We start from the raw sequence: 57,671 nt of genomic DNA, 5'->3' as shown, positions 1-57,671 counted from the left end.
ACCTAACTTCTTTGCTTCCGCTGAATTTTGAGGTGGGGTCTTACTGCCCAGCAAATAGCGGGATAAAGACTAGATTAGGCATAAAAAATACGCCATCCCTTCTTATCAGTCTCCAGAAAGAATAACGCAAATTTTCATTTTTACTCATCATTTTTCGGACTATATGAAAACCCTGGATATTTCACAACAGGCCACTTCTCCTTACGCAGAGAATCCATTACTTGCGGGCCAACATGTATATTACTCTCCACTATTTCTTTAGGAGTCAGTGCCATCCATTGATTTAACGATACATCTTCAAAACGATTGCTTCTGAACATCTCTAAAAACCATAATGTTTCGGTACCTGTATTTTGAATATAATGCCCCGTCGCAAACGGTACATATCCGACATCGCCAGCTCTATAATCAAATGTACGAGCGGTACCATTTCCAAGAAACACAGTCATTCTCGCTTCCCCTGTCAAATAATATTGCCATTCATCATTATTCGGGTGCCAATGAAGTTCTCTCATTCCACCAGGCTCAACCTCAACGAGCGCTGCTGCGATCGTTTTTGAAATAGAGAAATTTGTAGAATCTACAATTCGAACGCTACCACCAGGAGTCTTAATTGGCTTTTGTTTTAACAGTTCATGTTTAAATGTTAAAGGAACTTCCCCTTTCGGTGATTGAACTTCCTGACTTTCAAGCGAACCTGGCACCTCTCCTTGATAAATATAAACTTGACCTGAAGGGATAGAATGAAAAGCACTCTCAGGTACTCCAAAATTAGCCGACAACACTTCTTTTGGCGTATGCGCAAACCAATCAGAAATAGCTAAAGTAGATAAATCAGAAAAATGTCCATCATCGAAAACAAGTAGAAATTCACAATGTTCCAATCCTTGAATGGAATGCGGAATACCAGGCGGAAAATACCAAAGATCACCTGGTCCAACATCAGCAATAAAATTCCGTCCATTTTGATCAACAGCCGTTATGCGTGCCCGTCCTAAAAGCATATACGCCCATTCTGCTTCTTTATGCCAATGTAGTTCTCGTACTCCACCGGCCGTTAAACTCATATTTACTCCCGCAATCGACGTCGAAACCGGTAGTTCCCGAGCAGTAATCTCCCGAGACCACCCGCCTTGTTTCAAAATCATAGAAGTGTCCGAGAATGAAAACTTCAAGTTAGGAACTAACCCTGCATCCGTTATAGGCGGAACGAGCATATTCGGATTTTGAATATCCCGCATAACATTACGAGGTCCAGAATCAATCGCACCTGCTCCGTCGCTACGGATTGGTTGTGGCACATTCCCTCCCGCTTCATTAACAGTACGTTTCTTCATGATTACACTCCTTTTTCATCCAATTAGTAAGTAAAAAGCCTCCATCATAGTGTATGAATTGGGCTTTGGATGGTTACAGTTACTATGGTTTAAACCGTGAAAAAAACGCGTCTACTATTGTTATTTTTTATCGGAAATTCAATATTCCCCATCAAATCTTCTTGTTCATTTCTCAACTTATACTAGTATGCTTAGCGCTTAGGAAGACAAAAAAAATAAACTAGAACTAACAAAAAAACCCTGTAAATTTTATTACAGAGTTTTTCACCAATTATTTATTGTTTTACATATCGAATACGAACATTATCGTCCATTTGATAAATTTGTAATGTGTTTCCATAACTAATTCCTAACTCTTCACTTGCACCAACTGCACCCACAAGTACCCCTTAAAATAATTTATTCTTAGTTGGTTTTACTACCGATACTCTTCGCTGCCTCTTCAAACAGTTTCGAACCTTCTTGTGCTTTACTTAATGATTGATGCATTTTACTTTCGTCTTCTTGGTCCAATGCATCAAATAGAAGTTGAAAACAATCCGCATATAGTTCCATCGACTGCTTTATCTTCGCCTGTTCTCCCTGTAACTCAGGAGGCGCTTGTAGATTCTTCAGTTTCGTTGCAGTTGCCTTTGCTCCACCTAAACTCAGTTGCACTTCACTTTTCTTTTGTTTGTATGATTTTACGTCTGAATCTGCTATTCCTTCAATTAATTTCATTGTATCTTCAATTTGAGTAGCACTGTTTATAATATCTGCCTTGTACCTTTCAACATCTGAACCCGTTACCTTACCAGTTGAAGAAGTTGAATTATTTGAAGAAGAACTTGGTTGACTACTTGATGAGCTACTATTTGTACCTTCACCTTTCGCTACTGATAAGCTATCCTCTTTCTTGCTATCAGTTGACTTACTCTCTTTTTCAGAAGTCTTATTCTCTTTCTCTACCTTTTGCGTTTCTTCTTTCTTTGGTTCAGCTTTCTTACCATCAGTTTCAATTGTAATACAACCACTCAATAACATAACTGGTAACGCTAAACTTACTAATTTCTTTGCTTTCATGATTACTAATACCCCTTTATATGTAAAATTCAGTGCAAACAAGTTAATATACTTAACTAATAAATCCCCCGAATAATTTATTAGAATCTACTATCCATAGATTTCCTGTATATTCATAATCTTTCCATATATATTATTTTACAGAGAATTACATATTTGGTCAAAGGGATTTATGTAGTCTTCACAGGGAAATTTACTAAACGAAAAGAAATTTTAATCACAAAGAAAAGAAGCTAACAATAAATTGTTAACTTCTCAGCTTAAAGCAAAATAGTATCTTTCCTTATCTTCTAATATCTAGGTTGTGATTGAATATTTGTAAGATGAACATCAAACATATCAATGATTTCAAGAAATCTATCAGCTTCACGGAAAACATGGTCTGCTAATAATGGATGAATGATACTCTTTATTTTACATTGCTCAATTAAATCACGTGCTGTTTTCTTAAAATCCCGAAGAGATGCAACCGACACACGATTTCGATCTAAAAATTGATCTAAAAGAGGGGCTGTTTGGGATTGTGGTTTCATAGATTCTAAGTCAATTGCTTGATACATCAATTCATCAAAATCATTGCTAAAATTCCGTGCTGTATCTACAAGCTTTCTTTCCGATGGATCAAGAAGATGGCCAATAAATTTAGCATGGTCTGCCATAATCCTTAAAAAGAAAACATTTTCTTTAATAATAGCATCAGGAAGAGCATCTAATTTACCTTCATTTAATTGTATTAAACGTTTTCTAAAATAATCAGCTTCCCTACTTGTATGGTCAACTAAAAGTGGAAAGTTATTTTATCCTGGCAATTTACATGTGAGAATTAATCCTAAAATTTTTCGTTTAAATCCCCAAATATTAGTTGCGGCTTGTTGTACTTCTGCATTAAATCTTTTTATTTGCTCAGGATCTGTTTCATTTGTATAGGAATGCGCTATTTGTTCAAACAATCGATAAAATTGATTCGCCTCTTCGATTAGTTGAGTATCCTCGCATCTAAATCCTAAACGAAGAAAAAAAGAATGCTCCTTCATGATTCTAGACCAAAAACGAATTTCATTTAATGAACGTTCAACAAACATTACAGATGTAACACCTGTATCCGGATGTAATGAAGTTTCATGCCTATGCATTGTTAATCCCCCCCAGTAAGATCCCCACTAGTTCCATTCTTATGAGTAAAAAAATATATAAATACCATCAATAAAAGTTTATGATGACTCTCTTATACATGTAAAATTAAACTAATATAACCTTAGCTTGATGAACATATACTGCTCCCGCAGAAGAAAAAAAGCTACCACCTAGATGTAAAATCCTACTAGGTGGTAACCTTTCAAAAGTTCTATTAAAGCAATACCGAATCTTTATCACTATCCTGATTACGTTTCTCACGCTCTTCTTCTAAACGCTTCATATATACTTCGCCTTCTTTTTCGATAAACTCATTATCCATATCTTGCTCTTTTTTCGAAGTATATAAAACCATGTAGCCACTTAGTACAATCCCGACAATTACAAGATACACCCACCATGGTAAAGTTTCCAAATCACTTCATTCCTTTCCTTAGACAAGCCTTATTAGTTTCACTTTATGAGGAAAGAAGTGGATTTATGCTTAAAATTTTTATTGTGGATGCTTCGCGAAAAATGCTTGTACATATTCCATAAACTCAATTGGTTCCTGACGAAACGGTGCGTGGTATCCTTTTTCAATAATATGAAACGTACTATTTGCAAATAGCCCATGATACAGTTCACCATTTTTCCACGAAACACTCTTATCATGTCGTCCCCATATAATTAAAGTCGGTACCTTAATTTTATCAGCTTCCATCGCAATGCGGCGCTCTCGCATTTTCGTAAGCTGATCATAATGCTCTTTATCATCACGACTATTTTTCACTTCATTTTTATTATACTTCGCAATCTCAGTGACAGTTTGTAAGTCCGTCGATAGCGGTGGTACTTCATAACTTTCTTTTTGCTGGAAAGACTCTATCCCTGTAGCATCCGCCAAGATGAGATGCGTTACTGTATCCGGATATAAATACGCTAAATTAAGGGACATCTCTCCGCCCATCGAATGACCGAGCACCGCAAACTGATCGTATCCGAGCTTCTTCATTAACTTATAATATAAATTCACTTGCGCAGGAAACGAATACTGAAAATCAACTGGCTTAGAAGAGCGCCCAAATCCTAAAATATCAACTGCAATAATCGTATGATCTCGCGCTAGTTCCGGATAAATATCACTAAATCCATCAGAAGAACCACCAAACCCATGCAACATAAGTAAAGGAGGTTTTCCCTCACCAATTTGTTTAAAATAAATCGTCTGCCCATCAATTTGCGCTATACTCTCTTTCGTATTCAGCTTCATCATAACAGTATCTTTCACTTCTCCAACCTTCGCAATCGGCTTCTCAACGAAATTACAAACAATTAACAAAACGAGCACAATACCGCTAATTAAATAAAACTTAAACCGTTTCAAAGTTCCCGTCTCCTTTCTTGAGTTGCTATTTAAAGTTTTTACATTTTTTGGTTATTTTATGTTCTCTTTTTAATTGTAACTGTAACAGTTACAATTATACTAAAAAAATATAACTCATTTCTATTACTAATGGTTATTATGTAACTATTATAGTTACATATTTAAAGTAAGTCAATTCTTTTCTCTACATGACCTGAAAATAGAAAAAGGGACTTCATGTTGAAGTCCCTTTCTTTGTTATTATAGTTGGCTTACTCCGCCATCTCCTCTATTATCTGCTGGTGCTCCACCTGTGTCGCCTCTAGTATAGTCTGGTTTTGCTGGTGCACCTCCGTCGCCTTTATTGAAGCTAACATAGTCTGGTCTTGCTGGTGCTCCACCCGTATCTCCTCTATTGAAACCAGCATAATCTGGTTTTTCTGGCGCTCCGCCTGTATCTCCCTTATTAAAACTAACATAGTCTGGTCTTGCTGGCGCTCCACCTGTGTCTCCTCTATTTGAATATTGATTTTGGGATCCAGCAAAGAAATTCAATCCAATTGACAATGTCAATACTAAACCCGTAATGAACAAACTAGTCTTTTTCATTTATTTTAACGCTCCCCTTTTTAAAATTCTCTTTTGAGCTTGACTACTAATAAAAAAGTACTTACTAGCTTTTTCATGATTTTCTTCCTGATAAAACTTATTAGCTAATATTTCCATATATTCTTTAACACATTCTAAAAGAGAATGTTCTTCAAAATACAAAATCCCTTCTAAAGTTACTTTCTCTAATTGACTTGCACTGGATTTAATATTCAACTCTTTTAAAATTATAAATCGATATTGGAATTCTTTATTTTGTAATTCGTTGCAAATTCTTAAGCCTAATTCTATTAATTCATTAGCAGTTTCTACCCTACCTAATTTATAATTTTCTTCCGCTTCAGTAAAAATTGCTTTAAAATTTTTAGGCATTTTTTGAGTAACTTCACTTAAATGTCTAATCGCTAAATCAGATAAATCTTGACTGCCATATAGCCATCCTAAATTATTTCTAACCATTAAAATATACTTCTCATGCTTAGCTTGTTGGAAAACATTTAATGCATCATTAAAATTTTCCTCCGCTAATTCAAATTGTCTTAAGTCTATACAACATAAACCCAATATATTCTCACATAAAGCCAAATTAATCTCATATCCTGGTTGCTTCGTAAAATCTTCTTTTGCCTTTTTCAAATAATCAATCGCATTGATTTGTTGATAAGAATGATAATAGAAATTCCCCATCCGATAATTAAACTCCGCATGTTCTATCGGATCTGCAATATATTTCAATAACTTCTCAGCTTGCTCATACTGTTCTTTCGCTTCGTTATAATTTGAAATTAATGTGCAATGAAACCCTTTAAAAAAGTGATAATAATAAGCTAAAAAGCCCTCTGTTGGAATTTCGAAAGATTCCACTTTATCAAAACTATCTTCTCTAACTGAAATCCAATCAACTAATGCATCATATCTAAAATTCAACAACGCATGATAAAGCAATACATCCTGATCTACGTCCAACCCACTAATCTTACTTTCAATCTCCTCTTTCATTTCCGTAGCTTTCTCTATATTTTGCTGTAACATTACACGATACCAATCATCTAAAGAATGTTTCATTTGCTCCCGCGTTACTACATCTGCTCCCATACACTCGCATCCCCTTTTCTCCAAAATCACAAAATTAGGATTTTTATACAATTATCAAAATTGTATATTACCACTCCTTTTCTATGTATTGAAAAATAATTATTAGAAAATTCTATATTTTAATTAATTATACCAAAGTTTTCCTTTTTAATAACTTGAGAAACAATTGTCAGAAAACTTACTAGAATAAATAAAAAAGCAAGCAGTTCCAGCACTCCGCTAAAACTACTTGCTCTATTTTTACTCTTTAATAAATTCCTTCGTACTTCTCACTGTATCAATTGGACGAACTAATTTTTCAATTTCTTCACGTTTTGGCTCTAGGAATGGAGGTAAAGATAATTTTTCGCCAAGCGTTTCGTATGGCTCATCTCCCATAAATCCTGGTCCATCTGTTGCGAATTCAAATAAAATTTGTGGTGCAACTCTTGCATATAATGATTCGAAGAAGTGACGGTTTACATATCCAGATGAAGGAAGTCCTACGCTACTGATTCTCTCAATCCATTCTTCTAATACAGCGCGATCTTCTACGCGGAATGCCGCATGGTGCACTGTACCAAAACCTTGTTGTGCTTCAGGAAGAACTGTATTATGTTCTACAATAACAGATGCACCGTTTCCGCCTTTGTTCACTTCAAATAAATAGAATTCCCCTTCTTGCGCAACCTCTTTAAATAATAGAACTTTTTCTAACACTTCTTTGAAGAAGCTAAAGTTTGCAATACGGATAAATACAGGTCCTAAACCAGTGATTGCATATTCTAATGGTACTGGCCCGTTTTGCCACGGTGTACCTGATTCGATTCCTTTATCAAGTTCATCTGAGATTAATTGATATTGTTGGTCATCAAAGTCAACGAAAGAAAGAGTTTTCTTACCAAATTGCTCTTTAATTCCTGTATGTTCTACTTCAAGACGGTCAAAGCGTTTCACCCAATACTCTAATGCTGCATCAGTCGGAACACGGAATGAAGTTTTTGAAATTTCATTTGTACCGTGTACGCCTTTCGGAACACCTGGGAAATCAAAGAATGTCATATCTGTTCCTGCACTCCCTTTATCATCTGCAAAGAATAAATGATACGTTTGAATATCATCTTGGTTTACTGTTTTCTTAACTAAACGCATTCCTAAAACGTGAGTGAAAAACTCATAGTTCTTTTCTGCACTACTTGTAATCGCTGTAACGTGGTGAATTCCTTTTAATTGGTTCATTTTATATTCCTCCAATGTTTTTTAATTTATATTTTCTCTCCTATTACTTCTCTTCAATAGGTGCTAAATTCGCTTCAATCTCTGCACGCTGATCTTCTAAGAACGGTGGTAAATCAAGTTTTTCTCCTAAATGTTCCACATCTCCATCAACTGTAAATCCTGGTCCATCTGTCGCAATTTCAAAAAGGATTCCGTTTGATTCACGGAAATATAAGCTTTTAAAGTAGAAACGGTCGATGATTCCTGAAGACTGGAAGCCTCTTTGTTTCACCTGTTCTTCCCAATAGGCAAGCTCTGCATCGTTTTTCACGCGAATTGCTAAATGGTGAATGCTCCCTCGGCCCGGCTTTTCAGTAGGTCCATCTAAATATTTCACAACGATTTCTCCAAAAGCCTCTCCTTTAATGGATTGAAAAATTGCTTCCTCTTCGCTACGGCTAACCGCTGTATAACCGAACATCTCTGTAAGTGTACTCGACATTTTATCAAGTCTACGAACTGTCATTTCCACAGAAGCCATTCCTTGAATTTGATGCTTTGCAGGAACTTCTGATTTCTCCCAAGTTTCCCAGTGCTCTACTTTTTCTCCGTTTGAAACGAGTAGTACTAAGCGAAGACCTTCAGCATCCTCAAATTGTAAAGCAGGACGATTTGCATATGTTGTCATTTCACTATGTTTCACATCAAAATTCTCAAATCGTTCTTTCCAGTAATGTAAGCTTTCCTCTGAAGGAACGAGTAATCCAATTCGAGTAATCGCATTCGTACCGCGATATGTTCTTCCTACTAATGGAATTTCAAAAAATGATAATTCCGTACCTGGACTTCCTGTTTTATCTCCATAAAATAAGTGGTACATTGACGGATCATCTTGATTTACTGTCATTTTCACACGACGTAAGCCAAGCACGTTTTTATAAAAGTGATTATTTTCATTTGCATTTTTCGTAACCATTGAAATGTGATGATGCCCTTTAATTTTATACATTGGTTATTCCTCCGTTTCGTTTTACTAGTCAAGTGATAACTAAAAAAATAATATTTCCCACAACTAATATGGTTTTTAGCTTTTCAATTTATTCTTAATTATGTTTTTGTAAATTCATCTTAGTTTTTACTGTATAAGTTACTTTGTTTTTTAATCGAAAACAACTGAGTGTATGTTTTTCATATGACTCAATCGCTTTCGCTACTATCACTTTACACCTCAAGTGATAGAAAAGCAAGTGAAAAATCTCGAATTCAAGATTTTTCCGTTAAATAACATTTAGGGTGTAAAATCTGATTATTTATGTAATTGACATTCTATTAAAACGCTCATTTACAGAAGAACATTATTCAAGTGAAGCCCTCTATAATTCAATTACAACTCCTTGAAAGTTTATGATACTATCCTGATCACACTTTTTATATTTAATGTTTTAAGGAAAAAAGCTATACTATAAGCGAAACTAAAAATCAGAAAGGAAATACCAGAACATGGAAAATTATATGCTATTTATCCTTACAGCACTCCTTATTATAATGATGCCTGGTCCCGGTTTTGCTTTAGTTACAAAAAACACTATCTCTCATGGTAGAAATGGTGGGATAAAGACCGTCTTAGGAACGGTATCTGGAATGATGATTCATACAATAATGGCTACACTAGGACTCTCTGCTATCTTAATGAAATTTGCTATGCTATTTACATTAATAAAATATGCTGGGGCATTTTATTTAATTTATTTAGCTGTAAAGTCAATTAAAAGTGCCTTTTCTAAAAAAGAAGATATGTCAGGTTCAGTGGAAATAAACTCTAAGGATATTGGAACGGTTAAAAGTTTTAGACAAGGATTTACCACGGCAATCTTAAACCCAAAAACGGCTGTATTTTTCCTTAGTTTTCTACCCCAATTTATTGTGAGTAATCAAAGTCATTTCTTCCAATTTCTTTTGTTGGGATTCACATTTACGACTTTGACAGCAATATGGTATTTACTTTATATCTCTCTAATACGTCAATTAAGAACTTTTTTAAGAAAAGAAAAGGTGAACCGTACAATAGAGGGTATTACTGGCACAGTATTATTAGTATTTGGAGTTAGGCTATTTTTCCAAAAATAAATATGTAATAGAGAGAGTTTAAAACTTTCGGTTTTTCCAATAAATGAATCAATATAAAAAGTATGGCTTTCAAACAGTAAAAAAGTGAACAAACGGGTGTGTTTGTGGAATAAGCTTCAATAAAATAACCAAACTTTTTATAAAGAAGTGAATCGATTATATTAAAATTGATATAAAGGCGTTATCCTTTCCTATGATTTCTCAGAAAGAATAACGCCTTTTTCTTTTTAGAGGGTATTTTGTCTAGTTAGCTTGATAGCGATGTGGTTCTATCCCTTATAAAGTGAAACTTTAATCAGTGGGGGTTTTGTTCATCCCCCACTGATTATTAGTTGAACCAATCGGGCTTTTACGGACAGTTGATCCCCCACCTAACTTCTTTGCTTCCGCTGAATTTTGAGGTGGGGGTCTTACTGCCCGTTAATGCGGGATAAATGTTACAAAAACATTTATAATAGCTCTAACTTGCACAATGCTTCCCGTTAATATAATACGCTGATTCTGTGAAAACCGTAAATACAACCTCTACTTCTGGAAGTCCAAAATCCATTACATATGTAGTAATGGCCTTGGCAAATCGATCACGAATTTCCTGTCCACGCTCGAACCATTTCACTTCAATAAGAGGAAACGCTTCTATTTCTTCTCCATTGAATACAAACGTAGAACTTGGTAGTTCCAACGTAAAATTATCCGTACCACACTCACAAATCTCTGCGAGCTCTTCTACTAATGGCTTGCTTATGTGTTTTAATTGTTCAGTAGTAATTCCACGAAACACAACATGCGGCATGTGAATCCCTCCTTTAGATAGTTTTATATTTGCCCACATCATAGCACAATTCTCCCACCTTTTAACAAAAATAGATGCTAAACAAGTTTCAACTCTTATTTTTAGGCCTGTTATACAGGCTGAAGCGATTCTAAGTATCTGCCATATTAAAGTTGATATGCTCCCATTCTAGTGGTGAGATATGTTTTAATCGTTCTTCGTTAACCCCATGCGTACTTCTTAACTATTTCATTTAATTTTTAATAAAGAAAACAGCCTCACTAAGCTTTTAAAACTTAATGAGGCCACTTTATTCACACTTTTAATTATGGAACGTCGGTTTATAGAACGAACGATTATCAAGAGCAAAGACACGCTCAGTGTATTCACCTGGTTTTGTGCGTCCTAATGCACGGTCCATCATGTTCATTTTTGCATCTAAGTTATCGATGTAGTGCAGAATTTCTGCTTCTTTTACTAACGGTGGTTTTGGGCTACCCCATTCTGCTTTTCCGTGGTGAGAAAGGACGATGTGTTGAAGAATTAATACTTCTTCTGCATCGATGTTCAGCTCATCTGCTGCTTTACCAATTTCGTTCACCATGATAGAAATGTGGCCTAGTAAATTTCCTTCTAACGTATACGTTGTAGAAATTGGACCAGATAGTTCAATTACTTTACCAAGGTCATGTAAAATAACGCCTGCATATAGTAAGTCTTTATCTAATGATGGGTATAGATTTGAAATAGCTTTAGCTAAATCTAGCATCGATACGACGTGATAAGCTAGTCCAGATACGAACTCATGATGATTCTTTGTCGCTGCTGGATATTCTAAAAATTCGTTTTGATGCTTATTTAACAAATGTCTTGTTAGACGCTGAATGTTCGGATTTCTCATTTCAAATATGTATTGTGTAATTTTCTCAACCATATCTTCTTTTTTCACTGGTGCTTTTTCTACGAAATCCGAGATGTCTGTTACTTCATTTTCATTCGCAACACGGATTTGTTTCACACGTAATTGAATACGTCCTTTGTAGTTTAAAATATCACCAGCTACTTTAACGATTGTTTCTGCTACATATTGTTTCTCAACTTCTGGTGATACGTCCCATAGCTTCGCTTCAATATCTCCACTTGGATCTTGTAAGATTACTGTTAAAAATGGCTTTCCATTACTTGCTAGACCTTTTGTCGCTGTTTTAATTAACAAGAAAACATCGACTTGTTCACCAACTTCATATTCTGCAATTTTCTTTTTCATTCGAATTCCTCCACCAAATCAGTTACTTTTAGTATAGCATATTACAACTCATTTTCTTTACGCTTATGTGTTAATTTTATAATCTGTTTTTCTGTAAAATACGCGAGTAAATGCGCATGACATGTAAAGAAGATTACTTGTCTATCTTTCGCGACTTCCTTTATTAGTTCAATCGTTCGATCCGTCCTTACCGCATCAAAGTGCACGAAACTATCATCAATAATAAATGGATAATCGTGTTCAAATGTTTTCGCAAGTGCAAATCTCAGCGATAAATATAACTGCTCCGCTGTCGCTTGGCTTAGTTCATGACTGTAAAAACGCATACCGTCGTTACGCTCAACAATGAACGGTTCCGCCTCTGACGGTGAAAAGATTTTACTATATCGTCCGCCTGTTAAATAGACGAAATACTCTTCTGATTTTTGTAAAATACGAGGAAGATGTACTTCATGATAATATTGCTTCGTTTTCGTTAATACTGTCTTTGCGGCCGCATAAGCAGCCCACTTCTTCACTTGTTCACGCACTTGCGCTTTTTTCATTTCCCATTCATGCATTAAATCACCGTACGTACTACCTTCTTCTAAATTCGCAATTTCCATACGATGTTTCGCAATACGCTCTGTCAGTTCTTTCTCTTTCGTAAGACAATTTTGCGCAGCTGTCATTTCTTGCTTTAATTTTTCCTCATAACCGTCAGCCTCATAATGTTCAGCTAATGATAAGCTCGTTAAACGCTGTTCCAACAAATCAATTTGCGGTAATAAACGCCCTACTTGTTTCTCAGCATCTTCACGTTTTTCCGCCAGTTTACCTTCTTCTAAAAACATCTCTTCATCTGTAGCCTCTGCAATACTCCATAATGCATTTCGTTCTACTAACAGTTGTTTCAATTGCTCTTGCATGAACTCATATTCTTCTTGCCATTCCGCCAGTTTCTCTTTCAGCTGCTTACAAGTTTGTCTCTTCTCTTTCTCATTTTGCATAAGCCTTTGCGCCTCATACAACTTACTATACTCCGCACTACCGATAACAGTTTCTAGTTTCTGTTCAAAATGCGAAATTATTTCATATAATGAAGATTTTCGCGTGCCTTGCTTATCTAATTCACGATATAATTGCTGCATTTTTTCAATACGCTCAAACGCTGGCAATATGTGTGCATACGTATAAAATTCTGGGAACATATAGCGCGTTTTATATGCATCTACTTGTTCTCCCGCTTGGAACGTTTCTCTCTCCCATTCCTCATACGATGAAACGACTTTATCATAAGCTCGCTCCATTTGCTGTAATTTATAAGACTCACGCTCAAATAGCTTCCGAATCTCTTCATCTTTTTCTAACTGATAGCGCACAGACAGCGCTTCTTCACTTTGTCTCCCGCCAGCACTTTGCTGAAGAGTAAGAAGCTCTTCTTGTAATCCACTTGACGGATCTTTATATAAAACAAGGGCAAGAACAATCCCTACAAAAACAATAACACTAATAAATAAGAGCGGGCGGTTATCTATAAATAAGCTTGTGAATAAAACAAGCGTGTTAATAAGAAGTAACAGAAGACAAACTCTTTGCCACTTCTTTTTCTTTTGCATAGCCGCTCCTGCTTTTTCCTCATACTTACGCTTCATTCTCTCTGCACCCATACCGATAAACGCCGCGTCTTGGAACGATTTCTCTTTCTCAACTAACGTATCTCGCTCTTCAGCAACTAACATTTGTTTCTGAATCTGTCTTATATTTTCTTCTTGTTCTTCTAATTGCTCTTGCGCTACTTTAAAACGATCATCAAGCTGTGCTTTTTGCGTTTCTAATTCACGCGCTTTTTGTACGGTTTGCGTAATTAATTCCTTCGTCGCCAAACTCATGTCAAACGCAAGAACCGCTTCCTTTTCAAAAGTAGCACCAATTTGCTGTTCTAGTTCTGCAATTTCTTCTTTTATATTCGTAATACTCCCTGTCATATCACGCATTTCTTGGCACGCATTTTCATAAGACAAATGCTGCATACGAAGTTCTTCTACATAACTTTCTTTTTGTAAAAACTCTTCATCTATTTGAATCGAGGCAATTTCCGATTGCACCGTCTCTATTTTTTTGTGAAGCGAGTCAACTTGTAATTGGAGCGGCTCCATCTTCGCCTTAATTGCTTCATAGCGCGCCGTTCCGTTTACAGGAAACTGTCCGCTCTCATTTTCTAACACTTTCTCATGCGCACGCTTTTCAATAACGAGTGGCTCTAGCGCTGCTAATATTTCATAATCTTGCTTTCGTTTTTCTGCACTCTCTTTTTCCGCACGAACAGAAGCAAGTTTCTCTTCACTTTCTTTTAATTGCTCGACTTGTTTTTCATACGTGCCAATTTTCCCTTGCCACTCTTTCATCTTCTCTTCAAGTTTCTTCATCTCTTGCAGTGACACATTAATTTCCGGTTTACGCCCGCTCGGCTTAAAACGCTGATCCATTTCTTTTTCTAGCTTTTTATCTAGCTGCAATAACGCATCACTTCCGACTGCGCTTGCCGAAAACAAATAATTGCCAATATCCGCTTCGCCGAGCTGATGAATATTTTGAAGGCCATGCATATCAAATGAAAAGATGGATTCAAATAAACTTTCATTCATCCCGCTTAATATATCGTTTAAAATTTCTTCTCCGCCCATTTTCCCGTCTTCAAAATAAACGGTCACCTCGCCAGCTGCCGTCTTTGGCAATCGCTCAATTTTCAAACGACCGTACTGCTCTGTTTGCACAGTCATCGCACCGCCATACTTCCCGCCTTCTTTCGGCTCATAACGGCGCTGTCCTCTCGTCGGAAAACCGAATAAAATACTTTTCATAAACGAGCGAATTGTCGATTTTCCCGCTTCATTTTCACCGTATAACACCGTCAGCAAGGAAAGATCCATTTCCACATTTTCTAATTTTCCGTACCCATAAATATGGAGTTTTTCAATTCTCATTTTTTATCCCTCTCTTGCTGGAATAATTGTTCTAAAATAATATTTTCTGCTTCCTTCTGAATCTCTTTCTTCTCTTCTTCTGTAAAAAATTCAATACTATTACGCGCTACAGGAGATGTCCAAATAGTTCGCAATACTCCGTCCATATTGCTGAAAGCTTCTAACTCCTTTAGCACACTACCGACGAAATGATTTTCCGCTTTCAAACGTTCGATTTCCGCAAAAGAAACCGTCTCATTTTTCCACTTCATCGCATATACGAAATCTTTTCGCTCTTCTCCAGATGCTAAAATGTGAAAAATCTCTTCCACACGCTTTTCGTCACGTAAATAAGGAGAAAGTGAGCCCTGCCCTGTGAATACGACAGTTAAAAGCGTCCCTTCCTCTTCTTTTCGGCAATCATTCATCGTAGTTGACATGCTCGTCATAAGTTCATCAACAGTTTCAAGTCCATCAATACAAACTTCTATCTCATCCCATACAACATCTGCCGTATGGAAAAATGAACACTGCGTTCCTTGTTTCGTAAGTTCAATAAGGTACGCACCCTTCTCGCCTGTTTCCTTACGATGACGACCTTGTATATTACCTGGATAAATAATATACGGCTCTTCTAATAAAATTTCACGTTTATGTATATGACCAAGAGCCCAATAATCAAATTGCTTTTCTTTCAGCTCACGAATTTGAAACGGTGCATAGCGATTATGCTCTGCATCTCCTTCCACACTTCCGTGAAGCATGCCAATATGAAAAGGCGCATCACTCATTTTCGTATACTGCGCTGTCATATTATCCGTTACCGCTTGCTGCAAATAACTAAACCCGTAAATAGAAGCTAATAGCTCACCATTTTTATAAAATGATTTCTCTTCTACATAAGGCTCAGTAAATACATGAACATTTTCCGGAAACTCAATTGCTGCCCAGCTTCCCCCTAAATGATCATGGTTACCGTGAATAATAAAAACAGGGATATCGTACTGCGAAAGTCTCTTCATTTGCTCACGCACAAACACTTGCGCCCTCAAACTTCTCGTCTCCGCATCATACAAATCCCCAGCTAGTAATACGAAATCAACGCGCTCTTGAATCGCTTTATCAACAATACGCTCAAATGATTCAAACGTACTTTGCTTCATTCTCTCCCAAACAGACTGCGCAACATTCATCTCCATCCCTTTAAACGGACTATCCAAATGCAAATCAGCCGCATGTATAAACTTTACTTGTTTCACAAATAACGATCCTTTCTATCTTTCAAAAGTTTCATTTTATTAAAATTAACATCGCTGAAAACTAATAATCATCGAGAATAAAAATATTCTCGATGATTAAAGTTTCATTCTATTTTACCACGCAATGTCATATATTTCTTTGCATATTGTAGCATTTTATGTCAAAATAATTATAAGATTCTGATTTTAATTATTGGAGGGAATTTTCATGGGAGTATACGTTCTAACAGTCTTTGAAAAAGATGGTTCAAAAGCATTAGACGAATCATTCGAGGCGGCAACTGAAAAAGAAGCAAAAGCAAAAGGTGAATCTATCTTACAAGAAAAAGGATTGTATGAAAAAACACATCGCTGTACATCTACTGCAGGTAAGCTCGTTTTATTCCAGCGCTAAAAAAAAGAAGCGTCATCCGCTTCTTTTTCACTCTACTATATCTTCGTCACACCATGTAAACACCACATCTAGAATGCGATTACCGATACGTACGCGTTTATTCCATTTACCTGTTTGGATCTGATGTTGCAATTCAGCTTTCATCTTTTCCGTCCAGTCGTGAATCGTTTCACTACCGTCGTACGGATATACGCCTGGAAACTCTTCCTGCAGTAGATGCAAGCTCTCTGCATCAAAATGAAAATGGAAGAAGTAGTTTGCTGTAAGCGATGGTTCTTGCAATCGTAAAAAATGATCATCAATTTGCTTTCTATTTCTATAGAAAGTAAAGATATTCACTTTACCGCTCGTAATTTGGTCAATTTGAATTTCGTGCTTCTCTATAATCACGTCTTGCCCACCTCGTTGTATACTATCTTTAGTATATATGTCTTTTGCAACAAAGTTAACCATTTTCGCGCGAAATTCATTTCCTTCATTATAATTCCTGTGCCTCCAAGTATAATCAGGACAAATAAAAACAAAGTTGAAGGGGAGCGATCACATGTATTTCGGAAGCAAAGGTTGGTATGTAAAAGAACTTAAAAAATTAGGTATTCGTACTTACGAAGGTAAAAAACTAGAATCATATCGTACGCATGTGTTATCTAGTTTACTTGAGAGAATGAAGAAAGCTTCTGCTTAATAGAAAAACACCTCCCGAATTCGCATACTAAGTATGCAAATTCAATGGAGGTGTTTTTATCAGTTTTCATAAAAGATTTTTTGCTTCCGCTGGAACGGATACGTTTTAATCTCAGCTGTATCTAAATTTTCATGGAATAAATGAATGGCTATAATTTGTCTACAATCGTAAGTATGGTAATAATATGTTCCAGACTCCATACACATTGCACTTGTATAGATAGTATTATCTAATATACCGTCTTCTGTTATTACTGCCCCCTTAGGAACCTCACAATTTGATAAGATATGAAAAATAGCCGATATCCCCTCTTCTTCGTTCTCTATACCTTTAATGTTTTGTTTGCCATATGCTGCCCGCACGAATCTTGATGGCGGGGTGAAATCTCCAGGAAGTCCCATCGATCCGGAACCTTGGCCAAAAGCACTTAATGGTACGTCTCCCCACTCGGTTGGTGCAAATGGCTGCGATTTAAGTCCAATATATTGTCTTAAATTTTGTAAATGCCAATTAAACTCCGGGCTATTAGTCATCACTCCTAGTGGATTGTCATACATTTTTATTCCATCAGTTGTCGGCTCAAGTACAATACACTCTCCCCATTTATCTGCTAAAATCCAATGTAGTGGCGGAGTAATCCCTAAAACTGGTAATGGTACATCTATAAGGGAAATGTTATCAACAGATTTTTTTAACTCTTCAACAGAATTAAACTGCGTCAAGCTCCAAGCCACAAAATCAAATGGTGCTAAATTCGTTTTATGGTCATCTATGCTGTTACTATAAGTAGCGAATCCCGGGAAATAGAGAGTGGCACATGTCATACCAGCTTCATTTACTCCGTCCGCCATAATGACCCTTCCTTCATGATTAATTCCCATTCCGACAACAGCCTTTTTCGCTCGGATCGTTTCACCAGTTATATTGTTCCACTGATAACGCCGAGGAATGATTATTACTTCCTGATTCATATCTAATGTGAAATCCATTGTTCTCGCAAAAAGATGCTGGAAATTTTTTGTTTGTAACGTCAAACTAGTACACATGAAGAAATCCCCCCATTTTATAGTTATATACACATTTTATAAAATTCTGATAAATACGTAAATTAAAAACCCTATTTATCACGAACAAAATAACCACCCAAACCAAAAATGCTATAATAAACCCAATCAAACTAAGGGGGCAATTTACTTTGCTTGGAACATGCATTCAATTTCATAAGTTTGGCAATCCAAAAGACGTATTACAAGTTGAATATAAAAATATAGAACCATTAAAAGATAATGAAGTTTTGGTCCGTATGTTAGTTAGACCGATTAATCCATCTGACTTAATTCCCATAACCGGAGCGTACGCTCATAGAATTCCTTTACCTAACATAGTGTTGGTATTGTAGAAGATGTTGGCGCAGGCGTTACTCGAGACCTTATCGGTAAACGTGTTTTACCGTTACGCGGAGAAGGTACTTGGCAAGAGTATGTGAAGACGTCAGCTGATTTTGTAGTCCCTATCCCTGATTCCATCGATGATTTTACAGCGGCGCAAATGTATATTAACCCTCTTACGGCGTGGGTTACTTGTACAGAAACGTTAAACTTACAACGTAATGACGTTTTATTAGTGAATGCTTGTGGATCTGCTATTGGACATCTATTTGCGCAGTTATCACAAATTTTAAACTTCCGATTAATTGCCGTTACAAGAAATAACAAACATACAGAGGAATTACTGCGCCTTGGTGCTGCATATGTAATTGATACTTCCACTGCCCCGCTTTATGAAACTGTTACGGAATTAACAAACGGGCTCGGTGCGGATGCTGCAATTGATTCTATCGGGGGACCGGCTGGAAATGAATTAGCTTTCTCCTTACGTCCAAACGGGCACTTTTTAACGATCGGTCTTCTATCAGGAATACAAGTAAACTGGGCAGAAATTGTCACGAAAGCCAAAGTACACGCGAACATATTTCATTTACGACATTGGAATAAAGAAGTGTCACCATATAAATGGCAAGAAACGTTTCGTCAATTAATTCGCTTAGTAGAAAATAAGCAATTGTGTTTTATGACGGTACATTCCACGTATGACTTAGCAGATGTGAAAGCGGCAGTTGATGTTGTGCAGTCTGCTGAGAAAACGAAAGGGTAACTAACTGTTACGATTTATTTAACCAATTATAACGAAAGTTAATTAAATATATCAGTAAGCCCTGCTAGTCAAGTGATTGGCTAGTAGTGAGGGTTAACTGCGGGCAATCCCTAAAGCTGATTGAACTACAACGTGGCTAGAAATAGTGAGCGTGAATGTCGCGAAAGCAGAAAAAATCAATCAGATGGTGCAAGGTTAAATCCTAAACACTAGAACAATGGGTCTTCCGCCTCGAATCATCTAAGTCAAAAGTGATAAGATGAACGTTCAACGACTATCTCGTATAACTGACGAGAGTACATCACAAGCCTATGGTGGTGGAAAAATCCTCTATCTTTAATTAGATAAACATATAGTCTGCGCTCATGTGAAAACATGAGAAGTTCATAAGAGAACTGGCTAAGGAATTGCGCCCTTAGTTGAACGAGATACATTTAATTAAATCTATCAAACCTCATTGAATATATCGAACGTATGTGCTATGGCGGATTCAATGAGGTAAGAATAATAATGAAATTTTTACGAGTTAGTCAAGTATCAGAATTAACAGGTTTGCATCCGAGTAGTCTCAGGAGAATGCTGGTGGAACACGCTACGATTCAGAAGAACAAATCTTTCATTAAAGGAGTTACATTCTGATGATATTGGCGAAGAAAGTTAGACTGATTCCAACGCCTGAACAAGAACAAGTGCTAAAAAAACATGCCGGTGCTGCAAGATTCGCTTATAACTATTGTAAAAGAATGAGTGATAGATACTATAAGCTATTTGGAAAATCTGTTTCACAGTTAGCTTTACAGAAACGATTTACAAAGATCAAGAAGCGAAAGAGATATGAGTGGTTAAAAGACATTAATGCACAAGTTCCTAAACAGGCTTCAAAAGATTTTGATACGGCGAGAAAAAATTCGTTCAAAAAGTACAAAAATGGTTCTCACACTTCTTATAAATCCAAAAAAGATTTGATCCAAGGATTTTATGCCAATTATGAAAGACTGATTATAGGAAAAAAAGTCGTTCATATTCAGTCTATTGGAGAAGTGAAAACAAGCCAACAACTACCAAGAAATAAAAAACCATCCAATCCAAGAGTTACCTTTGATGGTCGTCACTGGTGGATTAGTGTGGGGTTCCAAGAAGACTTTGAATCACAAGAACTAACCAATGAGTCAATCGGTGTGGATGTTGGTTTAAAAGAGCTGTTTGTAGCTTCTAATGGTACGAAAGAACGAAATATAAACAAAGACGCCAAGGTTAAAAAACTTTTGAAAAAGAAAAAGTCAGCGCAAAGAGATATGTCTAGGAGATTTAAAAAAGGTGTGAAAATTCAATCTGCTGGATATGAAAAAGCGAAAGCTGAGCACCTGCGGTTATCTAGGAAAATTATGAATATCCGAAATAACCATATCCGTCAAGCAACAGCTAAATTGGTGAAAACCAAACCAATGAGGATTGTTGTGGAAGACTTATCTATCTCAAACCTGTTAAAAAACAAAAAACTATCGAAAGCATTTTCATTTCAAAAATTAAACTTCTTCTTTCAATGTTTGTCATACAAGTGCGAGAAGTACGGCATTCAGTATGTAAAAGCTGATAAATGGTTCGCTTCAAGCAAGATTTGCTCATGTTGCGGCGTTAAATACGACCATTCAGTTCAACCAGAAGGACAGTGGAGTTTAAAGATTCGTGAATGGCGTTGTGCTTCATGCAATAGCTATCACGATAGGGATGTAAATGCTGCGATAAATTTATCAAGATGGGTAAAATAAATGCTTGATAATAGGAGGTAACGATACTGCCTCGTGTGGAGTGTTATACCCCTCGTCCCTTCGGGGTTGCGAGAACACGATGAAGCACTAACTTGTGTAAATTTGATTGAATTGTATAGATTTAGTTAAGTTTATCGTATCGGAAAGTGTTTTTGACGAGTTATTAAATGCAAAAGAAGAAGTCTTTTGCATTTACCTTTTAAATAGACTAGATAGTACGTTTAGCAGTCTATAATTGTAATTTTTTGGTACAATTATATTGAAAGGTGAAAGGAGCTTCTAACATGTGGTTAATTTCGGAAATTTGGCCTGTTATACTAGTCGGGGGGATTGTAGTATTTGTAATAAAAAGATTGGAACATAAATATAAGCATGGCAAATTGGGTAAGAAAAAATCAAAAGAGGCTCAACTGTTATTAGATAGTTTAATACCTATAGGAATGCTTTTGGGCTGTATAATCGGTTTGATTTTCGGCATATTTTCCCCAGATTTCTCACTGCTTTCAATTAGTTTAGGATCCGGAATAGGCTATTTATTTGGTTTTTTTGCCTATGAATTTTATAGCAAGACAGGAAACAATTTTTGTTAATCCAAAAGGAATAAGCGGGACAGTACATAGTAATCATATAAAATATGTAACTGTCCTTTATTTTTGCATCAATGTTATCAATTTTTCTTCCACATCCTATACACCTTTTTTATTGATGTTTCTCTCCTCTTTCTTTCGCATATCCGCTTTTTTGTTCTTTTCGGCTCTATACCCAAAGTAAAGTATCGCACATGTAGTAATAGAACCTACAATGTATCCTAAAAAACCTCCTAACCAAAACATAAAAATTGCCCCCAATCCATTATAAATTTTATGTAGTAGACATCTGTAAAACGTTCTCGGTACCTCCGTTTTTTTATTACAGATTGGAAAATTCCCTTAACCATTCCATCTATGAACACTCTGTCTTCTCTATTTTGATTATTATCTATAAAGTTATTTATACCACTAATTCTTCCATTATCTCAAATAACAATTTTATTATAAAATTCGCACTTACGTTACATATATGTAGCATTACTGTTTCTTTTTCATTTAGCCCTTGAAACTGTTCTATAATTTGAACGAGTCCGCTCTTTTGTACGAAATACCATTTATGCTACTGGCACTTCTATTTTTCTAAGAAATACAATCCCATTCTTTTTACTTTTACAACTTAAAAACAAAAACCCCCCTCAAAGCATGAACTTCAAGGGGTGAGCCTGTTTTTTATTTACTTATATACGTACAGCTGTACCACTTACAGCAACCATTAACATTCCATCACGAACAACTTCGTAATCTACGTCAATACCAACGATAGCATTCGCACCTTTTTGTTTTGCAAGTTCTTTCATTTCATCCATTGCGATATCACGAGCTTCTTTAAGCTTACTTTCATAAGAACCAGCACGACCACCGACAACATCACGAACAGAAGCGAATAAATCGCGGACAATGTTTGCACCCATAATAGCTTCACCATTTACAATATCAATATACTCAATAATTTCTTTACCTTGAATTCCAGAAGTTGTTGTTACAATCATGACTGACACTCTCCTAATAAGTTGTAGTTTTGATAAGCTTTCTTATGACTTTATTATGACATGGAAAAAGTATCTAATCTATTGAATTACCTTACAGGAATGTGACAGTTTTGTAATAATAAAACGCGTATTTTGTTCCATTTTAATAAAGCGCTTTAATATTGGGATACATAAACGATTCTCTATTTTCTTTCCAATCCTTTTCTACTTCTTTAAAAGTTGGTCGCCCTAATTCTTCCTTGTTTCCCTGTTTATGAAACCATTTCTTTACATACTTCTCTCCATTTTTACTTTGAACTGTACAAAGGAAACTATTACTACTATCCTTTAATATTTTTACAATCACGAAAAGGCACCTCTTCCCTTTTAAATAACAGAATAGAACTTGATCTTTTACTATAAGCCCTTCCTCTCTTATAGTCATACGACTCCTCGGCCGCGCCAAAGTTGTAAGATCAAAAAAACGATATTCACTATGTTTAATATGTGACGTACATATTATTTAAAGAAATCAGAGTTATACGCATTGTGCTTATCAAATATTTTATAAATTTCTAACTTATCATCTAATGTTGCATCTACTAAAATTAATATATTTCCATCGTAAATATATTCTTCATACTTTTTAGCATGTTCTTCTGGAATTCCTAATCCTATAAATGCTCCTATTAAACTTCCAGCTCCTCCGCCAATACCAGCTCCACCAATAGCTGCTGCGATCGGTCCTGCTGCTACAATTGGACCCATTCCAGAAACGGCAAGTACACCAAGACCTGTTAATAAACCACCGAGCCCGCCTGCTACCCCTCCAGCTACAAGCCCTGTCGCTGAAAAGATATCTGCTTTATGTGCAGTTTCGCTATTCACTTTTTCACCCGATTTTTCTTCTAGATGTTCAATTTCCTTTTGATCTTTCGCAATAGCTGAAATGTTATCTGCTGAATATCCTTTATCATTTAATTCATTAATAACGAGTGCCGCATCATCAATTGTTCTAAAAACACCTACTATTTTTCTATCTACATTCATAACTATTAACCTCCTAAAGTTTTATATAATGTATTTTTATTTTTCTTCATTTCTGTATACACTAATTTTCTTATTAACATAACCATTTACGAAAAAAGCGAATAGTAAAAGCACTACAAGTGAACTACTTAACAAGTAAATTAAATCAAATGTAATATTAATCATCATTTCATTCATGTATACCAGGCTCCTTTTTATTTAAAGTAAAAGTATATTTTGATAGACTAATCTACTAAACATAGACATCTTACAATTCATCTTCAGTCAATCTCTTTGTAGTATATGTATACCCTTCCTAACCTTTTCTAAACGTAAAAAACTATAATTATATTTTTTCTTATTTATATGTTTAACATTTTTTAAAACGGGTATGTTTATATTGTTATGCTTACTATATGGAAAGGAATATTACGATGAACGCCATTCACTCTACTACTATTTCTTATAATGAAATACCTACAATAACGCAGATTCATCATTTTTATGCTTTAATGACAACATTTCAAACGAATGTATTTATAGGTAAACACGGAGCACTTACTTCTATTAAAAACTTAAGCACTCTAGTATCCTTTTTCCTTACTGTAAAAAAGAAAGATCTTATATTATTTATTTTTGAAGGAATAGATGCAAAAAGAGCTTTAAGAACACTCTTCCCTTCTTAGAATGTTTGTTACCCTCTATTCCCTCGTTTACTACCTTTCATATATGTTTTTATATTTCAAAATGATTTCCTCTATTAAAAAAGACCCCCTAATACAATAGGGGGATTTCTAGTTTAGCCTTATGAAAACTGATATAATATATATTACGTTTTTCATTCTTTAAAATAGAAAAGTTTTAATAACCTTGAAGGTAGGAATTTTTAATGAACTCGAAAGCAAAATTTAGTATTCGCTACAAAATTATGGCTGGTTATTTAGTTATCATTTTGTTCTTACTTGTTTCTTTCATTATGTTGAACAATGAGATTTCTAATTTACAAAAATCTCGTAATTTTATTATTGATCACGATTTTAAAGTTCTCAATTTAACAAATCAAGTGGAGAAAGATTTACTAATAATTGAAAATAAAGCGAAAGGGTTTATCATTTCTAATAATCCAAATTACGTACAATCTCTTAATTCTGCGGAAAAGGATTACGAAAAGCATTATCAAGATCTTTTCTCATTATTAGAGGATAACCCATCTCAGCAAGAAAAATTAAAACAGATTAACGAAAATATTATTAGTTGGATAAATAAAGAGATTCACCCGTTAATTGCAAATCATAATAGTAATAATGTACAAACAATCGACACGACTCAAATTCAGTCCTTACAGTCACAGGTAACTAACTTCCGTAGCACTGAGGAGCAATTAACGAAAAAAAGAGCAGCACAATTAGATACTGAAAATAATAAATTAGAGATTTGGTTATACAGTTTATTGTTCTTACTTTCTTGTATTTCTATTATCATTTCACTCTATATTTCGAATTCCATTACAAAAACGATTAAAAATGTAATTCAAGCTATTAAATCCATTTCTTCTAAAGAAAAAATCACGGAAAGAATTCATGTAAACACACGTGATGAAATAAAAGATCTTGCTCATACAACGAATCACCTACTAGACGAAATATCGAAAAGAGAGTGGTTACAAACGGAGCTTGCAGAATTAATTTTAATGTATCAAGGTGTATCTTCTATTGAGATGTTAGGTAAAAAAATTCTTAGTGGAATTATACAAAAAACGCAAACTTCTTGCGGTGCATTTTATGTACGTGAAGAATATGAAGAAACTGTCTACTATGTGAAAAAAGCTTCTTTCGCCGATCAAGGTGCTGATATTGGGAAACAATCCATTCAAATGGGTGAAGGTTTCATTGGACAGTCTGCCTTAGAAAAGAAAAGTTTTATTCTCAGGGATATACCCGAAGAGTTTCGTTATGTCACTAGCGGAGTATTAGAAATACGTCCTAAAAATCTATTAATCATCCCTATCTTATTTGAGGATGAAGTAATCGCAGTAATGGAGTTAGTAAGTGTAACTGAGATTTCAGATTTACATCAAGATTTAATTCAACAAACCGTTGATAATCTAGGTTTAACAATCCATAGTATTATGGGACGTATGCGAATTCAAACTCTTTTACATGAATCACAAGCAATGACAGAAGAGTTACAAGTTCAATCAGAAGAATTGCAAACGCAAGCGGAAGAACTACAAATGCAAGCAGAAGAATTACGAACAACGAATGAACAATTAGAGTCTAGAACTGAAGAGGCTGAGCAGAAGACAGCTGACTTACAAATTACTAAATCAGAATTAGAAGAAAAAGCAAGCGAGTTGTTACGCAGCTCAAAATACAAATCTGAGTTCCTAGCAAATATGTCACATGAATTACGCACACCGTTAAATAGTATTTTACTATTATCTGAAATGTTAAGAGAAAATCATGATAACAATTTATCCGACGATGAGATTGAATTAGCAACTGTCATTCATTCATCAGGGAAAGACTTACTTACTTTAATTAATGACATACTAGATTTATCTAAAGTAGAAGCAGGCAAACTAGACATCATTTTTGAAGCAACGAACATAAGTGACATGGCAGCCAATATGCATCAAAACTTTTTACATATAGCCGCACAAAAAAATGTCGAATTTACTATTGAAGACAGTGATACGATTCCTGATCTGTTTTATACAGATGCAAAACGGATTGAGCAAATTATTAAAAACTTATTATCCAATGCATTTAAATTCACGGAAAAAGGATCCGTTTCTTTACATTTCGATTCAATAGAAACAACCAATTTAAGTCATGATATGCAGTCTATAAGTAAAGATTGGATTACAATTTCAGTAAAAGATACTGGTATTGGTATCGCTAAAGAACAGCATCAACTTATTTTCGAAGCCTTTCAACAGGCAGATGGAGCAACGATTCGAAAGTATGGTGGTACAGGACTAGGTTTATCTATTTGTAAAGAGTTTGCTAGATTGTTAGGTGGTTGGATTACGTTAGAGAGTAATGTAGGAGAAGGTAGTACTTTCACGGTATATATTCCTAACCTTCCAAATGGATTACATGATATACAGTTATCCAATTTAGAAGTCGCAGCAACGATAGAAGATGTTATTCCTGCTGAAGTTGTGGAAGAAGCTATCGTTACTACCGAAACAAATAACGTCTTCCAAGAGAAAACCATTTTAATTGTCGATGATGATCATCGAAATATATTTGCGTTACAAAATGCATTAAAAAAACAAAATGCCAACATTATTACTGCCCAAAACGGCATAGAGTGTTTAGAAATACTAAAAAGCAATACAAATATTGACCTTATTTTAATGGATATTATGATGCCTAATATGGACGGTTATGAAACGATGGAAAATATCCGAATGAACTTAGGGTTAAATGAAATACCTATTATCGCATTAACTGCTAAAGCAATGCCAAATGATAAGGAAAAATGTTTATCTGCTGGCGCTTCAGATTATATAAGTAAACCATTAAATCTACATCAACTCTATTCGGTAATGAGTGTATGGTTAATAAAATAAGTGAGGTTTAGTTGGAGTGGAAAATAAGTATTATAATTTTGATCCATCAGTAGATACGGATGAGCGCACGAACTTAGAAATTGAATTACTATTGGAAGCGGTATTTAAACTATCAGGATTTGATTTTCGCCAATATGCTCGCACATCTATTTATAGAAGGATTTGTAATCGAATGCAGCTCTCTAATATCCCAACCATTTCAAAATTAATTGAAAAAGTAATTCACGAGGAAGGGATTTTAGAACAGTTATTAAATGATTTCTCGATTAATGTAACTGAGATGTTTCGTAACCCTGCCTTTTTTAAAGCGCTAAGAGAGCATGTTATTCCTGAATTGAAAAAGCAACCTGAAATTAGAATTTGGCATGCTGGATGCGCAACTGGTGAAGAAGTATTATCAATGTCCATCTTACTTCACGAAGAAGGATTAAGTGAAAAGTCGGTTATTTACGCAACAGATATGAATACAAATGTGTTAGAAAAAGCAAAACAAGCTATCCTCCCGTTAAATAAAATGCAAACTTATACGAAAAACTATTTACAAGCTGGCGGTACACAAGCATTTTCTAACTATTATTCAACAGATAATCGTTTCGCTTATTTTAATCCTTCACTGTTACAAAACATTATTTTTGCACAGCATAATTTAGTAACCGATCAATCTTTTAACGAGTTTCATATTATACTTTGTCGTAACGTTTTAATTTACTTTACAAGTAAACTTCAAAATCAAGTGCAGCAACTATTTTATGAAAGCTTAGGTCACAATGGTTTTCTATGTTTAGGAAATAAAGAAACTCTTCGTTTTTCAAATATAATGCCGCATTATACCCAATTTAATCCTAGCGAACAAATTTATCAAAAAATACAATAAAAAGCGTATGAAATCCTCTGTTTGGATTTCATACGCTTTTTATTTCGCATTCGTTTGTATCATAATTAGACACATATCATCTGATTGCGCTTTCTTTTGTTCTTCCTTGTAAAACCCTTCTATCTCGCCTTCTAAATCTCCCCATTTTCTTTCTGTAAAAGTACGTAATTTCTCTTCAGCCTCAAATTCATCATTTGCAATTGCTTCAAGAACACCATCTGTAAACAATACGATTTGAGCGTTCTTCTCAAAAGGTATAACTGTCTTTTCAACTTTTATTTCATCAAAAAATCCTACCGCACAACTCCCGCGATTTAGTTCAACCATATTTGTTTCATCAACTAAAACGTATCCAGAAGGATGCCCTGCATTTACATATTCAATCGTTCTCTTTTCTGTATCTACTACTAAATATATCGCTGTAAAATAATATGGAATATCGTCATTCTCATTATGTAAAAGAGTCATATATTTATTTAAGTCTTTAATGACAAGTTCTGGATCGATTAAAGATTTAATCGTTTCACGTAATACAGACGAAATAAACATACAAACTAATGAAGCAGATATACCATGTCCCATCACGTCTAATAATATAATACCGTAGCGGTTTTCATCGATTTTATACCAATAATACATATCTCCAGCTAATTTAAATGAAGGTAAGTAACTTGCTTCAATTTTTATATAATCTTCTCTTAATGGGCTACTTAATAAGTTTCTTTGTACTTGCGTAGCTAAATCTAGTTCATTCCGAAGATTTTCTTCTTGTTCTTTATGCCAATTTAATTCCGATTTCAAGCGTAACGCTACACGCATACGTGCTAATAGTTCAACTTTATTTATAGGTTTCGTAATATAATCCATTGCCCCCATATCAAGAGCTTCGGCCAACTTATTTGCATCCTCTAAAGCTGTAACAAAAATAATAGGAATATCTTTAAACTTCTCCTCTTTTTGTAATCGCCTACAAACTTCAAGTCCATCAATTTCAGGCATCATAATATCTAACAGTATTAAATCAATTTCATTATACCTGGAAGAATCTTCTCCAAATTGAATGTATTCGAAAAGCTCTTGTGCAGAATTCAGCGATACAAGATCCTGATATCCGGCTTGTTTTAAAATTTTTTCAATTACAAAGATGTTAACCGGATTATCATCGACAATTAAAATGGACACAAGTTATTTCCCCTTTTCTTATTTAAAATGTAAATCTATTATCATTTTCTATTTTTCTAGTATTGCATACTCAGTTACAAAATGAAAATTTCCTACTCTAACATAATTTTTATACAGCAAAAGAACAAACCCCCAGAAATGAGAGTTTGTTCTTTCACTCTATAAATTTCCACTATTAATTTAATACCATTGCTTTGTCATTTAAAAGACGATCTAATTCTTCCATATGATTTGTTTCATCTGCAATCATATCTTCTAACTTTACAACTAACTCTGTCATATTTAATTTCGCTGCCTGTTCTTTTCTCGTTTCATAACGCTTAATTGTTTCATATTCTGATTGTCTAGCGGATTCTAACATTTCTCTAACATCTTCTACTTGTTTCACTGGTAAAGGGATCGTAGTAGGTGTACCACCTAGTGTCTTAATTTTCTCCGCTAAATATAGAGCATGTCCTTGTTCATCACTAATTTCAGATTCAAAGAAAGGTTTTAACACTTGTCTATATATACCAGAAACTGTAGCTGCATTATGGTTATACATAATAATTGCTGAGTATTCTCCTGCTAAATCTTCATTCAATCCTTCGATTAGTTCTTTCACATCGTGTGACATTTTTATATCTCCTCCTATACTTAATAACTACCCCTTTTCTCATGTTTTAAACATAATTCTTTTAAATTTTTATGTATCTAAAAATGCGGCTTGCTTCAATTTACTTATCGCTTGTCTTTTAATACGAGAAACGTGCATTTGCGAAATACCTAACCGTTCCCCTGTATCTTTTTGATTTAAATTTTCTCCAAATATATAATGGATAACACTCTTTTCCGTATCATTTAATACGTTAAAAATATCCTCTAAAACGAGACGCCTTTCTGTCTCTTCATATCCTTGCTCTACTTCACCTACAGATTCAATCCTCGCTACCGAACTGCCATCAGATGAATTTTCAACTACATCATCTAAGGAAGATACGCGATAATTATTTTTCGCATCCATAATTTCTAGCACTTCCTCTTCGGATAGTCCTAAATGATCTGCAATCTCTATAATCTTCGGTGAACGCTGCAAACGATCTGTTAGCTCCTCTATCGCAAGTTTAATCTTCCCGCCTAAATCTTTAATTCGCCTTGGAACGTGAATACCCCAAGTTTTATCACGTAAATATTTCTTTATTTCGCCTACTATCGTAGGTATTGCAAACGGCTCAAAAGCATTCCCTATCGAATAATCATACCTTCTTATTGCACCTAAGAGCCCTAACATTCCTACTTGTATAATATCTTCATGCATCGGCCCACCTTTTGAATAGCGATATGCAATGGAGTATACAAGATTTTTATAGTGATTAACCAATCTTTCCTGTGCTTCATCACATTGGTTTTGTTGGAAGTCTACAATTAGTTTAATAACGTCTTCTTTAGTAAGATTTGTAGGTTGAGATTGGATTTCCATCATTCTCCACCTGCTCTCTTTGTATATATTTTGTCATTAAAACTGTCATGCCCTCATCATGCATAATTTGTATATCATCCATTAACGTATTGATTAAATATAAACCTAAACCATTTTCTGGCAAATGTTCTACTGGTTTATTAATATCATACGGACCAACTTTACTTTTTAAGCTATTAAAATCAAAGCTAACTCCATTATCCGCAGCCATAATTTCTAATCGATCTTCATATAAGCCAAAGACAATTGTAATTTCTCCAACGTCTTCTTTATATGCATGTTGTACAATGTTTGTACATGCTTCACTAATAGCAATTTTCATATCTTCTATATCGTCATAAGCAAAGCCCATTCGATTCGCAACACCAGCCATTGTTAAACGAATAATAGCCACATATTCTGCTTTTGCAGGAATTTTCATTTCTATCTTTTCAAATCTCTCCATCATCCCTAGTCACCTTCTTTCTACTTTTTCAAAATCGGAATTCAAATTTAATATTTCTGTTAGCCCTGTAATATCAAATAATCTTTTTAGCCTTTTAGACACACCAGTAAACTCTAGCTTCCCATCATTTTTCTTAACTGCTTTTAATAAAGCTATAAAAACTCCTAAGCCTGTACTATCCATATAATCTACGTTATGAAAATCTACTACAATATGAACCTCTTTTTCACTTGCAATAGGCATAATCTTATTTTTCAAATCTGATGCCGTATAGGCATCAATTTCACCATTAAGTTGTACCGTATAACCTAAATCATTTTGCAAAATATTTATTGCCAAATTCATCATTTCCGCCCCCTTATCTCAAACTACTACTATTTAATTACCCTTAAAAATTAGTTTTAAACATATTTTTTCATTTTAATTATAAAGTGAAACTTTAATCAGTGGGGGTTTTCTTCATCCCCCACTGATTATTAGTTGAACCAATCGGACTTTTATGGGCAGTTGATTCCCCACCTAAATTCTTTGCTTTCGCTGAATTTTGAGGTGGGGGTCTTACTGCCCATTAAAGCGGGATAAATAAATTTTCTACACCTTTCTCAGCTTAATACTAAAAAAATACTACCAAATGTTTAAACTTTATAAATTTGTGTATGTATAATGTATAAACATTATTTTTAGGGGGATCTATCTATGGAAGAGCACAACTTTAAAAAGGGAGATTTTGTTCAATTTTCTTATCGACACGATCATGCTACAAAATTAGTTGGTTCCATTATTAACATACTAACGAATACAATTGTAGTTGATATAGGTAATAACGAGAACTTATCTCATATAGAACCAAGGCAAGTCGTAAGGATAAATAATTGTGAAAAAGTAACGACGGTTTAATACATAATAGAAAGTGTAATTTCAATGAGTGGGGGTTCTTCATCCCCACTCTTTCCTATGCAGATTACATTAAAAAAGCATCCAAATTATTTTAATTGGATGCTTTTTTATGTATATTTATCACTCTTTTAACTTTATAGCTATATATAATAAACTTAAGATTACTATTCATTATCATACTTACGCTTTCCGTAGCATTCTAGAGAAGAATGTAACGATTAAAATAAAGACGATTGCACCTAATAACGCTGGAAGAACAAAAATGCCTCCCCATTCAGGACCCCAGTGACCAAATAACGCACTACCTACCCAAGATCCGATTAATCCAGCAATTACATTACCAACTATACCTAAAGGAAAGTCTTTTCCTGTAATCATTCCAGCTAACGCACCAATAAGTCCACCTACAATACACGTAATAATAAGTCCCACAATTAAACCTCCTATATTCGTTTTATATTGGATTCATCAAGCTTTGGTATGTAACCAAAGCTTGATGAAAATGTATTATTCTTTATTATCCAACTCATCGCTTATCTTTTGTTTCACTTTTCCGACTTTTTCTTTTATAGTTCCCTTCGTCTTCTCCCACTTCCCTTCATTTTTCAACTCTCTATCTTCTGTAACTTCACCAATTCCTTCTTTTATTTGTCCTTTTTTCTTTTCAACTTTACCCGTAATTTGTTCTTTTAGCCCGCTCTCACTCATATTTCCCATCTCCTTTTCGGAATAGATTTATAGATTTAAAGGATACAAATTTAAATAGAATACATGCATCTTCTTTCTTGTAACCATTCACCGACTCTTTCTAAATCCTTAACGAATAACAAGATTTTCCCTTCATCCAGCTTTTCTTCATAAAAGTTCGCTTCTTCCTCATTAAGCCCTAACTCCTGCATCTTATTTCTTAACTGATCTCCTGTTTTTTGAAAGACGTTAATAATGCTTGTCCCAAGTCCCTCCTCTTTTATCCCAATTGTATTCACGTCTGCATTGTCTGCAATTCTATCTGTCCTATCTTTCTCGTGTGTTAATACGTAAATATCTTTTTGTTCTATTCCTTTCTTCACGAGATCATTCGCTGCATTCATGACCTCTTTCTCCGTAATAAATTCATATACAAAAGGTTTACTATACTTCGTTTCCATCTTTAACTTCCTCCTTTAAAATGAATTATTTGTTATATTATATGTAGTACACCTATTTTCGAAATGTTAAACATAAAATTCAAAAAAAGTTATGTGAATTTTGATTTTAATAGAAAATAAACAACATCATTTACCACTTTAAAACATCTTCTACTTACAATAACCTCCTAAATTAACGGAAAATTGTTATAATTGAACGTAAGGAGGGATAATATGAAAAAAATCATATCTATATGCGCTCTAACCGCTCTATCTTTCACTTTAATAGGTTGTACAAGTACCTCGGTTACAGATAAATCTTCACAAGTTAAGCAAGAACATACACAAAATACCTTTCAATTAAACTCCGCAAATATTACAGACATTGAAATACTGAAAACAACAAATCATACTACTTCCAAATCTCAAACAGATAATGAAGAAATGATAAAATCTATCGTTTCAGCAGTTCAAAATGGAACACCTAAAACTATCACTTTAGATCAAAAAAAGAAACAATCTGTGCATTCTACTATAACCGTTACATATAAAGATGACGAAAAAGAAGAGTTTCTTGTTTGGGTTGATAATAAGGAACAAATTACAATTGCCAAAGATGAGAAGAAAGATAAAGTTGAAGGCGTGATCGTGAACATCAAAGACGCTAAAATGATGAAGGATTTCTTTTAAAATTCTAGTTAACGTAAAAAAAGAGTAGGATTACATCCTACTCTTTTTTTAATCATGCCCAATAAATAGACTTTTATAAGATCTACTTAAGGTCTAATTTTGCTAAATCATGTTGTAAAACATTATTTCCTTCTTGTGGGTTAAATACGATTGCACTAAGACCAAAAACATTCGTAACAACATCTCTATCTTTCGGACGAATGATTCTTACTTCATAAGCAAACAGTGCTGGAGGAAGAGCTGCTGAACGAAAAGTAACATATCGATTAGGTGGCAATGTTTGTGTTGAAGGGTCTATTAATGGTAACAATACCGGAGAACCAGATGACCAATCAAACATTTCAACAGTTACTCTACGAGTATCATCTGGATCAACATTCATAGCCTCAACAGTAAGAAACAACGTAGCGGAATGTCTACGTAATACACCCGTTGATAAAGTCTCATTGTGATGTTCACAACATTTTTTCGGAGGGTGACCATAGCCATAACTCATACCAATGCCCCCCTTTCATTTACAATTAAGGACAAGTATTCCTTATAATATATAATGTTAGTATTCTTTTAGTGAAAGGTATAAAAGCGGATTTCCATCTATATTTTTGGATATTTTATTTTTCATTTATTCGCTTTTAAAGAATAAAGTGAAACTTTAATCAGCCCTCACCAATCGGGGTCTGACTACCCAGCAAATAGCGGGATAAATCTATTTTGAAAAGGACCTGCTCCATTTATTCGTAAAAGCATAAAGTAAATGGAATCCGTTAAAAAACATGAGTGACCCCTTGGTTTTCCCTTCCTATTTAAAAGGAGGAACTGTTATGGGCTTTGGTGGTAGTTGTGGCGGCTGTGGCTTCGCTGGAGGATTTGCTTTATTAGTTGTATTGTTTATTTTATTAATCATCGTTGGAGCTGCTTGCTTCTGCTAAAAAACTATCGGAAAAGACACTCATGTGAGTGTCTTTTCTTTATATGTAAAAAAAGCCCGCCTATTTCCGTAGGCGGGCTTTATCTTTATTACACAATACGAAAGTATACTCTCTTTTTCACTAAAATTTTATGTAATTATACATATTCATGAAAATAGAAGACTTAAAATATGCCAAAATAAAGTGAAACTTTAATCAGTGGGGGTGTGTTCATCCCCCACTGATTATTAGCCCCCACCAATCGGGCTTTTACGGGCAGCCCGCCACCTAACTTCTTTGCTTACGCTGAATTTTGAGGTGGGGGTCTTACTGCCCGTTAATGCGGGATAAAAAATATAAAAAAATATCCAGAAAAACTGTCACAAAATCCGTTTTTCTGGTTTCTCTATAATACAGGTATCAAATTGAAAGTGAGGTTTAAACGAACATGTTAACCATAGAAAATGAAGAAAGTCATGCTTCTGATATGACCTTCGAAGATTTATTTAATCAGTACTATGCTTACGCTGTGAAACAAATCATCTGGATTGTTAAAAATCAATCTATCGCTGAAGAGTTAGCACAAGAAGTATTTTTACAATTATATCGTAGCGATTGGAAAGGAATTGAAAACATACCTGGATGGTTGATTAAATCTTCTACTTATGTAGCTTATAACCATTTTCGATCTGAAAAACGACAGCAAGCGAAGATTGATAAAGAAATACAATACCATGAAGTACAAAATGTTTCATCACTAGACGATGATTGGATAAGAAAAGAAGAAATTACAAAGGTCCAAACGATACTAAATAAAATGAATGATCGAGAACGAGCCCTTTTACTAATGAAATTCTCTGGTTTTCAATATAAAGAAATTGCAGAAATACTTCAAATTGAAATATCTTCTATTGGAACATTATTGGTCCGAGCCAAAATGAAATTTCGCAAGGTTTATAAACAAATGGAGGAGGCATAACAAATGAAATGTTATGATATCGGATTTATTCAAACATATATTGATGGAGAACTTTCTCATGATATAAGAAAGGAATTCACAAAGCACCTAGATACATGTGAAGCATGCCAAGATTTATTAGTAGAAATCAATAGATTAAATCAATGGGAAAACGTAATGCTAGATGAAGAATCTGCAAATTCACCACAAGAAATCAAAATTGATATAGAACAAGCATGGAAAACATTTGAAAATCGTTCCAAGTTAGACAATGTTTCTAATATAAATCACAAAAAACAACAAAAGAAGGGACTCTTTACAAACATGAGTAAAAAATCAAAACGTTTCATTTATACAGCAGTAGCTGCTACAGCACTTTTCACAACAGCAATGATTCCACAAGTACAAGTGGCGGCTACAAATGTTGCTTCATATTTTTCTGATGCAATTACAAATGATAAAGTTGTAAATGAAGGAATAGGAGATGAAAATGGTGTCATACAAGATATGATGAAGAATGGTAAATATATTCCTATTGATGAAAAAATTACAGATCAAGGTATTACTGTACATCTCAAAGAAGTATTTATCGCAGATGCACGTATATCAGTTCATTATAGAATGGAAAAAGCTGATGGTAATTTGGTACCATTTGAATTTGATACATCAGGATTAGATCTTGAAAGTGATGGTAAAATTAATGGGCAACAAGAGGAAAACCCTGAGATTAAAAATGACGGGAGACTATCATTTATCCATGATTCAGATGATCGTCTTCCTTTTGAACTTATGGCAGCAGGTAAAAAGTTAGATAAAATAGGCATTCGTGATAATGATAGACCTGAAGGTGTTTCTACATTTGTTATAACTACTGAAGAAAAAGACGTTTTTAAACAGCCTCTTACTTTAGACGTAAATATAACTAGAATTGGAAAAGTAATTGGTTCTTGGAAAGCTCAAATTCCAATTGATACTTCACATTTGAAAAATAATACGAATTAACATGAAAAGAAGAATAGAACAATATGTATCTAATTCTCAGTTTATATGTTTTCTTGTTTTCGTTACATTTATTTCTTATATAGTTTTTACTCTATCTTTTATTTATGATTTAAGTGTATAACCTTAAATCAATCATTTAAAACCATTACAAGAAAAAGTCCTCTAAAAAAGTAGGCAAATAAATAACCGGTTTCTTAACATATAAGGAATCGGTTATTTTGTGTTTAAAATGCGTCTAGACGTACAATTTGCTTTTTTTATAAAAAAGAAAAGATACCCTAAGGTGCCTTCCTCCGACTTGAGCTATGTTTAGTTGTTTTGTTTATTGAGAAATACAATGTTTTATTTATGCTGGTCTTCTATATTAGGTCCTTTTGCAATCCATGCAGCAATTAACAAAAGAACAATAGCGGTGAAAAAGTTGATGAGCATTTTTACTAAACTACGCATAGGTAGAAAAGCATATATACTTCTCTACCTATCTTAATGTTACTTGATAAGTACTTGTTTTAATTATATATACAAGGAAATTAAACCAGATATAACAATCAATGGAAGGATTACTGCAAGTTTATTTTGTAGAGGAACACGTTTGTCTGGGACTCCTGGATGGATAACAAAAGCAAGTAAAACAATCGCTCCAATAATACCTAAAAGTATATTAATGGTAATCATCCTCCTAAGAAATATTATCAAAATTATATCACATTTAAACACAAACAAAAGGAATTAATGTTAATAATTACTAAATTACCTATTTATACATTTAAAAAAAAACCCTCAAAGCGTTAGCTTTAAGGGGATCCATCCTATCATCTTCTCTCTTCATACAACCGATTTGCTTTATACGAGCAAACGAAAAACATACATGTCGAAACGGGGATAAATGTCAAAAAAAGTCCTCTCATTAATGCAAATGGCGTTTCAAATAAGAATGACCATAGAAATGATACACCTTGCTTATCCCATAACCCTGGCGTCAAGTATAGTTCTTTCGGATTTACAAATGCTCCTAAATTCATTGTATTACTATACATAAATAAAAATAATATCGGCAAATAACAGATTGCTAATTCTAAAAATGTTTTAGATAGACGTTTATACTTCCCTGCTCGTGACATTGGATCTGAAAAAATGTCATCTTCACTTTCTTCATCTACCTTTTTAAAATATTGCGTACCTGACCACCTATTACCGGCTATATGCTCCCACCCACTATCTTCAAATAGTGTGCAGTAATTAATAAAATCACTTTTTCTGCTAAATACTCTATGGTCTATTTTAATCGTCGCATCTTCGGGTTCTGTATATCTAAATGTATAACCAAATGTATTGCTTTCTAGTTGATAACCTTTCCAAGCCATCTCTTCTAACCATTTTTGCTCTTTCTCAAAGTCTAAAAAGAATTTCAATCTCCACATCATCGTTTCCCCCTAACTATACATGTAATAGGCTTTTTGTAACCTCAATAATGTGCTGCATTCTCATAAAATCTAAGTGCAATACTTCTTTCCCTCGTTCCGTAATGACATACACTTTTCTGCGTTTATCTTCACTTTTTACCGATTCTATTAATCCTTGTTTTAATAAATTTTCAATCGCACCATACAGTGTACCCGCTGCAATTTTCACTTGATGATTACTAAGTTCCTCTACCTTTTGCATAATTAAATAACCATGGGCTGGTTCTAATAAAGCTAAAAGTACGTAATACGTTGTTTCCGTTAATGGTAAATTTTTATCTCTATTCATAAAGACCTCCAATGTAACGATAAATATATAGCCAAACTATATAGTTCGACTGTATATGTCAAATGTAGGAATAACTTTATAATCCATAAAAAAAACGCTACCTTTTTAAAAGATAGCGTTTTTGTATTACCCTTGCTTATTCTTCGCCTTCATTTGCTCTTCATAAACAAACTTCGTGGTCATAAAGTCGTTAGAAAAATCTTTCAATGCATTCTTCATTACATTTAATTCTTCTTGTGATTTAATTTCAATACTGTTTAAGAAATCAAATGCTTTTGATTGTTCCTCCGCAACAAAGTTTTGTGTCATATAGTCATCTTGGAAGTCTTGCTTCGCCTTTTCCTTTACTTTATTCATTGCCTCTGTTTTGTTTATGCTTTTCATAGGGTTTTCGAATGATCCAGTAGGTTGTTCCGGTTTTGGCTCTTCTTTCTTTTCCGGCTGTTGCGCTGGTGCTGGTTGTTGTGGCTCTTGCTTTGGTTGTTCTTGTTGAACCGGCTACTGCGCTACTTGTTGCTCTTTTTTCGCTAACTCATCTTTTAACTTCTTCACTTGCGCATCAAGAGATTTTTTTTCAGTTTCTAATACACTCATATCAATTTTCAACTTTTGTGTTTCTTCAAAATGTTCATCCACTAATTTATTATATTCTTTCTCAGAGTACATTTTTTCACTGGTTGATGTCTTTTTCTCTTTCGTAACAACTACATTAATAATTACAAATAAGGCTACAATTCCTATTAACGCAGCAATAATCTTCTTTTTATTCATGATTAATCCTCCAAAATGTAAAATTTCAAAAATTATCATAACAGACCAATTCGCTTTCATTTGTCATATTTTGTCGAATTAATATAATAAAAAAAAGCATCTGAAACAGATGCTTTTTCTTCATTCTTAATACGTAAACGTAATTGTCACTAAAGAATACCCTTCTTTCGCATTATAAGGCTCCGCTTTATAAGAAACACGATTTGCCCCTTGCGGATAATCAATTTCGCCAATTACCTTTTTCACATCTTGCAGTGCACCATTCATTGATTGCTTGTACAGCACTTCAATTTTCTCTGGTTTTGCACTATAACGCTGCTGCATTTTATTTTTTAATTCGGTATAGTTATTTGCAATATATTCATTTCCTAAATAGTTTAGCTTTGTATCTTTTAATATTTGCTGATATGCAGGCGTTTTCTTACTACCTGCCGCAATTTTGTTTGTCAGTGTACTATAATAATTTGTTGTAGCTTGCGGATAGTCTCCGCGGTTCCACTCATGATTTCTTGAGATTTGTTCATCTGATAAATTGAAATACGAATACGTTACGCGGCCCTGCTCATCTGGAACCGGATCATCGAATGTTGTATCAAGGTGATACCATTTGTTTTCGATTTTCACTAAATTCCAAGCATGAGGTTGTCCGTCCCCAGTTCCTGTCACGAAATGATTTTCAATTCCTGCTTCTTTTAATAATTGATAGGTTAATAGTGCGTAACCTTGGCAAACCGCAGAACGATTTACAAGTGCTTCATATGCTGTGTAAGCTTTATAAGACGTATCATAAGAAACATGCTTTACTACGTAATCATGAATCGCCTTCACTTTTTCGTGATCATCCATTCCAACTTGAGTGATAGAAGAAACGATTGCTTTCGCTTGTTTCATGACATATTCCGTCTGTTCTTTCGTTTCACGATATGTAATCTTAAGCGTAAATGTATAATTTCCAGGTGATCCAGAAAGCCCATATGAAACATTCGATCTATTATTATTTGTATACTCATTTTTACTTGCCACTTCTTTATATGCGTTAAAAAGTGTATTCATCACTTCGTCTGTATTATTATTTTTCGTTTTATATGGCAGTGTAATATTTGTCTCGTATGTATTAATACGCTTTTGTACTTCCTCTTTAAACGCTGTTAATAATGCCGCATCTCCTGTATCTTTCACATCAGCATTTTTATACTTCAAAGTTTTATATAAAAACTGCGCATACTGTTCACGTGTTACTGTGCCATACGGTTCAAAATTCCCGTTCCCTGTGCCATCTGCGATTCCATTTGACTGCACCGCACTAATTGCATTTTCTGCCCAAAATGGATTTGGAACATCCTTAAAGGTATGTTTTTGTTTTGCCGCAAGATGGAAAGCATTCGTAAGAATTTGTGCCATTTCCGCACGATTCACAGAAGCTTTCGGTCTAAATTGGCCATTTTCATCACCTTTAAAAACTCCTAAATTCGTTAAAGTTAATACCTCTTCTGGGAACATTGTAGAACTTTGATTAATATCACCGTAAGGATTTTTAAACGTAGATCCATCCTTTAATACGTAACGAGTTCCATCATTACTAAACGAACCGCCTTGTTTATTCGGTACTAACACTCGATAAATTAAAGCTGCAACTTGCTCCCTTGTCGCAACATCTCCAAAACCAAATATCCCATTTCCATAACCGGAAATAATATTTTTACTCGCTAAATCTTTAATCGCAGGATATGACCAATGTGATGTCGGCACATCAGAAAAAACACCCACTTCAGCAGCTTTTACATCGCTGCCATTTGTATATAACAACGCACCACCAATAAGTGATAATGATGTAATTGATTTTAATAGTTTTGTATACATAATGTCTTCTCCCAATACGCTCTCTATTTTTGTTGGTTTATGTCGAAAAATCTAAAAATATGACAAAATATATTATACAATTAAAAGTTTTTAAGGGATATATTAAATTTTAAAATATGCAAAAATTCATATTGTTATAAGGATTCATAGTGATATTATGTTGTTTTACTTGCAAATATACAAATAAAAAAACGCTCATCTGAGCGTTTCATCTATATACCTAATAATTACTGTTTCTACACTTCGAACTCTTCTTCGGTAATAATCCTTTGATCTAACAACTCTTTATACTTCAATACTTCGTCAGCCCCACGGCTCTCCATGCGTATATTGTATAACACTTGTTGTATTAACCTTTGATTGGTCTGTTGAAACATTTCATCCATTTAGAAATAGTTCTATTGAATTTTTCACCACTAGCCATAAAAATATCTTATAATCTTTATATAATAAATTATTGTATTAGGAGTAGATAAAATGCCAGTTACACTCGAACTTATTCTTTTCATTCTTATAGCAATTAGTGCTGTTGGCTATTTAATAAAAGAATTTCAAAAAACTAGGAAACGAACACTGGGAATTTCACTAGAATTTTTAGTTCTTTTCTGGTCAATATGGAGAATATCAACTATCATAATCTAATTTATAAAACATGAATTCCTTCGAATGAAGTGAAACTTTAATCAGTGGGGTTTTATTCATCCTCTACTGATTATTAGTTAAACCAATCGGGCTTTTACGGGATAAATTTACCAGTATTTTTACCACAACATCCATGTTAAAATCCCTTGTGAGTACGACATAACTCGACCTTATGAAGCTCCGCAGCTCTTATCGCGGAGCTTTTTTTATTTAAATTAACGCTTTTGTTCACTTTTTTGATACATTTACGAAACATTCATATGTTACGTTATATAAGTCCTTTTTTAAATCATATTCATTCTAGAAAAAAGTCCTAGTCCCCCTAGGGCTTTTTGTATTCAAATAAAGAGTTTTATTGTTTCTCAATAACCGCAACTATTTAATGTAGTAAAATAATAATTGGATTGGCATCCAATACCATATTACGATGGATCAAATCGCAAGAAGGCACCTTAGGGTGTCTTTTTTAAAGAGAATCAGTTTAAAAACTAAAAATAAAAGAACCTCAATAAATGAGGTTCAAAAAATCTACTATTTTAAATTACCTTCGTAAAAAGCAACTCCATTTTGAACATGTTTTAAATACCACGTAATCGTCCCGCCACAAACATTTTCATTAAAACTATTAGCATATACTCCATTTGAGTAATAAAGAGTTCTTTTGAACTTACCGTTAGAATACTCATAAGGAATTGAGCATGTTGCTTGTTTCGGAGAGCTCACAGCTTTTTGCGTATCGAGCTGAAGCTGCCCCAATTCCTCCTGTTAATGCAATACCTGTTGCCAATGCTCCTACTACTAATTTCTTGAACATAATAAATCCCCCTTTAATAGTTTTTATAACTTACAACTTAAATGTATCACTTTTGTAATTTATGTAAATATCTTGAATATGTAGAAATATTTATTTAATTATTGGTAATATTAGGATTTCATTTTATCAAATGGAAAATAGAGGAATTGGAAAAGCATGTGAAAATACAGATAGGTTTATATTAAATGAACGTGGTTCAAGTCGACGAAAGGCACCTTTTGGTGTCTTTTTTGTACATAAAAAAATCTCACCATCTTATAGAAACAATAAGTCCTTTAAAACAATAATTGCAACTATATTAATTTTACATTACATTAAGGTTAGAGAATGTTCTTATATTAATAAAGTGCTAAATAGTAGGTGGAAAAATGGAATTTAACGATTTGGGTATTACCATTAAAGAACTTAGAATTAAAAAAATATATCACAATCCGAATTATGTCATGGAATATGTTCACAAAGTCAAATTAGCAAGATTGAAAAAGGTATGATTTATCCATCTAGTATATTGTTATATCAATTATCAGAAAGACTTGGTATTGATCCGAATAACATATTTGCACTAACTCAAAACAAAAGATTAAAATATGTAGAAAATGTAAAATACGTAATAAAAGATTGCTTAAAGCAAAAACAATATAAAGAACTTTATGAAATAGTAAAAAAAGAGAAAAACTTGAATAATTTTCAAACAAAAGATGAGAAACAATTTCTAATATGGCATGAAGCAATTGCTATATTTGTGGTGGATAAATCAATAAAAACTGCTTTAGATTTTTTAAATAATGCATTAAAACTGACTTTAACTAATTCTGATTTTTTATCAGAAAGAGAAATAGATATTATGCAAACAATGGCTATATTTTATGCGGAAAATAAAGAATATGAAAAAAGTATTAATATATTCAAAAGATGTTTAACTAATTTTAATAAGTTAGATTTTCCTAAAGATAAAGAAATTAAATTAAAACTCATGTTAAATTTAGCAAAATGTTTCGACTTCACATATCAATATGAAGAGGCAATAAAGTACATTGATAAGGGTATCAAATTAGCAATTAATCTAAATACTTTATACCTACTAGGTGAACTATTCTATTTAAAAGGTCAGTGTTTATTAAAAATGAAACAACATAATGTAGAAGATGTTATTTATAACTGGAAAAAAGCATTATTTATATTTGAACTAACAGAAAAAGAATATTATACAAAAATGCTACCAGATGAACTTATTGAAATACAAAATAAAAAACACTCATAATTTCGTAAAAACTACTTACAAAACCCACAGAAAAAATCCCTACAGCTTTTAAACTTAGATCGATAATATTAAAATTAATTTAAGTCGGCGGAAGGCACCTTTAGGTGTCTTTTCTTTATTTTTACAAGGAGCTGCTCAATTAATTTTTAAAAACATAATAGGGAATATTGTTTTATTTATCTCATTTTCATTCATGCTATATATAAAATTCGTTAATAAACCCACCTCAAATACTAGTTCCTTTTATAAGCCGTTTTTTTGATGTAGATGACATTATTCTCAATACAATAGAATGAATTATTGGAACATATTTAGCAATATATATCAAAAAACAATATTAAGAAAACCCCCTCCACCTTAAGGTAGAAGGGATCTTTTAATTTCTATTTCAAACTACCTAAAATTTCCGTAAAGATAACCCCAAGCGTATGTGCACCTGCATCTGGATATCCTAAACTTCTTTCACCAACTACCGCTCCTCTGCCGAATGATCTTTCAACGATAGATTATATGCCTTGAAGTGCTGTTTGCAACATTTCAATTCAGATATACGACAGTAAAGAATATATCATCACTGTGTCAGCAAGCAAAAGTGTATTCTGCATTTCTGAAAACAGTAGATGGCAGATTGTGACCTACTGAATCTGCTAAGAAAGAATATACAAGAACATCCTTAACATCCTCTTTATTTCCACTAATGATGACATCAAGAAAATCTTCTATTTGGAATTCTGGAGTAAATAACACAATCTTAGTTGTTCTGTTTGGTTCTAAAGAAACAAAAGTACGAGAGATTTCAACTAATTCATTTTGAGTTGGGAAAAAAGTGTTTCGACTTCTCTTAACAGTTACCGTTACATTACTAGTATGGCAACGTGAATCATTGTTTAGCATAATGTTGAGAGCAGTTGGAATAATCCCATTTTCAGAGACTGGAACTCGAAACACTCCAGTAGATTTATGGGCCATATAATCACATCCTTTCAAAATAAAATCTATTTACAATATATTAGATGCAAAAAACGTTCATTTTGATATGGACAAATTACATGATTAATATATCTATAATAACCCTCGGTATTACTAAGCCAATGTTTTAAAAGATTAACAAATATCGCGAGAACCAATCGAATGTATATTAAAAGTAAAAAGAATAAGTTGTTTAAAAGACCACCTATTTTGAGCCAATAATGAGACATTATGTTAATCTTATATGTATAGTTGCACAAAATTGAGAAACTTAAGGAGACAGATAAATTTTATGAGAAAATTATCTATATTACTTACTTTCATTCTAGTATTAGTCAGTGTTACGGCTGCTTGCACACAAGATAAAACAGATAGTGCCGTTGAAAATGTTCCAATAGAAGAACCAAGCGCAAAAAATGTAAATGAAGAATTAATAAACTTTGAAGAAAAGGAAGATATGAGCCGCTTGGAACAAGGTATTTTATTAGTTGGTGAGAGTGTTAAGGGAGGCTATTACTTGACCGCCGTTCAAAGTGCATATTTAAATGATAGCAACGATTCCATCATTGTTAATGTCTCTGTAAAAAATGTACGAGGTCAAACGATTGGACTATCAGAATTAAAATATAACTTAAAAGATGAAAAAGACGGAAAGGCCTATAAAGGAAAGGTACTTGATCAAAACCCTTCTGATATACAAGTTAAACCAAATGAAACGGTAGAATTGAAAATAGCTTTTGAAGTACCACGTACCGTAGATGAATATATGTTTTATATTGAAAGCTCTTTAGACCCTCTACAAATATACTGGAAAATTGATAAGCTGCAATCACAAAAAAACTAAGTCTAAAATACAATTTGATTGAAGAAATCTCTCAAATAAGCAAAAAGTACCGGAAAATTTGATATAGATACAAATGAATAATATATAAAGTGAAACTTTAATCAGTGGGGGTTTTGTTCATCCCCCACTGATTATTAGTTGAACCAATCGGGCGTTTACGGGCAGTTGATCCTCCACCTAACTTCTTTGCTTCCGCTGAATTTTGAGGTGTGGGTCTTACTGCCCGTTAATGCGGGATAAACATAAGACCATCGATTTAATGAATCGTTGGTCTTTTTCAAAAAATGCCCCATTAAAAACTAAGAGATAAAAAAAGAACTAATCTCTAGAAGAGATTAGCTCAATATATCCAAAGCTATTATGGTACATAGTTTTATGAGCAAACGTTATATAATGTTGTATGGGATACATAACCTGTCATCCCTTTATATGTAACTTTTAACCACTGTTTAGAATTACTGTAATGACCTTGAACATATTCACCAGTTACCCATGTTCCAGTAATTTTCGTACCATCATTAAATGTATGTAAGACAGGTGAATCGACAGTATAACCACTGCGCATCTTTGCACCATATACACCTACCGTACCTCCCTTTGCACAAGCTGCTACTACATTTTCATTTTCAGTAGCATTCGTAGCCGCGAAAGCAGAGCCGTTAAATGTAAATAAAGTAAATATAAAAGCTGTTAGTACTGTACAAATAGATAAGCGACGTAACAAAATAAATTCCCCCTTTTTTTATAATATATTTCTTCATAAATGATTATCTTAAATTTTCTAACTATTTTCAATATATGCATGTTGAGAAATATTAAGTGTCGCTTTGAAATAATGTTTTATCAAAAATAGTAACAAACTCATATTTTACAGAAAAAGAACCGAAAGAAGTCTTCTACATATCAACTATATAAAAATCCCTCCGCCTTAAAGCAGAGGGACTTTCCAATTTCTATCTCAAACTACCCGCAATCTCCGTAAAGATAACCCCAAGCGCATGTGCACCTGCATCTGGATATCCTAAACTTCTTTCGCCAACTGTACCAGCGCGGCCCATGCGAGCTACGATTTCTTTCGTATACTCTGCTCCTTTAACTGCTGCTTCTGCACCTTTTTCAAAGGCAGTTTTTACGTCTTCTTCGTTTGAAGCGCTAGCTAACCAAGAGTCTACACATGGAGCAAGTGCGTCAACAAGTGTTTTGTCACCAACTACTGCTCCTCTACCGAATGATCTTTCACCGATAGATTGTATACCGTGAAGTGCTGCCTGCAACACTTCAGCGAACTCTTTCACTGTTAACTCACGTTTTTCGCCCGCTGCTTTACTAGCTGCGCGGAATGCACCACCCCAAATTGGACCAGATGCGCCGCCGCAATGTTCCATAATAATCATCGAACAACCGTCAAGGAATGATCCGATCGTTACGTTTTCTTGTTCTACAATAGAATGCCACTCACGTTTTAATTGCTTAAATCCTTTTGCAACACTCATTCCGAAGTCGCCGTCGCCAGCATGCGTATCTAGCTCACAGAACGGTACTTCATTTTTAATAATAACGTCGCTCATTTTATCAACGAGATAAATCATGTTGTTTAATGTAATGACATTATCTTTTATAACAGCGTGCTCTTCCGCTGTTTCTATTTCAAAGGAAACTTCCTTCTCTTCTGTCTCTTCAAGCACATTTACGTACTCAACACTTTCAACTGGTCCATCTACTTTAAACGCTGGTGTATTACATTCTTTCGATAGTAATGTTTTTAGCTCATCATCTAATTTCATTACTGTTAAAGACATACCAGCCATATCGATACTCGTCATATAGTTACCGACAAATACTCTATTAATTTTAATGTTTCTAGCAGCTAGTTCTCGCGTCACTGCGTTGTTAAATAAGTAAAGTTCTTGCAGTGGTGTTCCGCCAAAACCGTTAACTAGAAGCGCAATTTCTTCGCCATCTTTTACTCCTAAATCTTTTACAAGATCATTTGTCATACGGTTCGCTAGTTCATCTGCTGACAACATTTTTTCACGTTTAATTCCTGGTTCGCCGTGAATACCTACGCCGTATTCCATTTCATCTTCCGCAAGTGTGAAAGTAGGTGATCCGCTCGCTGGAACTGTACAAGACGTTAATGCTAAACCAATTGTACGCACGTTAGCCGCTGCTTTTTCCGCTACAGCTTTCACCGCTCCTAAATCCATACCTGCTTCCGCTGCTGCGCCGGCAATTTTATGAACGAGAATAACGCCCGCAACGCCGCGGCGTCCTACTGTGTACAGGCTATCTTCTACCGCAATATCATCGTCCACTTTTACGTAATCTACTTCAATTCCATCTTCCGTCGCTAAATGAGCTCCGTTTTTGAAATTCATAATATCGCCGCTGTAATTTTTAATAATTAATAACGTACCTTTTTTACTCGCTGTTTCTTTAATTGCTTGATACACCTGAATTTGTGAAGGAGAAGCAAACACATCTCCGCACACTGCCGCATCTAACATTCCTTTTCCGACTACACCTGCATGCGCTGGCTCATGACCACTACCGCCGCCACTAATTAACGTTACTTTATTTTCGTTCATTTCTTTCTTCTTAATGACTTTATATTTTTTCAAAAGCTCAAGCTCTGGATGAGCCATAACCATTCCGTTACACATTTCCATTACTAATGTTTCTGGTTTGTTTATAATCTTTTTCATTGTGATTCTCCCTCAATTCCTTTAATATATTGTGATATATTTGAAATCTTCTTCTTACTACTCATGTTAAAATGAAAGCGTTTTATAGTAAACGGACAAAATGGACAATCTGTCTAAAGACACCGCTCTCATTTCTCGGTAGGATTTTCATATTAATAACATTCTAGGGATGATCCACATGACCTCTTCTATAATTTCTAAAAAGATAATCGCGAACTCATTGAAATATTTAATGGAAACAGAATCGTTTCATAAAATATCAGTGAGCGATATTATGTTACACTGTCAAATGCGTAGGCAAACTTTTTATTATCATTTTAAAGATAAATTTGAACTATTAAGCTGGATTTATAGAGAAGAAACGAAGGAAAACATTATCGACTTTCTCGACTATGAAACATGGGAAAATATTTTCGATTTATTATTTGATTACTTTTATGAAAATCAAAAATTTTACCGAAATGCTTTTAAAGTCATTGAGCAAAACTCGTTTAATCACTATTTATTTGAGCATACGAAAAACTTATATATGAAGATTATTGATGAACTATCCGTGAACTGTGGCTTAACTCTTTCTATTGAAACGAAAAATACGATTGCCTCCTTTTATAGTCACGGCTTCGTTGGAACGATAAAAGATTGGATTGAAAGCAAGTGCGAAGTAAATCCATCCATTATGTCTTCTCTCATGAAAAATATGATAAACAATCAATTACTACTATTACTTGAGCAATCAGCAAAGTAATTAAAGGGTGGCAAAAGCAATGAAAAAGATTATGAATGATGTACAAAATATCGTTCAAGATATGCTGCATGGCTTTTATTTTGAACATAACGACAAAGTAAATTACGACGAAACAAATAACATCATTTATGTAAAAGATATTGAAAAACTGAAGCAAAACGTTGTCCTTATAAGCGGCGGTGGTAGCGGACATGAACCAGCTGATATTGGCTATGTAGGAAAAGGAATGCTTACGGCGGCAGTAAATGGCTGTATTTTCACTCCGCCTACAGTGGAACAAATTGTAGCAGCAACTCGCCTCATACCAAAAGATAAAAGTATTTTATTCATCATCAAAAACTTTAAAGATGACGTAGCAAACTTTTTAGCAGCAGAACAAATCGCGAAAGCAGACGGAAGAAAAATTGACCACATCATCGTAAATGATGACGTTTCAATTGAAGATGATGCTTCTTTTAATAAAAGAAGACGCGGCGTCGCTGGTACTGTTTTTGTTCAAAAAATACTTGGTGCGGCCGCTCTCGAAGGTCACTCTTTAGAAGAATTAACAATGCTTGGGCAATCTGTCATTAAAAACTTACACACATTAGGAGTTGCCCTTTCACCTGCCAATGATCCCATGAAGGGGAAAGCTTCATTCACATTACACGACGACGAAGTTTTTTATGGCGTCGGTATCCACGGCGAAAAAGGTTACCGTAAAGAAGCACTATCCTCTTCTGAAATATTAGCGATTGAACTAATGAACAAACTAAAAAGCATTTACCGCTGGAGAAAAGGAGACAACTTCGCTATCCTTATTAATGGACTCGGCGCAACTCCATTAATGGAACAATACATTTTCGCAAATGACATTCGCCGTTTGTGTGAACTGGAAGGATTACATGTGGAGTTCGTAAAGGTTGGTACGCTGTTGACTTCTTTAGATATGAAGGGTGTTTCTCTCAGTTTGCTTAAGGTAGAGGATTTGGATTGGGTGAAGTGGTTGAAGGCGGATGTTAGAGTGGGTAATTGGTAAGTAAAAATTATGATGATAAAAGCCTTTAACTATAACAAGTTAAAGGCTTTTTACAAATTGAAATATCGCTCGAGCGTTCAAAAGAAATTCATACTCACCTCACTGAATGATTACAGGTCTTCCAAATAAAGCTGGATAATAAATGAACATCGCACCTACAAATGAACACACTAAACAAAAAACAGCCTCGTATTTTATGACTAGAGACGAGTTTGTATCAAGCTTTTTTTCCTCTCTTTTCAATATCAATTTAAATAACGCTGTATATAATACTTTATATAAGACATACCCAATAATTGCCCCAAGGGTATTCGTAAATAAATCATCAATATCTGTAATTCTATTATTTAGTAATTGATTTAACTCAATTGCCAATGAAAAAAAGAATCCCGCGCATACGGTGTTTTTTATCTTTCTAAACTGCGGCCAAATAGTCGGTAATAAAAAACCTAACGGCATAAACAGTACAATGTTCAAAAGATACGTAGTACTACCTACCGTATCAAATAGAGTCAAGTTGATTTGACTTACACGAATCCACATTTCATATCTACTTATATCCCATACAGTCGCGATTTGCGTCACCTTATACACTAGCGAAAGGTAGAATAGAAAAACATACACCCATAAAAAATGCCGAATAGATATATTGTTTTTCGCTTTAAAATAAAATCCAATTTGAAACACAATACAAAAAATTATAGTAAAAAAATACGTATACAAATAACTAATCAAAACTCCTGTATGCATGTAGAATCCCCTAACTTTACATTTTCATCTATGACTTTGTCTTTTTTAGTCTCCTTCATGATGTAAGTCATTTATAGGATAGGAAAAACTTTTAAAATAAAGAGTGGGATAAACATAAAATTTTTCTTAAATCTTCAGTTGGGTTTTATTATTACTCTTCTTAGGAATCCGCCATTGATAGCTAGGCAACAACATGCTTAAACCTAACAATACTATCATTTTTGCCTGTAATACTTTAACCGATGCAGCATATATAAACTCATGTGAATCGTTTGTTCAGTTAACACATGAAATTAAGAAATATATGACGTACTGTAATCACTCTTGCTATCAATAGAATTTAAAGAAAATGACTCCTGTTTGCATACAGAAATCATCTTTTTTAGGTTGCCTAACTTTTTTTAGAATGTCCTTTACAAAAGGTACAGATCAAGAGCACCCTGTTCCTATTCGAGGGGATCAACTATACCTTCTTCCCTTAAAATCACACAAACCCATTTACAAATCTATAAAAGTAGATATAATATCCTTATGGAACCTTTATTAATTTATAAAGCATTGTCAAATGAAACAAGATGTCAAATTTTATCATGGTTGAAAAATCCAGAAAACCATTTCGATGAAAAAGCTTATCTAGAGCAAGGCCTTAGTTTTCAAGTTGGAGTGTGCGTAGGAGATATCCAGCTTAAAACTGGCTTAGCCCAATCGGTTATTTCTAGTTATTTATTAACTATGAAAAAAGCAGGTTTACTACAATCTGACCGAATTGGAAAATGGACCTACTATCGCCGAAATGAAAAAACAATACGAGAGTTTTCTGAATACGTTCAAAACGAATTATAAAATGAAAGCAAATAATCAACCTACCAATTGATTATTTGCTTTCACACATTCTACTTTTATATAGCTGTCCAATACATTCTTTTTAAAACTTCGCTACCTATAAAAGTAAGAAACATAGAAAGGAGCATTTTTTTAACATATCATATCTAGTTATTTAGATATCTGTCTTTGTATTTAACATTACATAATTCTAATACTATTGACATCCAATCATGCTCATTTCTTTGTTAATAAATCGATTTTACTTTCAAAATAATAATAAGAATGGAGAGTTTTACAAATGAAAAAAGTAAGTCCTTTACTTATTCTTACACTAGCAATAGGGGTGTTTGGAATTATTACTACCGAGATGGGTATTGTCGGCGTATTACCACAAATCACTCAGAAATTTGGCATTTCAACTGCACAAGCAGGATTTTTAGTAAGTATATTCGCACTAGTCGTTGCTATTTCTGGTCCGTTTTTAATTCTGCTCATTTCTAGTATTAATCGCAAAATAATTTTATTAACAGTCATCTTTGTTTTTGTTATTTCAAATATAATCTACGCTTATACAACACAATTTGAAATCATGCTTGTTTTTCGTATTTTACCAGCAGCACTTCACCCACTCTTCTTTTCAATCGCTCTTGTAACAGCTGCTAAACTTGCCCCTCCTGAAAAGAGTGGTCAAGCGGTTACAAAAGTTTTCATGGGAATTACGGTTGGCTTTGCACTAGGTGTACCATTAACCTCTTACCTTGCAGATCAATTTTCATTAGAAATTGCTTTCTTATTCGGAGCGCTTATTAACGCCCTTGCATTCATTGGAATGCTAATCTCACTTCCTTCTATGCCCGTTAAAGAAAAAATGTCTTTCGGCAAACAAATTCGTATACTCGGCAAACCAGGATTATGGTTAAATATTTTAACCATCACATTCCTTTTTGCAGCTATGTTTTCCGTATACAGCTACTTCGCCGAGTACCTTGCAAAAGTAACTTCCATGAATGGATCTCTCATCAGTATCATGCTATTCATATTTGGTATAGTTATGATTTTAGGCAATCATTTATTTGGTAGTCTCTTGCAAAGAAGCATAGTAAATACAGTAATATCGTTCCCTATTTTATATTCTATTGTTTACACATTGGTTTATTATTTAGGTTCTTATCTTGTTCCAATGATTTTTATGGTATTCATTTGGGGAATCGTGCATGCTGGTGGATTAATTGTTGGTCAAACATGGTTAATAAGTGAAGCAAGAGAAGCACCCGAATTTGGTAATAGCCTATTCGTTTCATTCTCAAATCTCGGAATTACTCTAGGAACAACTATTGGAGGCTGGTTCATTTCAAACTTAGGTATTCATCAACTTATTTGGAGTGGATTTATATTTACACTACTTTCATTTCTATTAATTATAATAAAACTAAAATTTTTCACTTCTAATAACCTAGCTTCATTATCAAGCTAGTACATTTTCAATTCCAAATTGGATAAAAAACATTATAAAGTGAAACTTTAATCAGCTCTCACCACTTGGGCGTTTACAGGCAGCTCGGCAAATAGCGGGATAAATTCTATATAAAATACTGGTTATTCTTCTTATAAGATTTTATAAACTATAAAGTATGACACTTAGAGCCTATAGCTATAATTACAAGTTAAAGGCTTTTTATATAAAAACAGCTTTAAAAGGTGCTAATCTTATGGAACATCATCAAAATAGAATACTAAAAAAAGGCTCCATTGCTGGAGCACTCAAAAAATAATATAACTAAACGAATTAAAACAAGGAACAGACAATTAAAATATACAAATAAAACATAAATAAATCTATATATATGTAATATTACATATAAAAACCCTATTTATCGCTGTTATAATAAACTTACTCGATGATTGTTATATTATTCATAGGTTATACCTTCTTAACACCAATTTTACAAAGAAAAAAGGACATCTTAATTGATGTCTTTTTTCTTATATGATAACGACGCAATACAATTAAGATGATTCCAATCGAAAGAAGGCACCTTAAAGTGTTTTTTCTTCATTACACAATACGAAAGCATACTCTCTTTCGCCTTCCACTTTATGTAATTATACATATTAACAAAAAATACACTTAATGAATATTAAATATAGTAAAATATAAACTGTGGACACGTTCTATAAAGCAGATTCTTTTGATAGGCGTAACATATCAATCATTTTAGGGGATGTGGCGTTACTCCGATACTAATCTCAAATTTCTTGTATTTTATGAACTAACAATCTGGTGTATATAGATGATTCTGTTTTATAGGGTGTGTTTACATTTATAACAAAGGGGTAATACGGATAGATTCGTATTAAATGAAAATGGTTCAAGTCGAAGGAAGGCGCCTTAGGGTGTCTTTTCTTTACTCCTCCGCATCCCTCATACTGTAATACCCCAAATTAATAATAACCAAGAAATATCCCCCCATGATTCCAGCAGCAAATGTCCACATGAATTCATGGTGTTCTATTTCATACATAATAATCGCACCTAGTATTGCGGCTGCGAACCGATTTATCATTCCGAGCATCGGTGCTTTTTCTTTTTTTACAATACTATCTCCAAACTTTTCAATACGCCTTCCTAAAATCCAGGCGCAGTACATACTCACCAAAAGGCCAATGCTTATCCCGACAAACTGGGCTGAAAAAGGCGTCATCAACCATCCCAATAACATTACGCCTAGCAAACAATACATTTGTATGTTGAACGATCTTAATGCCGTACGAATCATGCTATTCTCCTTTATCTTTCTCATTGTAGTTCCGTATCATCAATCCAAGCTTTCAGGATCCAAGCTTTCAGCTATATGTTTTTTAAAATGGGGAAATTTGATTTTGCTCACCATTAAATAAGCGAGTACGCATGTACCAAACGCCACGGAAACTGGATTATTTAAAAAGCATAAAATAAGGAGACACATTGCCGCGAATGGAATCGGCATTCCGATAAATGTCGGAAGTTTGCTTTGCTGTATGTTAAATCTTGCAAGCCGAAGCATTCCGCAAATACTATAAGCAAGCGCACATATTATCCCGATAGACTGCAAATCTTTTAACGAGGCACTATATGCAAGAATAGACGGTGCCACCCCAAAAGTAACTAAATCCGCAAATGAATCTAACTCTCCGCCTATTTCCGAAACAGAATCCAATTTCCGAGCGACCATGCCATCAAACAGATCAAAGACCATACCTGTAATAATGAACATAACTGCACCATACATATCGTGAACGAAAACAGCGTGAATAGCCAAAAGTCCACACACAAAATTTGCTATCGTAATCATATTTGGTATGTAACTCATAACACGCTTCCCCTCCTTTCTACTAATTGTTTCATCTTGCTTCTTACTCATTACAATCAAGATCCTTCTGCTTTTCTTCCAATATCACTTTATTTATTTTCGTTAATGTATCGGTCATTTGCTCTAGGGCATTTATATCGATTTTAGAAAAGTATTTCTCAATTAATACATCATCTAACTCAGACAACCGCTCTATATACTTACTACCGTTTGGACCAAGTGTAAGGAAATACTCACGTTTATTATTAGGGTTTACTTGTTTTGAAATCATCTTCTGTTTCTCCAATTTCGATAAAACTTGGCTAACGGCACTTTTTGATATATTAAAAGTAGTCGCAATGTGATTTGCTGTCGTGTTTTCATTTAAATTAATATGAAATAGCATGCTCTCTTGCTGCCCAGTAAGACCGAACTCATCCTTTAAATCTTGAAATAGTAAAATATAGAGTTCCGTATAGGCTCGATTCATTTCATTAATTACTTCTTTATACGTTCTAGTCATAGCATCCTCCATGCTTTTATTTCATTTCACTTAATAGTTAAGTTTACTTAACTTAAATATATTATACCGTTATGTTCGTGTAAAGGGAAATATAACTCTACACTTTATCAGCTGTGCTTTAAATGTATGTAAAACTTTCTTTCTCTCTTCATAATCTTCTACATCAGCTTCTTCCCAAAGCCCACGATTTGCCCCTCGCTCGATTAATGCAAACCTCCCCTTTCTCCAGTTGTATTGCCGCAAGACCAATGTATAAGACATAGCATCTATATCAAGCTCATCTAAATACTCTTCTAAAACAAGCTTAGTTCCTTCATCTAAATACTTAACAAATAGTTATGAATCATCAAAATTAAAATCAACCAAATTCCATATAGACCCATTACTGGTTAAAATGTTATAATGGAGTTACCCTACATAGTTACTCATAGCCAGACTGAGGAACTAGCGTCTTATTAAGTAATGCGCATAACTAAAATAAAAAAGACACTTTTTAAAGTGTCTTTTTTATTTATATTCTATCCCTAGGAATTATCTCTTTTATAAACAGAATCTATCAAACAATAAAGGAGACTAACAGATGGAACATCCTGTTGCAAGAGAATTACGTTTTATACGGGTTTGTCTTATCATTTTGATTATTGTCATTGCATTCTGGGACCGGGAGAAAACTGTGGAAATTACTGATCACGGTAGCGATCCTATTTTAAACACCAGCAATATGACCCAAGTTGGTGAGAATACATTTGCATACAAAGATGAATCGAATCAAATTAAAATATTTAAGTTTAATCCAGATACAAATGAAATAAAATTAATAAAAGAGTTTTATGCTAACGAATATTAATGAAATGACATTGGACAAAAGGCACCTCAAGGTGTCTTTTTTATTTTCAAAAGGACCCGCTCATGTTTATACTTCAAAACATAAAGTAAATGGAATCCGTTAAAAAACACGAGTGACCCTTTGTTTTCCCCTCTTATTAAAGGAGGAACTATTATGGGATTTGGTGGTAGTTGCGGCGAAGGCTGCGGTTTTGCTGGAGGATTTGCACTATTAGTTGTATTGTTTATTTTATTAATCATCGTTGGAGCTTCTTGCTTCTGCTAAAAAACTATTGGAAAAGACACTCTTATATGGGTGTCTTTTCTTTGTAAACTAAAATGTATGTGAAATGAAAACATAGTAAGAATAGAATACTCACTTAAATTATTTTTCACTTCACAAACTACACCCAAAAAGTTGGATAATTTCTTTTACTACTCATATTATTAATGAATAAAGCAATAACTACAATAACAACGGAGCCAATTAAAACTGGTGTTACTAAATAACTCCAACTATTTGCCCCTAAAATAACGATAATCGGATCGGCGCCTGCTGGAGGGTGCGTCGTTCTCGTTAACATCATAACGGCTATTGCCATCCCCACCGCTAAAGCAATTGTCCAATATTCATTCCCAAACAAATGATATATTGATAGACCGATGAAAGTTGAAATCAAATGTCCTCCAATAATATTACGCGGCTGAGATAATGGCGCATTCCAAACTCCAAACGCCAATACACAACTCGCCCCAAATGGAGCCATTAATAATTCTGTAGAGGTTATGCTCGTTAAATATGTTAAGGTAAGAATTGTTAAAAATCCCCCTAGTAGTCCCGTTAAAGAGTCCTTTACATTTACTTGTAATGGGCTTCTTCCTTTCCCTTTCATTTTCGTAAAATATCGTACACTTATTGGTTGAGGATCTTTCTGCTTAGTTGCTGTTATATTATCCATCGTTCTCCTCCTTTATTTACCAACAATTATAACCTGACATAACTAACCTGTAAACATTAATTTTAAGGGTTAGTTCAAGAATACAAAAAAAGAATCAACTGTTATAAGTTGATTCCCTAAACTTCTTCACATTTTCGATTCTGGAATTTTGCTACCTTTTTCCGGTTCCCACATATTTTCATAGAACACCATTTTCGTTTTCCACTCTTATCTATAAAT

General features: G+C 34.1%; 62 protein-coding genes and 6 pseudogenes (1 of these 68 cut by a window edge). 22 read left to right on the top strand and 46 right to left on the bottom strand.

What is annotated here, in order from left to right; all coding sequences use genetic code 11:
* Positions 1-140 precede the first annotated feature (140 nt).
* From JFU02_RS24780 to JFU02_RS24740, 9 genes and pseudogenes are all read right to left on the bottom strand, one after another.
* Entirely contained in the window at positions 141-1,337 is a 1,197-nt protein-coding gene (locus tag JFU02_RS24780) for an oxalate decarboxylase family bicupin (RefSeq protein ID WP_201071808.1), read from the bottom strand.
* Positions 1,338-1,742: 405 nt separating this feature from the next.
* Positions 1,743-2,399 (bottom strand): DUF7018 domain-containing (lipo)protein, encoded by a 657-nt coding sequence (locus JFU02_RS24775; RefSeq protein WP_000644838.1) that lies wholly within the window; start codon positions 2,397-2,399, stop codon positions 1,743-1,745.
* Positions 2,400-2,689: 290 nt separating this feature from the next.
* Positions 2,690-3,532 (bottom strand): annotated as a pseudogene (locus JFU02_RS24770) (DUF2935 domain-containing protein).
* Positions 3,533-3,747: 215 nt separating this feature from the next.
* A complete protein-coding gene (locus JFU02_RS24765) occupies positions 3,748-3,948 on the bottom strand; it encodes a sporulation YhaL family protein (RefSeq protein ID WP_000449223.1) in 201 nt (66 codons plus the stop codon).
* A 78-nt stretch (positions 3,949-4,026) separates the two neighbouring features.
* Positions 4,027-4,899 carry an alpha/beta fold hydrolase gene (locus tag JFU02_RS24760; RefSeq protein WP_098223953.1) on the bottom strand — a complete coding sequence of 291 codons (873 nt, stop codon included), beginning with the start codon at positions 4,897-4,899 and terminating at the stop codon, positions 4,027-4,029.
* A 240-nt stretch (positions 4,900-5,139) separates the two neighbouring features.
* Positions 5,140-5,487, bottom strand: a complete 348-nt coding sequence (locus JFU02_RS24755; protein ID WP_098285849.1) for a hypothetical protein — start codon at positions 5,485-5,487, stop codon at positions 5,140-5,142.
* Positions 5,488-6,582, bottom strand: coding sequence for a response regulator aspartate phosphatase (locus tag JFU02_RS24750; RefSeq protein WP_000500589.1), 1,095 nt, complete (start codon positions 6,580-6,582; stop codon positions 5,488-5,490).
* 240 nt (positions 6,583-6,822) lie between these two features.
* Positions 6,823-7,800 carry a ring-cleaving dioxygenase gene (locus tag JFU02_RS24745; protein WP_001072581.1) on the bottom strand — a complete coding sequence of 326 codons (978 nt, stop codon included), beginning with the start codon at positions 7,798-7,800 and terminating at the stop codon, positions 6,823-6,825.
* A 43-nt stretch (positions 7,801-7,843) separates the two neighbouring features.
* Positions 7,844-8,788 (bottom strand): ring-cleaving dioxygenase, encoded by a 945-nt coding sequence (locus tag JFU02_RS24740; RefSeq protein WP_000276685.1) that lies wholly within the window; start codon positions 8,786-8,788, stop codon positions 7,844-7,846.
* A gap of 491 nt (positions 8,789-9,279) precedes the next feature.
* On the opposite strand from JFU02_RS24740, the gene JFU02_RS24735 reads away from it, so the two are divergent.
* Positions 9,280-9,906, top strand: coding sequence for a LysE family translocator (locus JFU02_RS24735; RefSeq protein WP_000433006.1), 627 nt, complete (start codon positions 9,280-9,282; stop codon positions 9,904-9,906).
* Between the two features lie 460 nt (positions 9,907-10,366).
* On the opposite strand, the gene JFU02_RS24730 is transcribed toward JFU02_RS24735, so the two are convergent.
* The 4 genes from JFU02_RS24730 to JFU02_RS24715 form a co-directional block, all read right to left on the bottom strand.
* Positions 10,367-10,699, bottom strand: a complete 333-nt coding sequence (locus JFU02_RS24730; protein ID WP_001120954.1) for a DUF1904 family protein — start codon at positions 10,697-10,699, stop codon at positions 10,367-10,369.
* A 301-nt stretch (positions 10,700-11,000) separates the two neighbouring features.
* Positions 11,001-11,945, bottom strand: coding sequence for a 3'-5' exoribonuclease YhaM (gene yhaM / locus JFU02_RS24725; protein WP_000726650.1), 945 nt, complete (start codon positions 11,943-11,945; stop codon positions 11,001-11,003).
* Between the two features lie 41 nt (positions 11,946-11,986).
* Positions 11,987-14,911, bottom strand: a complete 2,925-nt coding sequence (locus JFU02_RS24720; RefSeq protein WP_086407080.1) for an ATP-binding protein — start codon at positions 14,909-14,911, stop codon at positions 11,987-11,989.
* Positions 14,908-16,149 (bottom strand): metallophosphoesterase family protein, encoded by a 1,242-nt coding sequence (locus JFU02_RS24715; RefSeq protein WP_061667691.1) that lies wholly within the window; start codon positions 16,147-16,149, stop codon positions 14,908-14,910. The genes JFU02_RS24720 and JFU02_RS24715 overlap by 4 nt, the downstream gene beginning before the upstream one ends.
* Before the next feature lie 208 nt (positions 16,150-16,357).
* Here JFU02_RS24715 and JFU02_RS24710 point away from each other — a divergent pair, with 208 nt between their 5' ends.
* Positions 16,358-16,543 carry a YhzD family protein gene (locus JFU02_RS24710; protein ID WP_000539552.1) on the top strand — a complete coding sequence of 62 codons (186 nt, stop codon included), beginning with the start codon at positions 16,358-16,360 and terminating at the stop codon, positions 16,541-16,543.
* Positions 16,544-16,570: 27 nt separating this feature from the next.
* Here JFU02_RS24710 and JFU02_RS24705 read toward each other — a convergent pair whose 3' ends face one another.
* Positions 16,571-16,933, bottom strand: a complete 363-nt coding sequence (locus JFU02_RS24705) for a hypothetical protein (protein WP_000582776.1) — start codon at positions 16,931-16,933, stop codon at positions 16,571-16,573.
* A gap of 154 nt (positions 16,934-17,087) precedes the next feature.
* Here JFU02_RS24705 and JFU02_RS24700 point away from each other — a divergent pair, with 154 nt between their 5' ends.
* Complete coding sequence (locus JFU02_RS24700) at positions 17,088-17,228, top strand: YflJ family protein (RefSeq protein ID WP_000273536.1); 141 nt, start codon at positions 17,088-17,090, stop codon at positions 17,226-17,228.
* Positions 17,229-17,287: 59 nt separating this feature from the next.
* Here JFU02_RS24700 and JFU02_RS24695 read toward each other — a convergent pair whose 3' ends face one another.
* A complete protein-coding gene (locus JFU02_RS24695; RefSeq protein WP_086407081.1) occupies positions 17,288-18,274 on the bottom strand; it encodes a choloylglycine hydrolase family protein in 987 nt (328 codons plus the stop codon).
* A 149-nt stretch (positions 18,275-18,423) separates the two neighbouring features.
* Between JFU02_RS24695 and JFU02_RS24690 the strand changes: the two are divergent.
* From JFU02_RS24690 to JFU02_RS24680, 3 genes and pseudogenes are all read left to right on the top strand, one after another.
* Positions 18,424-19,382: pseudogene (locus JFU02_RS24690) on the top strand (zinc-dependent alcohol dehydrogenase family protein).
* 638 nt (positions 19,383-20,020) lie between these two features.
* Positions 20,021-21,151 carry an RNA-guided endonuclease InsQ/TnpB family protein gene (locus JFU02_RS24685; protein WP_086407083.1) on the top strand — a complete coding sequence of 377 codons (1,131 nt, stop codon included), beginning with the start codon at positions 20,021-20,023 and terminating at the stop codon, positions 21,149-21,151.
* A gap of 284 nt (positions 21,152-21,435) precedes the next feature.
* Positions 21,436-21,741 (top strand): hypothetical protein, encoded by a 306-nt coding sequence (locus JFU02_RS24680; protein WP_061665948.1) that lies wholly within the window; start codon positions 21,436-21,438, stop codon positions 21,739-21,741.
* A gap of 96 nt (positions 21,742-21,837) precedes the next feature.
* Here the strand turns inward: JFU02_RS24680 and JFU02_RS24675 are convergent, their stop codons facing one another.
* From JFU02_RS24675 to JFU02_RS24655, 5 genes are all read right to left on the bottom strand, one after another.
* Entirely contained in the window at positions 21,838-21,984 is a 147-nt protein-coding gene (locus JFU02_RS24675) for a hypothetical protein (protein WP_000498640.1), read from the bottom strand.
* Between the two features lie 434 nt (positions 21,985-22,418).
* The gene (locus JFU02_RS24670) at positions 22,419-22,730 is read right to left on the bottom strand and encodes a YbjQ family protein (protein WP_000637510.1); all 312 of its coding nucleotides are present in this window, start codon (positions 22,728-22,730) and stop codon (positions 22,419-22,421) included.
* A 142-nt stretch (positions 22,731-22,872) separates the two neighbouring features.
* On the bottom strand, positions 22,873-23,076 hold the full coding sequence (locus JFU02_RS24665) for a DUF4028 family protein (RefSeq protein ID WP_061667992.1): 204 nt from the start codon (positions 23,074-23,076) through the stop codon (positions 22,873-22,875).
* Between the two features lie 152 nt (positions 23,077-23,228).
* Positions 23,229-23,759, bottom strand: coding sequence for a general stress protein (locus JFU02_RS24660; protein WP_086406500.1), 531 nt, complete (start codon positions 23,757-23,759; stop codon positions 23,229-23,231).
* Positions 23,760-23,795: 36 nt separating this feature from the next.
* Positions 23,796-23,936 carry a hypothetical protein gene (locus tag JFU02_RS24655; protein ID WP_001004571.1) on the bottom strand — a complete coding sequence of 47 codons (141 nt, stop codon included), beginning with the start codon at positions 23,934-23,936 and terminating at the stop codon, positions 23,796-23,798.
* A gap of 236 nt (positions 23,937-24,172) precedes the next feature.
* On the opposite strand from JFU02_RS24655, the gene JFU02_RS24650 reads away from it, so the two are divergent.
* From JFU02_RS24650 to JFU02_RS24640, 3 genes are all read left to right on the top strand, one after another.
* Positions 24,173-24,424, top strand: a complete 252-nt coding sequence (locus tag JFU02_RS24650; RefSeq protein WP_140337807.1) for a hypothetical protein — start codon at positions 24,173-24,175, stop codon at positions 24,422-24,424.
* 203 nt (positions 24,425-24,627) lie between these two features.
* Positions 24,628-27,318: an ATP-binding protein gene (locus JFU02_RS24645; protein ID WP_086406498.1), complete on the top strand. Its 2,691-nt coding sequence runs from the start codon at positions 24,628-24,630 to the stop codon at positions 27,316-27,318.
* 16 nt (positions 27,319-27,334) lie between these two features.
* The gene (locus tag JFU02_RS24640; protein ID WP_097820796.1) at positions 27,335-28,192 is read left to right on the top strand and encodes a CheR family methyltransferase; all 858 of its coding nucleotides are present in this window, start codon (positions 27,335-27,337) and stop codon (positions 28,190-28,192) included.
* A 39-nt stretch (positions 28,193-28,231) separates the two neighbouring features.
* Here the strand turns inward: JFU02_RS24640 and JFU02_RS24635 are convergent, their stop codons facing one another.
* From JFU02_RS24635 to rsbV, 5 genes are all read right to left on the bottom strand, one after another.
* Positions 28,232-29,374 (bottom strand): fused response regulator/phosphatase, encoded by a 1,143-nt coding sequence (locus JFU02_RS24635; protein WP_000025537.1) that lies wholly within the window; start codon positions 29,372-29,374, stop codon positions 28,232-28,234.
* A 175-nt stretch (positions 29,375-29,549) separates the two neighbouring features.
* Positions 29,550-29,990 (bottom strand): ferritin-like domain-containing protein, encoded by a 441-nt coding sequence (locus JFU02_RS24630; RefSeq protein WP_000017755.1) that lies wholly within the window; start codon positions 29,988-29,990, stop codon positions 29,550-29,552.
* Between the two features lie 69 nt (positions 29,991-30,059).
* A complete protein-coding gene (sigB, locus tag JFU02_RS24625) occupies positions 30,060-30,836 on the bottom strand; it encodes an RNA polymerase sigma factor SigB (protein ID WP_061667995.1) in 777 nt (258 codons plus the stop codon).
* Positions 30,799-31,281, bottom strand: a complete 483-nt coding sequence (gene rsbW, locus JFU02_RS24620) for an anti-sigma B factor RsbW (protein ID WP_000970580.1) — start codon at positions 31,279-31,281, stop codon at positions 30,799-30,801. Before rsbW ends, sigB begins: the two co-directional genes overlap by 38 nt.
* A gap of 6 nt (positions 31,282-31,287) precedes the next feature.
* Positions 31,288-31,626 (bottom strand): anti sigma b factor antagonist RsbV, encoded by a 339-nt coding sequence (rsbV, locus tag JFU02_RS24615; protein WP_003306453.1) that lies wholly within the window; start codon positions 31,624-31,626, stop codon positions 31,288-31,290.
* Between the two features lie 348 nt (positions 31,627-31,974).
* Between rsbV and JFU02_RS24610 the strand changes: the two genes are divergently transcribed.
* Positions 31,975-32,175 carry a hypothetical protein gene (locus tag JFU02_RS24610; protein WP_000391002.1) on the top strand — a complete coding sequence of 67 codons (201 nt, stop codon included), beginning with the start codon at positions 31,975-31,977 and terminating at the stop codon, positions 32,173-32,175.
* 180 nt (positions 32,176-32,355) lie between these two features.
* Here JFU02_RS24610 and JFU02_RS24605 read toward each other — a convergent pair whose 3' ends face one another.
* From JFU02_RS24605 to JFU02_RS24595, 3 genes are all read right to left on the bottom strand, one after another.
* Positions 32,356-32,607, bottom strand: coding sequence for a GlsB/YeaQ/YmgE family stress response membrane protein (locus JFU02_RS24605; RefSeq protein WP_000522903.1), 252 nt, complete (start codon positions 32,605-32,607; stop codon positions 32,356-32,358).
* A gap of 75 nt (positions 32,608-32,682) precedes the next feature.
* The gene (locus JFU02_RS24600) at positions 32,683-32,883 is read right to left on the bottom strand and encodes a CsbD family protein (RefSeq protein ID WP_000004259.1); all 201 of its coding nucleotides are present in this window, start codon (positions 32,881-32,883) and stop codon (positions 32,683-32,685) included.
* A 50-nt stretch (positions 32,884-32,933) separates the two neighbouring features.
* A complete protein-coding gene (locus tag JFU02_RS24595) occupies positions 32,934-33,323 on the bottom strand; it encodes a YflT domain-containing protein (RefSeq protein ID WP_000448818.1) in 390 nt (129 codons plus the stop codon).
* Positions 33,324-33,536: 213 nt separating this feature from the next.
* Between JFU02_RS24595 and JFU02_RS24590 the strand changes: the two genes are divergently transcribed.
* Positions 33,537-33,992: a hypothetical protein gene (locus JFU02_RS24590; RefSeq protein WP_061668080.1), complete on the top strand. Its 456-nt coding sequence runs from the start codon at positions 33,537-33,539 to the stop codon at positions 33,990-33,992.
* 82 nt (positions 33,993-34,074) lie between these two features.
* On the opposite strand, the gene JFU02_RS24585 is transcribed toward JFU02_RS24590, so the two are convergent.
* Positions 34,075-34,488, bottom strand: a complete 414-nt coding sequence (locus tag JFU02_RS24585; RefSeq protein ID WP_000120211.1) for a hypothetical protein — start codon at positions 34,486-34,488, stop codon at positions 34,075-34,077.
* A gap of 325 nt (positions 34,489-34,813) precedes the next feature.
* Between JFU02_RS24585 and JFU02_RS24580 the strand changes: the two genes are divergently transcribed.
* The 3 genes from JFU02_RS24580 (at position 34,814) to JFU02_RS24570 (ending at position 36,860) form a co-directional block, all read left to right on the top strand.
* A complete protein-coding gene (locus tag JFU02_RS24580; RefSeq protein WP_000505670.1) occupies positions 34,814-34,921 on the top strand; it encodes a YjcZ family sporulation protein in 108 nt (35 codons plus the stop codon).
* A 427-nt stretch (positions 34,922-35,348) separates the two neighbouring features.
* The gene (locus JFU02_RS24575; RefSeq protein WP_097960306.1) at positions 35,349-35,879 is read left to right on the top strand and encodes an RNA polymerase sigma factor SigX; all 531 of its coding nucleotides are present in this window, start codon (positions 35,349-35,351) and stop codon (positions 35,877-35,879) included.
* Between the two features lie 3 nt (positions 35,880-35,882).
* Entirely contained in the window at positions 35,883-36,860 is a 978-nt protein-coding gene (locus tag JFU02_RS24570) for a DUF4179 domain-containing protein (RefSeq protein WP_000650413.1), read from the top strand.
* A gap of 513 nt (positions 36,861-37,373) precedes the next feature.
* Here the strand turns inward: JFU02_RS24570 and JFU02_RS24565 are convergent.
* The 6 genes and pseudogenes from JFU02_RS24565 to JFU02_RS24540 all read right to left on the bottom strand — a co-directional run bounded on the left by JFU02_RS24565 (position 37,374) and on the right by JFU02_RS24540 (position 42,699).
* Positions 37,374-37,535 carry a hypothetical protein gene (locus tag JFU02_RS24565; RefSeq protein ID WP_000628514.1) on the bottom strand — a complete coding sequence of 54 codons (162 nt, stop codon included), beginning with the start codon at positions 37,533-37,535 and terminating at the stop codon, positions 37,374-37,376.
* Between the two features lie 137 nt (positions 37,536-37,672).
* Positions 37,673-38,284 (bottom strand): DUF2812 domain-containing protein, encoded by a 612-nt coding sequence (locus JFU02_RS24560; protein WP_003306448.1) that lies wholly within the window; start codon positions 38,282-38,284, stop codon positions 37,673-37,675.
* A gap of 13 nt (positions 38,285-38,297) precedes the next feature.
* Complete coding sequence (locus tag JFU02_RS24555) at positions 38,298-38,612, bottom strand: PadR family transcriptional regulator (RefSeq protein WP_001078058.1); 315 nt, start codon at positions 38,610-38,612, stop codon at positions 38,298-38,300.
* 126 nt (positions 38,613-38,738) lie between these two features.
* Positions 38,739-39,383 (bottom strand): annotated as a pseudogene (locus JFU02_RS24550) (hypothetical protein).
* A gap of 126 nt (positions 39,384-39,509) precedes the next feature.
* Complete coding sequence (locus JFU02_RS24545; RefSeq protein WP_000288180.1) at positions 39,510-41,243, bottom strand: S-layer homology domain-containing protein; 1,734 nt, start codon at positions 41,241-41,243, stop codon at positions 39,510-39,512.
* A gap of 1,173 nt (positions 41,244-42,416) precedes the next feature.
* Positions 42,417-42,699: pseudogene (locus JFU02_RS24540) on the bottom strand (LCI fold-containing protein).
* Between the two features lie 368 nt (positions 42,700-43,067).
* On the opposite strand from JFU02_RS24540, the pseudogene JFU02_RS24535 reads away from it, so the two are divergent.
* Positions 43,068-43,960: pseudogene (locus tag JFU02_RS24535) on the top strand (helix-turn-helix domain-containing protein).
* A gap of 383 nt (positions 43,961-44,343) precedes the next feature.
* On the opposite strand, the gene JFU02_RS32250 reads toward JFU02_RS24535, so the two are convergent.
* The gene (locus JFU02_RS32250) at positions 44,344-44,463 is read right to left on the bottom strand and encodes a DAK2 domain-containing protein (protein WP_071713771.1); all 120 of its coding nucleotides are present in this window, start codon (positions 44,461-44,463) and stop codon (positions 44,344-44,346) included.
* A 76-nt stretch (positions 44,464-44,539) separates the two neighbouring features.
* Positions 44,540-44,929 carry a hypothetical protein gene (locus JFU02_RS24525; protein WP_000940659.1) on the bottom strand — a complete coding sequence of 130 codons (390 nt, stop codon included), beginning with the start codon at positions 44,927-44,929 and terminating at the stop codon, positions 44,540-44,542.
* A gap of 292 nt (positions 44,930-45,221) precedes the next feature.
* Here JFU02_RS24525 and JFU02_RS24520 point away from each other — a divergent pair, with 292 nt between their 5' ends.
* Complete coding sequence (locus JFU02_RS24520; protein WP_098285863.1) at positions 45,222-45,773, top strand: DUF4352 domain-containing protein; 552 nt, start codon at positions 45,222-45,224, stop codon at positions 45,771-45,773.
* Between the two features lie 373 nt (positions 45,774-46,146).
* Here the strand turns inward: JFU02_RS24520 and JFU02_RS24515 are convergent, their stop codons facing one another.
* Together JFU02_RS24515 and dhaK are read right to left on the bottom strand one after the other, a co-directional pair.
* Positions 46,147-46,497, bottom strand: a complete 351-nt coding sequence (locus JFU02_RS24515; RefSeq protein WP_000946191.1) for an SH3 domain-containing protein — start codon at positions 46,495-46,497, stop codon at positions 46,147-46,149.
* A 229-nt stretch (positions 46,498-46,726) separates the two neighbouring features.
* A complete protein-coding gene (gene dhaK / locus JFU02_RS24510) occupies positions 46,727-48,478 on the bottom strand; it encodes a dihydroxyacetone kinase subunit DhaK (RefSeq protein WP_201071804.1) in 1,752 nt (583 codons plus the stop codon).
* A 178-nt stretch (positions 48,479-48,656) separates the two neighbouring features.
* Between dhaK and dhaS the strand changes: the two genes are divergently transcribed.
* The gene (dhaS, locus tag JFU02_RS24505; RefSeq protein WP_000204218.1) at positions 48,657-49,223 is read left to right on the top strand and encodes a dihydroxyacetone kinase transcriptional activator DhaS; all 567 of its coding nucleotides are present in this window, start codon (positions 48,657-48,659) and stop codon (positions 49,221-49,223) included.
* 19 nt (positions 49,224-49,242) lie between these two features.
* Positions 49,243-50,241 carry a DhaKLM operon coactivator DhaQ gene (gene dhaQ / locus JFU02_RS24500; protein WP_086406491.1) on the top strand — a complete coding sequence of 333 codons (999 nt, stop codon included), beginning with the start codon at positions 49,243-49,245 and terminating at the stop codon, positions 50,239-50,241.
* A 99-nt stretch (positions 50,242-50,340) separates the two neighbouring features.
* On the opposite strand, the gene JFU02_RS24495 is transcribed toward dhaQ, so the two are convergent.
* A complete protein-coding gene (locus tag JFU02_RS24495; RefSeq protein WP_201071801.1) occupies positions 50,341-50,991 on the bottom strand; it encodes a VanZ family protein in 651 nt (216 codons plus the stop codon).
* Positions 50,992-51,522: 531 nt separating this feature from the next.
* Here JFU02_RS24495 and JFU02_RS24490 point away from each other — a divergent pair.
* Together JFU02_RS24490 and JFU02_RS24485 are read left to right on the top strand one after the other, a co-directional pair.
* Positions 51,523-51,834: an ArsR/SmtB family transcription factor gene (locus tag JFU02_RS24490; protein ID WP_000433538.1), complete on the top strand. Its 312-nt coding sequence runs from the start codon at positions 51,523-51,525 to the stop codon at positions 51,832-51,834.
* A 280-nt stretch (positions 51,835-52,114) separates the two neighbouring features.
* Positions 52,115-53,290 (top strand): MFS transporter, encoded by a 1,176-nt coding sequence (locus tag JFU02_RS24485; RefSeq protein WP_201071799.1) that lies wholly within the window; start codon positions 52,115-52,117, stop codon positions 53,288-53,290.
* A gap of 931 nt (positions 53,291-54,221) precedes the next feature.
* Here JFU02_RS24485 and JFU02_RS24480 read toward each other — a convergent pair.
* From JFU02_RS24480 to JFU02_RS24465, 4 genes and pseudogenes are all read right to left on the bottom strand, one after another.
* Positions 54,222-54,593, bottom strand: coding sequence for an ATP synthase subunit I (locus JFU02_RS24480; RefSeq protein ID WP_000621424.1), 372 nt, complete (start codon positions 54,591-54,593; stop codon positions 54,222-54,224).
* A gap of 39 nt (positions 54,594-54,632) precedes the next feature.
* A complete protein-coding gene (gene pssA, locus JFU02_RS24475) occupies positions 54,633-55,217 on the bottom strand; it encodes a CDP-diacylglycerol--serine O-phosphatidyltransferase (RefSeq protein ID WP_000038936.1) in 585 nt (194 codons plus the stop codon).
* Positions 55,210-55,668 carry a MarR family winged helix-turn-helix transcriptional regulator gene (locus tag JFU02_RS24470; protein ID WP_000198953.1) on the bottom strand — a complete coding sequence of 153 codons (459 nt, stop codon included), beginning with the start codon at positions 55,666-55,668 and terminating at the stop codon, positions 55,210-55,212. The genes pssA and JFU02_RS24470 overlap by 8 nt, the downstream gene beginning before the upstream one ends.
* A gap of 69 nt (positions 55,669-55,737) precedes the next feature.
* Positions 55,738-56,001 (bottom strand): annotated as a pseudogene (locus tag JFU02_RS24465) (hypothetical protein); the annotation flags it as partial.
* Positions 56,002-56,248: 247 nt separating this feature from the next.
* On the opposite strand from JFU02_RS24465, the gene JFU02_RS24460 reads away from it, so the two are divergent.
* The gene (locus JFU02_RS24460) at positions 56,249-56,515 is read left to right on the top strand and encodes a YmzC family protein (RefSeq protein ID WP_000400965.1); all 267 of its coding nucleotides are present in this window, start codon (positions 56,249-56,251) and stop codon (positions 56,513-56,515) included.
* Between the two features lie 153 nt (positions 56,516-56,668).
* On the top strand, positions 56,669-56,779 hold the full coding sequence (locus JFU02_RS24455) for a YjcZ family sporulation protein (protein ID WP_000505669.1): 111 nt from the start codon (positions 56,669-56,671) through the stop codon (positions 56,777-56,779).
* A gap of 118 nt (positions 56,780-56,897) precedes the next feature.
* Here JFU02_RS24455 and JFU02_RS24450 read toward each other — a convergent pair whose 3' ends face one another.
* A complete protein-coding gene (locus JFU02_RS24450) occupies positions 56,898-57,452 on the bottom strand; it encodes an HPP family protein (protein WP_086406490.1) in 555 nt (184 codons plus the stop codon).
* A gap of 116 nt (positions 57,453-57,568) precedes the next feature.
* Positions 57,569-57,671, bottom strand: partial view of a CGNR zinc finger domain-containing protein gene (locus tag JFU02_RS24445; protein WP_061667537.1) — the final stretch only. The gene runs 482 nt beyond the window's last position; only the last 103 of its 585 coding nucleotides appear in the window; its start codon lies beyond the right edge, outside the window — the gene reads right to left on this strand; the stop codon is at positions 57,569-57,571.

This window comes from Bacillus sp. TH13 (assembly GCF_016651175.1).
Lineage (GTDB): Bacteria > Bacillota > Bacilli > Bacillales > Bacillaceae_G > Bacillus_A > Bacillus_A thuringiensis_S.
The sequence above is the reverse complement of the archived record's forward strand: the minus strand, read 5'-3'. Positions and strand labels throughout refer to the sequence as shown.

Coding starts and splice junctions, on each gene's coding strand:
- JFU02_RS24585 (WP_000120211.1), bottom strand. CDS start 34,488: ATGAGTTATGGCTATGGTCACCCTCCGAAAAAATGTTGTGAACATCAC.
- dhaQ (WP_086406491.1), top strand. CDS start 49,243: ATGAAAAAGATTATGAATGATGTACAAAATATCGTTCAAGATATGCTG.
- JFU02_RS24460 (WP_000400965.1), top strand. CDS start 56,249: ATGGAACATCCTGTTGCAAGAGAATTACGTTTTATACGGGTTTGTCTT.
- JFU02_RS24675 (WP_000498640.1), bottom strand. CDS start 21,984: ATGTTTTGGTTAGGAGGTTTTTTAGGATACATTGTAGGTTCTATTACT.
- JFU02_RS24560 (WP_003306448.1), bottom strand. CDS start 38,284: ATGATGTGGAGATTGAAATTCTTTTTAGACTTTGAGAAAGAGCAAAAA.
- JFU02_RS24720 (WP_086407080.1), bottom strand. CDS start 14,911: ATGAGAATTGAAAAACTCCATATTTATGGGTACGGAAAATTAGAAAAT.
- JFU02_RS24595 (WP_000448818.1), bottom strand. CDS start 33,323: ATGGAAACGAAGTATAGTAAACCTTTTGTATATGAATTTATTACGGAG.
- JFU02_RS24685 (WP_086407083.1), top strand. CDS start 20,021: ATGATATTGGCGAAGAAAGTTAGACTGATTCCAACGCCTGAACAAGAA.
- JFU02_RS24575 (WP_097960306.1), top strand. CDS start 35,349: ATGTTAACCATAGAAAATGAAGAAAGTCATGCTTCTGATATGACCTTC.
- JFU02_RS24755 (WP_098285849.1), bottom strand. CDS start 5,487: ATGAAAAAGACTAGTTTGTTCATTACGGGTTTAGTATTGACATTGTCA.
- JFU02_RS24565 (WP_000628514.1), bottom strand. CDS start 37,535: ATGATTACCATTAATATACTTTTAGGTATTATTGGAGCGATTGTTTTA.
- JFU02_RS24525 (WP_000940659.1), bottom strand. CDS start 44,929: ATGGCCCATAAATCTACTGGAGTGTTTCGAGTTCCAGTCTCTGAAAAT.
- JFU02_RS24590 (WP_061668080.1), top strand. CDS start 33,537: ATGAAAAAAATCATATCTATATGCGCTCTAACCGCTCTATCTTTCACT.
- JFU02_RS24490 (WP_000433538.1), top strand. CDS start 51,523: ATGGAACCTTTATTAATTTATAAAGCATTGTCAAATGAAACAAGATGT.
- JFU02_RS24545 (WP_000288180.1), bottom strand. CDS start 41,243: ATGTATACAAAACTATTAAAATCAATTACATCATTATCACTTATTGGT.
- JFU02_RS24700 (WP_000273536.1), top strand. CDS start 17,088: ATGTATTTCGGAAGCAAAGGTTGGTATGTAAAAGAACTTAAAAAATTA.
- JFU02_RS24555 (WP_001078058.1), bottom strand. CDS start 38,612: ATGAATAGAGATAAAAATTTACCATTAACGGAAACAACGTATTACGTA.
- yhaM (WP_000726650.1), bottom strand. CDS start 11,945: ATGAAAAAGAAAATTGCAGAATATGAAGTTGGTGAACAAGTCGATGTT.
- JFU02_RS24695 (WP_086407081.1), bottom strand. CDS start 18,274: ATGTGTACTAGTTTGACGTTACAAACAAAAAATTTCCAGCATCTTTTT.
- JFU02_RS24655 (WP_001004571.1), bottom strand. CDS start 23,936: ATGAATGAAATGATGATTAATATTACATTTGATTTAATTTACTTGTTA.
- JFU02_RS24495 (WP_201071801.1), bottom strand. CDS start 50,991: ATGCATACAGGAGTTTTGATTAGTTATTTGTATACGTATTTTTTTACT.
- JFU02_RS24570 (WP_000650413.1), top strand. CDS start 35,883: ATGAAATGTTATGATATCGGATTTATTCAAACATATATTGATGGAGAA.
- rsbV (WP_003306453.1), bottom strand. CDS start 31,626: ATGATGAATTTGGCAATAAATATTTTGCAAAATGATTTAGGTTATACG.
- JFU02_RS24670 (WP_000637510.1), bottom strand. CDS start 22,730: ATGATTGTAACAACAACTTCTGGAATTCAAGGTAAAGAAATTATTGAG.
- JFU02_RS24710 (WP_000539552.1), top strand. CDS start 16,358: ATGGGAGTATACGTTCTAACAGTCTTTGAAAAAGATGGTTCAAAAGCA.
- dhaS (WP_000204218.1), top strand. CDS start 48,657: ATGACCTCTTCTATAATTTCTAAAAAGATAATCGCGAACTCATTGAAA.
- JFU02_RS24455 (WP_000505669.1), top strand. CDS start 56,669: ATGGGATTTGGTGGTAGTTGCGGCGAAGGCTGCGGTTTTGCTGGAGGA.
- JFU02_RS24660 (WP_086406500.1), bottom strand. CDS start 23,759: ATGAATGTAGATAGAAAAATAGTAGGTGTTTTTAGAACAATTGATGAT.
- dhaK (WP_201071804.1), bottom strand. CDS start 48,478: ATGAAAAAGATTATAAACAAACCAGAAACATTAGTAATGGAAATGTGT.
- pssA (WP_000038936.1), bottom strand. CDS start 55,217: ATGAGTAAGAAGCAAGATGAAACAATTAGTAGAAAGGAGGGGAAGCGT.
- JFU02_RS24775 (WP_000644838.1), bottom strand. CDS start 2,399: ATGAAAGCAAAGAAATTAGTAAGTTTAGCGTTACCAGTTATGTTATTG.
- JFU02_RS24735 (WP_000433006.1), top strand. CDS start 9,280: ATGGAAAATTATATGCTATTTATCCTTACAGCACTCCTTATTATAATG.
- JFU02_RS24745 (WP_001072581.1), bottom strand. CDS start 7,800: ATGAACCAATTAAAAGGAATTCACCACGTTACAGCGATTACAAGTAGT.
- JFU02_RS24750 (WP_000500589.1), bottom strand. CDS start 6,582: ATGGGAGCAGATGTAGTAACGCGGGAGCAAATGAAACATTCTTTAGAT.
- JFU02_RS24450 (WP_086406490.1), bottom strand. CDS start 57,452: ATGGATAATATAACAGCAACTAAGCAGAAAGATCCTCAACCAATAAGT.
- JFU02_RS24520 (WP_098285863.1), top strand. CDS start 45,222: ATGAGAAAATTATCTATATTACTTACTTTCATTCTAGTATTAGTCAGT.
- sigB (WP_061667995.1), bottom strand. CDS start 30,836: ATGATGGAAATCCAATCTCAACCTACAAATCTTACTAAAGAAGACGTT.
- JFU02_RS24480 (WP_000621424.1), bottom strand. CDS start 54,593: ATGATTCGTACGGCATTAAGATCGTTCAACATACAAATGTATTGTTTG.
- JFU02_RS24630 (WP_000017755.1), bottom strand. CDS start 29,990: ATGTCACACGATGTGAAAGAACTAATCGAAGGATTGAATGAAGATTTA.
- rsbW (WP_000970580.1), bottom strand. CDS start 31,281: ATGATGGAGAGATTTGAAAAGATAGAAATGAAAATTCCTGCAAAAGCA.
- JFU02_RS24580 (WP_000505670.1), top strand. CDS start 34,814: ATGGGCTTTGGTGGTAGTTGTGGCGGCTGTGGCTTCGCTGGAGGATTT.
- JFU02_RS24645 (WP_086406498.1), top strand. CDS start 24,628: ATGAACTCGAAAGCAAAATTTAGTATTCGCTACAAAATTATGGCTGGT.
- JFU02_RS24485 (WP_201071799.1), top strand. CDS start 52,115: ATGAAAAAAGTAAGTCCTTTACTTATTCTTACACTAGCAATAGGGGTG.
- JFU02_RS24600 (WP_000004259.1), bottom strand. CDS start 32,883: ATGAGTGAGAGCGGGCTAAAAGAACAAATTACGGGTAAAGTTGAAAAG.
- JFU02_RS24610 (WP_000391002.1), top strand. CDS start 31,975: ATGGAAGAGCACAACTTTAAAAAGGGAGATTTTGTTCAATTTTCTTAT.
- JFU02_RS24730 (WP_001120954.1), bottom strand. CDS start 10,699: ATGCCGCATGTTGTGTTTCGTGGAATTACTACTGAACAATTAAAACAC.
- JFU02_RS24740 (WP_000276685.1), bottom strand. CDS start 8,788: ATGTATAAAATTAAAGGGCATCATCACATTTCAATGGTTACGAAAAAT.
- JFU02_RS24650 (WP_140337807.1), top strand. CDS start 24,173: ATGAACGCCATTCACTCTACTACTATTTCTTATAATGAAATACCTACA.
- JFU02_RS24780 (WP_201071808.1), bottom strand. CDS start 1,337: ATGAAGAAACGTACTGTTAATGAAGCGGGAGGGAATGTGCCACAACCA.
- JFU02_RS24470 (WP_000198953.1), bottom strand. CDS start 55,668: ATGACTAGAACGTATAAAGAAGTAATTAATGAAATGAATCGAGCCTAT.
- JFU02_RS24680 (WP_061665948.1), top strand. CDS start 21,436: ATGTGGTTAATTTCGGAAATTTGGCCTGTTATACTAGTCGGGGGGATT.